General features: G+C 67.3%; 54 protein-coding genes. 22 read left to right on the top strand and 32 right to left on the bottom strand.

Annotated elements, in window-relative coordinates:
• Positions 1-538: 538 nt before the first annotated feature.
• Complete coding sequence (locus tag ACFFIC_RS18740) at positions 539-1,306, bottom strand: aminotransferase class V-fold PLP-dependent enzyme (protein ID WP_377053140.1); 768 nt, start codon at positions 1,304-1,306, stop codon at positions 539-541.
• A 118-nt stretch (positions 1,307-1,424) separates the two neighbouring features.
• On the opposite strand from ACFFIC_RS18740, the gene ACFFIC_RS18735 reads away from it, so the two are divergent.
• Entirely contained in the window at positions 1,425-1,640 is a 216-nt protein-coding gene (locus ACFFIC_RS18735) for a hypothetical protein (protein ID WP_377053138.1), read from the top strand.
• A 97-nt stretch (positions 1,641-1,737) separates the two neighbouring features.
• On the opposite strand, the gene ACFFIC_RS18730 is transcribed toward ACFFIC_RS18735, so the two are convergent.
• Positions 1,738-2,583 (bottom strand): oxidoreductase, encoded by an 846-nt coding sequence (locus tag ACFFIC_RS18730; RefSeq protein WP_377053136.1) that lies wholly within the window; start codon positions 2,581-2,583, stop codon positions 1,738-1,740.
• A gap of 54 nt (positions 2,584-2,637) precedes the next feature.
• Between ACFFIC_RS18730 and ACFFIC_RS18725 the strand changes: the two genes are divergently transcribed.
• Complete coding sequence (locus tag ACFFIC_RS18725) at positions 2,638-3,273, top strand: TetR/AcrR family transcriptional regulator (protein ID WP_377053134.1); 636 nt, start codon at positions 2,638-2,640, stop codon at positions 3,271-3,273.
• Between the two features lie 98 nt (positions 3,274-3,371).
• Here ACFFIC_RS18725 and ACFFIC_RS18720 read toward each other — a convergent pair whose 3' ends face one another.
• Positions 3,372-4,073 carry an aspartate/glutamate racemase family protein gene (locus tag ACFFIC_RS18720; protein WP_377053132.1) on the bottom strand — a complete coding sequence of 234 codons (702 nt, stop codon included), beginning with the start codon at positions 4,071-4,073 and terminating at the stop codon, positions 3,372-3,374.
• A gap of 2 nt (positions 4,074-4,075) precedes the next feature.
• Positions 4,076-5,035 carry a LysR family transcriptional regulator gene (locus ACFFIC_RS18715; RefSeq protein WP_377053130.1) on the bottom strand — a complete coding sequence of 320 codons (960 nt, stop codon included), beginning with the start codon at positions 5,033-5,035 and terminating at the stop codon, positions 4,076-4,078.
• Between the two features lie 115 nt (positions 5,036-5,150).
• On the opposite strand from ACFFIC_RS18715, the gene ACFFIC_RS18710 reads away from it, so the two are divergent.
• From ACFFIC_RS18710 to ACFFIC_RS18700, 3 genes are read left to right on the top strand one after another with little or no spacing between them, the layout of a single operon-like run.
• Entirely contained in the window at positions 5,151-6,158 is a 1,008-nt protein-coding gene (locus tag ACFFIC_RS18710) for a Bug family tripartite tricarboxylate transporter substrate binding protein (RefSeq protein WP_377053128.1), read from the top strand.
• Complete coding sequence (locus ACFFIC_RS18705) at positions 6,155-7,384, top strand: CaiB/BaiF CoA transferase family protein (RefSeq protein ID WP_377053126.1); 1,230 nt, start codon at positions 6,155-6,157, stop codon at positions 7,382-7,384. Before ACFFIC_RS18710 ends, ACFFIC_RS18705 begins: the two co-directional genes overlap by 4 nt.
• Positions 7,381-8,172: an enoyl-CoA hydratase-related protein gene (locus ACFFIC_RS18700; RefSeq protein WP_377053124.1), complete on the top strand. Its 792-nt coding sequence runs from the start codon at positions 7,381-7,383 to the stop codon at positions 8,170-8,172. Before ACFFIC_RS18705 ends, ACFFIC_RS18700 begins: the two co-directional genes overlap by 4 nt.
• 156 nt (positions 8,173-8,328) lie before the next feature.
• Here ACFFIC_RS18700 and ACFFIC_RS18695 read toward each other — a convergent pair whose 3' ends face one another.
• The 3 genes from ACFFIC_RS18695 to ACFFIC_RS18685 all read right to left on the bottom strand — a co-directional run bounded on the left by ACFFIC_RS18695 (position 8,329) and on the right by ACFFIC_RS18685 (position 10,454).
• Positions 8,329-9,075, bottom strand: a complete 747-nt coding sequence (locus ACFFIC_RS18695) for a molybdopterin-dependent oxidoreductase (RefSeq protein ID WP_377053122.1) — start codon at positions 9,073-9,075, stop codon at positions 8,329-8,331.
• The gene (locus ACFFIC_RS18690) at positions 9,072-9,668 is read right to left on the bottom strand and encodes a cytochrome b/b6 domain-containing protein (RefSeq protein WP_377053120.1); all 597 of its coding nucleotides are present in this window, start codon (positions 9,666-9,668) and stop codon (positions 9,072-9,074) included. The genes ACFFIC_RS18695 and ACFFIC_RS18690 overlap by 4 nt, the downstream gene beginning before the upstream one ends.
• A gap of 150 nt (positions 9,669-9,818) precedes the next feature.
• The gene (locus ACFFIC_RS18685) at positions 9,819-10,454 is read right to left on the bottom strand and encodes a hypothetical protein (RefSeq protein WP_377053118.1); all 636 of its coding nucleotides are present in this window, start codon (positions 10,452-10,454) and stop codon (positions 9,819-9,821) included.
• Between the two features lie 116 nt (positions 10,455-10,570).
• Here ACFFIC_RS18685 and ACFFIC_RS18680 point away from each other — a divergent pair, with 116 nt between their 5' ends.
• From ACFFIC_RS18680 to ACFFIC_RS18650, 7 genes are all read left to right on the top strand, one after another.
• On the top strand, positions 10,571-11,104 hold the full coding sequence (locus tag ACFFIC_RS18680) for a sigma-70 family RNA polymerase sigma factor (protein ID WP_377053156.1): 534 nt from the start codon (positions 10,571-10,573) through the stop codon (positions 11,102-11,104).
• Between the two features lie 23 nt (positions 11,105-11,127).
• Positions 11,128-11,892, top strand: coding sequence for an anti-sigma factor family protein (locus tag ACFFIC_RS18675; protein WP_377053116.1), 765 nt, complete (start codon positions 11,128-11,130; stop codon positions 11,890-11,892).
• 323 nt (positions 11,893-12,215) lie between these two features.
• Complete coding sequence (locus tag ACFFIC_RS18670; protein WP_377053114.1) at positions 12,216-12,608, top strand: RidA family protein; 393 nt, start codon at positions 12,216-12,218, stop codon at positions 12,606-12,608.
• Between the two features lie 419 nt (positions 12,609-13,027).
• Positions 13,028-13,312, top strand: a complete 285-nt coding sequence (locus ACFFIC_RS18665; protein ID WP_377053112.1) for an EthD family reductase — start codon at positions 13,028-13,030, stop codon at positions 13,310-13,312.
• A gap of 63 nt (positions 13,313-13,375) precedes the next feature.
• On the top strand, positions 13,376-14,086 hold the full coding sequence (gene bdcA / locus ACFFIC_RS18660; protein ID WP_377053110.1) for an SDR family oxidoreductase: 711 nt from the start codon (positions 13,376-13,378) through the stop codon (positions 14,084-14,086).
• A gap of 167 nt (positions 14,087-14,253) precedes the next feature.
• Positions 14,254-14,559 carry an EthD family reductase gene (locus ACFFIC_RS18655; protein ID WP_377053108.1) on the top strand — a complete coding sequence of 102 codons (306 nt, stop codon included), beginning with the start codon at positions 14,254-14,256 and terminating at the stop codon, positions 14,557-14,559.
• 12 nt (positions 14,560-14,571) lie between these two features.
• Positions 14,572-15,606: an alpha/beta hydrolase gene (locus tag ACFFIC_RS18650; protein WP_377053106.1), complete on the top strand. Its 1,035-nt coding sequence runs from the start codon at positions 14,572-14,574 to the stop codon at positions 15,604-15,606.
• A gap of 206 nt (positions 15,607-15,812) precedes the next feature.
• Here ACFFIC_RS18650 and ACFFIC_RS18645 read toward each other — a convergent pair whose 3' ends face one another.
• Positions 15,813-16,679, bottom strand: a complete 867-nt coding sequence (locus tag ACFFIC_RS18645; protein WP_377053104.1) for a LysR family transcriptional regulator — start codon at positions 16,677-16,679, stop codon at positions 15,813-15,815.
• 288 nt (positions 16,680-16,967) lie between these two features.
• Between ACFFIC_RS18645 and ACFFIC_RS18640 the strand changes: the two genes are divergently transcribed.
• Together ACFFIC_RS18640 and ACFFIC_RS18635 are read left to right on the top strand one after the other, a co-directional pair.
• The gene (locus ACFFIC_RS18640) at positions 16,968-17,816 is read left to right on the top strand and encodes an alpha/beta fold hydrolase (RefSeq protein WP_377053102.1); all 849 of its coding nucleotides are present in this window, start codon (positions 16,968-16,970) and stop codon (positions 17,814-17,816) included.
• A gap of 66 nt (positions 17,817-17,882) precedes the next feature.
• The gene (locus tag ACFFIC_RS18635) at positions 17,883-18,413 is read left to right on the top strand and encodes a VOC family protein (protein WP_377053100.1); all 531 of its coding nucleotides are present in this window, start codon (positions 17,883-17,885) and stop codon (positions 18,411-18,413) included.
• Positions 18,414-18,805: 392 nt separating this feature from the next.
• On the opposite strand, the gene ACFFIC_RS18630 is transcribed toward ACFFIC_RS18635, so the two are convergent.
• The 4 genes from ACFFIC_RS18630 to ACFFIC_RS18615 all read right to left on the bottom strand — a co-directional run bounded on the left by ACFFIC_RS18630 (position 18,806) and on the right by ACFFIC_RS18615 (position 20,705).
• Positions 18,806-18,973, bottom strand: a complete 168-nt coding sequence (locus ACFFIC_RS18630) for a hypothetical protein (protein WP_377053098.1) — start codon at positions 18,971-18,973, stop codon at positions 18,806-18,808.
• Positions 18,970-19,269, bottom strand: a complete 300-nt coding sequence (locus ACFFIC_RS18625; protein ID WP_377053096.1) for an SDR family NAD(P)-dependent oxidoreductase — start codon at positions 19,267-19,269, stop codon at positions 18,970-18,972. The genes ACFFIC_RS18630 and ACFFIC_RS18625 overlap by 4 nt, the downstream gene beginning before the upstream one ends.
• Positions 19,270-19,461: 192 nt before the next feature.
• Complete coding sequence (locus ACFFIC_RS18620) at positions 19,462-20,121, bottom strand: NrsF family protein (protein ID WP_377053094.1); 660 nt, start codon at positions 20,119-20,121, stop codon at positions 19,462-19,464.
• The gene (locus ACFFIC_RS18615; RefSeq protein ID WP_377053092.1) at positions 20,118-20,705 is read right to left on the bottom strand and encodes a sigma-70 family RNA polymerase sigma factor; all 588 of its coding nucleotides are present in this window, start codon (positions 20,703-20,705) and stop codon (positions 20,118-20,120) included. Before ACFFIC_RS18615 ends, ACFFIC_RS18620 begins: the two co-directional genes overlap by 4 nt.
• A gap of 138 nt (positions 20,706-20,843) precedes the next feature.
• On the opposite strand from ACFFIC_RS18615, the gene ACFFIC_RS18610 reads away from it, so the two are divergent.
• The 4 genes from ACFFIC_RS18610 to ACFFIC_RS18595 all read left to right on the top strand — a co-directional run bounded on the left by ACFFIC_RS18610 (position 20,844) and on the right by ACFFIC_RS18595 (position 25,067).
• On the top strand, positions 20,844-21,623 hold the full coding sequence (locus ACFFIC_RS18610) for an alpha/beta fold hydrolase (protein WP_377053090.1): 780 nt from the start codon (positions 20,844-20,846) through the stop codon (positions 21,621-21,623).
• A 120-nt stretch (positions 21,624-21,743) separates the two neighbouring features.
• Entirely contained in the window at positions 21,744-22,334 is a 591-nt protein-coding gene (locus ACFFIC_RS18605; RefSeq protein ID WP_377053088.1) for a DUF308 domain-containing protein, read from the top strand.
• A gap of 265 nt (positions 22,335-22,599) precedes the next feature.
• The gene (locus ACFFIC_RS18600) at positions 22,600-23,985 is read left to right on the top strand and encodes an FAD-containing oxidoreductase (protein WP_377053086.1); all 1,386 of its coding nucleotides are present in this window, start codon (positions 22,600-22,602) and stop codon (positions 23,983-23,985) included.
• Between the two features lie 116 nt (positions 23,986-24,101).
• A complete protein-coding gene (locus ACFFIC_RS18595) occupies positions 24,102-25,067 on the top strand; it encodes an IS5 family transposase (protein ID WP_377053084.1) in 966 nt (321 codons plus the stop codon).
• A gap of 475 nt (positions 25,068-25,542) precedes the next feature.
• Here ACFFIC_RS18595 and ACFFIC_RS18590 read toward each other — a convergent pair whose 3' ends face one another.
• From ACFFIC_RS18590 to ACFFIC_RS18555, 8 genes are all read right to left on the bottom strand, one after another.
• Positions 25,543-26,529, bottom strand: coding sequence for a Bug family tripartite tricarboxylate transporter substrate binding protein (locus ACFFIC_RS18590; protein WP_377053082.1), 987 nt, complete (start codon positions 26,527-26,529; stop codon positions 25,543-25,545).
• A gap of 22 nt (positions 26,530-26,551) precedes the next feature.
• Positions 26,552-28,498, bottom strand: coding sequence for an aconitate hydratase (locus tag ACFFIC_RS18585; protein WP_377053080.1), 1,947 nt, complete (start codon positions 28,496-28,498; stop codon positions 26,552-26,554).
• Between the two features lie 197 nt (positions 28,499-28,695).
• On the bottom strand, positions 28,696-30,912 hold the full coding sequence (locus ACFFIC_RS18580; RefSeq protein WP_377053078.1) for a xanthine dehydrogenase family protein molybdopterin-binding subunit: 2,217 nt from the start codon (positions 30,910-30,912) through the stop codon (positions 28,696-28,698).
• 14 nt (positions 30,913-30,926) lie between these two features.
• Positions 30,927-31,397 carry a (2Fe-2S)-binding protein gene (locus tag ACFFIC_RS18575; RefSeq protein ID WP_377053076.1) on the bottom strand — a complete coding sequence of 157 codons (471 nt, stop codon included), beginning with the start codon at positions 31,395-31,397 and terminating at the stop codon, positions 30,927-30,929.
• Between the two features lie 76 nt (positions 31,398-31,473).
• The gene (locus ACFFIC_RS18570; protein ID WP_377053074.1) at positions 31,474-32,376 is read right to left on the bottom strand and encodes a hydroxymethylglutaryl-CoA lyase; all 903 of its coding nucleotides are present in this window, start codon (positions 32,374-32,376) and stop codon (positions 31,474-31,476) included.
• Complete coding sequence (locus ACFFIC_RS18565; RefSeq protein ID WP_377053072.1) at positions 32,373-33,620, bottom strand: CaiB/BaiF CoA transferase family protein; 1,248 nt, start codon at positions 33,618-33,620, stop codon at positions 32,373-32,375. The genes ACFFIC_RS18570 and ACFFIC_RS18565 overlap by 4 nt, the downstream gene beginning before the upstream one ends.
• A gap of 104 nt (positions 33,621-33,724) precedes the next feature.
• Positions 33,725-34,675 (bottom strand): LysR family transcriptional regulator, encoded by a 951-nt coding sequence (locus tag ACFFIC_RS18560; RefSeq protein ID WP_377053070.1) that lies wholly within the window; start codon positions 34,673-34,675, stop codon positions 33,725-33,727.
• Between the two features lie 625 nt (positions 34,676-35,300).
• Complete coding sequence (locus tag ACFFIC_RS18555) at positions 35,301-36,278, bottom strand: IS5 family transposase (protein WP_377053068.1); 978 nt, start codon at positions 36,276-36,278, stop codon at positions 35,301-35,303.
• A gap of 49 nt (positions 36,279-36,327) precedes the next feature.
• Between ACFFIC_RS18555 and ACFFIC_RS18550 the strand changes: the two genes are divergently transcribed.
• Positions 36,328-37,359 (top strand): IS110 family RNA-guided transposase, encoded by a 1,032-nt coding sequence (locus ACFFIC_RS18550; protein ID WP_377053066.1) that lies wholly within the window; start codon positions 36,328-36,330, stop codon positions 37,357-37,359.
• A 784-nt stretch (positions 37,360-38,143) separates the two neighbouring features.
• Here ACFFIC_RS18550 and ACFFIC_RS18545 read toward each other — a convergent pair.
• Positions 38,144-39,204 (bottom strand): IS630 family transposase gene (locus tag ACFFIC_RS18545; protein ID WP_377053064.1). Its coding sequence is split into 2 segments (ribosomal slippage): positions 38,144-38,718 and positions 38,718-39,204, totalling 1,062 coding nucleotides; the frame shifts between segments, so codons are not numbered across the junction.
• Here ACFFIC_RS18545 and ACFFIC_RS18540 point away from each other — a divergent pair.
• Entirely contained in the window at positions 39,188-39,964 is a 777-nt protein-coding gene (locus ACFFIC_RS18540) for an IS6 family transposase (protein ID WP_377053062.1), read from the top strand. The genes ACFFIC_RS18545 and ACFFIC_RS18540 overlap by 17 nt on opposite strands.
• 10 nt (positions 39,965-39,974) lie before the next feature.
• Here the strand turns inward: ACFFIC_RS18540 and ACFFIC_RS18535 are convergent, their stop codons facing one another.
• The 11 genes from ACFFIC_RS18535 to ACFFIC_RS18485 all read right to left on the bottom strand — a co-directional run bounded on the left by ACFFIC_RS18535 (position 39,975) and on the right by ACFFIC_RS18485 (position 53,074).
• Positions 39,975-40,562 (bottom strand): hypothetical protein, encoded by a 588-nt coding sequence (locus ACFFIC_RS18535; protein ID WP_377053060.1) that lies wholly within the window; start codon positions 40,560-40,562, stop codon positions 39,975-39,977.
• A gap of 83 nt (positions 40,563-40,645) precedes the next feature.
• Positions 40,646-41,932, bottom strand: coding sequence for a serine hydrolase domain-containing protein (locus ACFFIC_RS18530; RefSeq protein ID WP_377053058.1), 1,287 nt, complete (start codon positions 41,930-41,932; stop codon positions 40,646-40,648).
• 69 nt (positions 41,933-42,001) lie between these two features.
• The gene (locus ACFFIC_RS18525) at positions 42,002-43,264 is read right to left on the bottom strand and encodes a TRAP transporter large permease (protein ID WP_377053056.1); all 1,263 of its coding nucleotides are present in this window, start codon (positions 43,262-43,264) and stop codon (positions 42,002-42,004) included.
• A complete protein-coding gene (locus ACFFIC_RS18520; RefSeq protein ID WP_377053154.1) occupies positions 43,261-43,761 on the bottom strand; it encodes a TRAP transporter small permease in 501 nt (166 codons plus the stop codon). Before ACFFIC_RS18520 ends, ACFFIC_RS18525 begins: the two co-directional genes overlap by 4 nt.
• A 100-nt stretch (positions 43,762-43,861) precedes the next feature.
• On the bottom strand, positions 43,862-44,857 hold the full coding sequence (locus tag ACFFIC_RS18515) for a TRAP transporter substrate-binding protein (protein WP_377053054.1): 996 nt from the start codon (positions 44,855-44,857) through the stop codon (positions 43,862-43,864).
• Positions 44,858-44,897: 40 nt separating this feature from the next.
• The gene (locus tag ACFFIC_RS18510; RefSeq protein ID WP_377053052.1) at positions 44,898-45,953 is read right to left on the bottom strand and encodes a transketolase family protein; all 1,056 of its coding nucleotides are present in this window, start codon (positions 45,951-45,953) and stop codon (positions 44,898-44,900) included.
• Positions 45,950-46,786, bottom strand: a complete 837-nt coding sequence (locus ACFFIC_RS18505; RefSeq protein ID WP_377053050.1) for a transketolase — start codon at positions 46,784-46,786, stop codon at positions 45,950-45,952. The genes ACFFIC_RS18510 and ACFFIC_RS18505 overlap by 4 nt, the downstream gene beginning before the upstream one ends.
• A gap of 72 nt (positions 46,787-46,858) precedes the next feature.
• Positions 46,859-47,608: an SDR family NAD(P)-dependent oxidoreductase gene (locus ACFFIC_RS18500; protein WP_377053048.1), complete on the bottom strand. Its 750-nt coding sequence runs from the start codon at positions 47,606-47,608 to the stop codon at positions 46,859-46,861.
• Positions 47,609-47,750: 142 nt separating this feature from the next.
• Positions 47,751-48,674, bottom strand: coding sequence for a LysR family transcriptional regulator (locus ACFFIC_RS18495; protein ID WP_377053046.1), 924 nt, complete (start codon positions 48,672-48,674; stop codon positions 47,751-47,753).
• Positions 48,675-49,154: 480 nt separating this feature from the next.
• Positions 49,155-50,096, bottom strand: a complete 942-nt coding sequence (coaA, locus tag ACFFIC_RS18490) for a type I pantothenate kinase (RefSeq protein WP_377053044.1) — start codon at positions 50,094-50,096, stop codon at positions 49,155-49,157.
• 950 nt (positions 50,097-51,046) lie between these two features.
• Complete coding sequence (locus tag ACFFIC_RS18485; protein WP_377053042.1) at positions 51,047-53,074, bottom strand: hypothetical protein; 2,028 nt, start codon at positions 53,072-53,074, stop codon at positions 51,047-51,049.
• Between the two features lie 237 nt (positions 53,075-53,311).
• Here ACFFIC_RS18485 and ACFFIC_RS18480 point away from each other — a divergent pair, with 237 nt between their 5' ends.
• Complete coding sequence (locus ACFFIC_RS18480) at positions 53,312-54,148, top strand: class I SAM-dependent methyltransferase (RefSeq protein ID WP_377053040.1); 837 nt, start codon at positions 53,312-53,314, stop codon at positions 54,146-54,148.
• A gap of 31 nt (positions 54,149-54,179) precedes the next feature.
• A complete protein-coding gene (locus ACFFIC_RS18475; RefSeq protein WP_377053038.1) occupies positions 54,180-55,595 on the top strand; it encodes a phosphatase PAP2 family protein in 1,416 nt (471 codons plus the stop codon).
• Positions 55,596-55,680: the final 85 nt, after the last annotated feature.

Raw genomic sequence — 55,680 nt, 5'->3', positions numbered from 1 at the left:
GCCGCGAAGTTTGCAACACAACCCGTCGACATGTCCTGCAACGACATCCACAAGCGCCGGCGCCGTTCGCGGGCCGAGCGTGCCACGTACTGGGCTGCCACATTTCCACCGGCTCCCGCGCTGTTCTCAACGGCAATGTTGCGCCCGAGCTTCTCGCGCAGCACCTCCGAGATATCACCGGCGAGGGTATCCGTTGTGCCACCGGGGAAGGCGCCCACCACGAGCGAGATCGTGGCAGGAAGCGAGGTGTGCTGCGCTGACACACCACGGCAAAAGCCGGTCGCCTTAGTCTGTGACACGCACTAGTTCTGGCCAAGTACGCGGCCGAGCACATCGCGGAAGCGGTCCGCGTCGTCCTCACGGCACCAAACGTGCGGGCTGACGCGCAGCACGCCTAGGCGATCGCTGCAGTAGACGCCCTCAGTGGCCATCGTGGCGACAAGGCCGGGCGGCATCCCGCCGGGGATGCGAACTCCCAAGATATGCGGCGCCCGTCGGTCAGGCCGATGGGCAGCAAGATGGGGTCATTGCGTTCACCCTAGTCGTAGCGGCGGGCTCCAGGGGCAGGGATGCCGCTAGAACGGTTGCCATTGTTTTCGTCAAGCGGCAGCCCGCTCTGCCTATGCGGGGCGGCATACAGGAAGCCAAGGCTGTAGGGGCCAAGCAGCCACTTGTAGGTGGGAAAGGCAAGGAAGTCCGGTTGCAGCAACGCGACGTCGATCGGCATGACACCTAAGGCCTGAGTGGCATCCACCACGATTGTCGCGCCGGCCTCCCTTAGCACCTGCATGAGCCGCTCAAGCGACACCAGTGCAGCGTCGCTCCAGTGCAACGGGGTCAGCGCTGCTACCGCAATTGGCGGCGCCCCGGGGCGGCTGATCGCCGTCAGCGGCGCCGCGGTCCAGTCGCCGTCTGGCGGGCGGGGCACGATCTCCAGTGCCAAGCCGCGTTCAGATGCCAGACGGTCCCAAACTAGCGCCTGCGACGGAAATTCGTGTTGCATTCGTAATATCCGCTGTCCGAACGGCAGCGGGAGGTTGCGGGCGGCGGTGGCAATGCCTTGGCTGACAGAGCCCAGTATGGCGATGTCGTCGGGCGTGGCGCCAATTAGCCGGGCGGTAGCGGCGCGGGCGCTCTCAGCCAAAGCGTCGGCGCGGGCGTCGGGGTATTTCCAGGGCTGGCTCTTGGTAAGGACGCCGCGCTCACCGGCTGCGCGCACGGAAAGTGGCAAGGCCGAGTAAGCAGTGCCATCAAGGTAACAGACGCCAGGTGGGATCTCGAACAGCGCGTGCTGGCTGGGAAGCATGAGGCGAGGGTCTCCGTCGCGTCGGAACGCAGTGTCGCGCCCCGTCCTCTCTCTGGCCAGGGTAGCGCAGTGAGAGTTTTGCAATTCGGCATTAAGCTAAGAAATCCGGGGCAGCGCGATGCTGATCTACGAGAGCGCGGACGGCGATCGGCTGACCCTCTATGTCAGCCCGATGGGGATCGGGCGGGAGGCGGAGATGCAGATGCTCGACGTGAAGACACTGGAGGGCTCCGGCTGGATCAACGGGCAGATCGGGTGCAGCGCGATGTCCGACGGCGATCGCGCGCTGCTGCGGCCCGTGGCTCACCTCATCCGGGATGAGCTCCGGCTGTGAGCCGCCGCGCGCGAAGACCGGGATCGGCTGCCTTCGCGGCGGGCGCGCTTCTGCGGCCACTTCGGCGGCGGCCGCGGAAGCGCACTGTCGTGGCCGACTACGCGGCGTAGCTCGTCGAGCGGGAGACCTCCTCCCACGCCGCCATCTCCGCGCGCATCGCGTCCAGCTTGCCCTCCACGAGCCCAAGGGCGTCCCCGCCGAGGAAGAGCCGTGTCGGCGGGTTCTCCGCCTCCACCAGTCGCAGCAAGGCCTGGGCGGCGCGGTCGGGGTCGCCCGGCTGGCGGCCGCTCTTTGATTGGCGCGCTTCGCGGATCGGGTTCATTACAGAGTCGTAGTCCGCGATGCTGCGGGGGGTGCGGTCCATCGAGCGCCCCGCCCAGTCCGTGCGGAACTGGCCGGGCGCCAGCGCCGTGACACGGATCCCGAAGCCCGCGACCTCCTTGCCGAGCGCCTCCGAGATGCCCTCCAGCGCGAACTTGCTGCCGCAGTAGAAGGTGATCCCGGGCATGGTGATGAAGCCGCCCATGGAGGTCACGTTGACGATATGCCCGCGCCGGCGCGCCCGCATGCCGGGCAGCACCGCCTGAATCATCGCCACCGGGCCGAAGACGTTGGCCGCGAACTGCCGCTGCAGGTCCTCCATGGAGGATTCCTCTAGCGCCCCCTCGTGGCCGTATCCGGCATTGTTGACCAGGACATCCACCGGCCCGGCCTCGCTCTCCGCCGCGGCTAGGGCGGCGGGGATCGCGGCGTAGTCGGTGACGTCGAGCACGAGCGGGTGGGCGCGGCCGGGCGCCGCGGCAGCGAAGGCCTCGGCGTCCGCCGAGCGGCGCACGGTGCCGATCACGTGGTGCCTTGCCGCCAGCGCGCCGGACGCGAAGGCCCGGCCGAGGCCGGAGCTAACCCCGGTGATGAGGAAGGTTCTTGCGTCTGGTAAGGTCATCCCGTTTCTCCGACTTCCATATCGCTGAAATTATATCATGATATATTTTGGACCATGCCCGCGAACAAGTCCCCCCCTTCGATCAGCCCGCGCGGCGACGCGACGCGGCAGCGCGTGCTGGAGGCGGCCGAACGCCTGCTGCGGGAGGGAAGCGCCGAGTTCTCCATGCGGGATCTGGCGGCCGCGGCCGGTGTCAGCTTCGCGACGCCCTTCAACCAATTTGGCAGCAAGGCCGCGATCATGCGGGCCCTTTCGGCTCAGCGGATCGAGGCCATGGCGGCGCGCTTCTCGGCCACCGCGCCGCCCGGCGATGCCGCCGCCCGGGTCCTGGCGGCCGTGAGCGTCGCCGCCGCGGTGATGCTGGAGGAGCCGGTGGTGAGCCGCGCGGTCATGGGCTCGCTCGGCGCGCCAGGGCCGGAGCCAGGGCAGGTCTCCGGGCAGTCGCGGGCTCTCTGGGCACTGGCCCTGGGTGCCGGTGACGGGCTGACGCCGAACCTGGCCGACCTTGCCCTTCGGACCTTGCCCGACGGGCTCGCCTTCGCCTTCCGCGGCGTGCTGTCCTTCTGGACGGCCGGCGAGATCGGCGACGCGGCCCTGGCCCCGCGCGCCCGCGCCACCGCCGCGACCGTGCTGCTCGGCTTCGTCGAAGAGGCCAGGCGCGACGGATTGATCCGCCTGTTGCCCGCATGAGGGTTGAGGAGACGGGGGGAGGAGGACCCGGCAAGGACCGGTAGCCCTTCGTTTCATCGTGTCCGGAACCTGGGCCATCGGGCCTCAGGATCAGAACATCATGCGGACAAGGCCAGCTCGACAGCGGCTTCGGCATGGATCGTCGTGGTGTCGTAGAGGGGAACGGTGCTGTCGTCCGGCCTGACAAGGAGCATGATCTCCGTGCAGCCGAGGATGACCGCCTCGGCGCCGCGCTCCACCAAGCGCGCAATCACCTCGCGATAGGCTTGGCGCGCGGCGGGCTCGACGCGGCCCTGGACCAGTTCGTCGTAGATCACTCGGTGCACGACGGCGCGGTCCTCCTCGCCGGGCACCAGCACCTCGAGCCCATGCCGCTCGACGAGCCGGCCCTTGTAGAAGTCCTGCTCCATGGTGAAGGCCGTGCCGAGCAGCCCAACCCTGCGGTGCCCGGCCGAGCGGATGCGCTCCGCCGTCGGGTCGGCGATGTGCAGTAGCGGCAGGCCGATGGCGGCTTCGACCTGGTCGGCCATGCGGTGCATGGTGTTGGTGCAGATCACCACGAAGTCCGCGCCGCCTCGCTCGAGCCGCGACGCGGCGGCGACCATCTCGGCCGTCGCGTCGTCCCACCGGCCGGCGTGCTGCAGGGCCTCGATCTCGCCGAAGTCGAACGACCACATCAGGCACCGGGCGGAGCGGAGGCCACCCAGTCGGGCCCGTACCGACTCGTTGATGATCCGGTAGTACTCCGCTGAGCTTTCCCAACTCATCCCGCCGATTAGGCCGATTACCTTCTGCGACACGTTCAGCTCTCCTCTCGGCAGGCCCTTGGAGCGCGGCGGAAGGGCGTTCCGGCAGGTTCCGGTGCCGGTCCCGCTGCGCCGCGGGGCACGCTCCTCCGCAGGGCGGCCACCAGGGCCTCCGCAGCGGGAGAGTAGGAGCGCCCCGCTCGGCGGATGACAACCACCTCGCGGACGATATCCGGCGATAGGGCGCGCGCGACCAACTCCGGCGCGATTTGCAACTCGGCGACCGTCGAGGGCAGCAGCGCGACGCCCAGCCCGGCGCGCGCCATGTTGATGAGCGTCGCCGCGTGCACCGCCCGCTGCCGGGCGACCAGCGGCAACCGCCTCGCGGCGAAGGCGTCGGAGAGCAGGCGATCCACCGATGTGTCCGTCTCCATCAGCAGGAGGGGCTCCGCCGCGACCCTCTCCAGCGCTAACCGGCCGGAAGCGAGGCGATGACCCTGCGGCATGACGGCCAGCATGCGGTCCCGGAACAGCGGCTCCGCCTCTAGATCCGCGCCGTCCCTGGGCTGGCTGGCGATGCCGATCTCCACGATATCCGCGCGGACCATCGCCTGCACCCGCCCGGTGACCGCCTCCTGCAGCCGCACCTGCAGGGTGGGGTAGCGCTCCTGCAGCAGCGCCATGGCAGCGGGCAGGAGCCCAGAGGCGACCGAGGGCACCGCGGCCAGCCTGACCGTCCCCGCGCGCCGCGAGGCCGTGCCGCGCGCCACGTCCAGCGCGTGCTCCATGTCCCGCAGCAGCGGCTCCAGCGCCCGCGCCAGCTCCGCCCCCGCGGCCGTCGGCTCGGCCCCGCGCGGCAGCCGGTCCAGCAGGCGCAGGCCGAGGGCCTCCTCCAGCCGGCGGACCTGCACGGTGAGCCCGGGCTGCGTCCGGTGCAGCAGGCCCGCCGCCCGGCTGAAGGACCTGTGTCGCGCGACAGCGACGAAGGCCTGCAGGCTTCTCAGGCTGATATCCATATCAGAGCATTATAGGTCGGCGACAGTTTTTCAATTGTCCGATCCCGGGCCCAGGGGCATCGCTGCCGGACAGGACGGCAGGGCCGGAACGGCCCGCCCGGGAGGAGGAAGTCCGATGAGAACCGCGCAGCACCCCCGAGCCATCCGGCGCCGGGCCTGCATAGCCAGCATGCTCGGCCTTCTCGGCGCGACGGCACGGATGCGGGCTGCGGGTGCCGAGGGTTGGAGGCCAACGCGGCCCCTGACCCTTGTTGTTCCCTTCGCCGGCGGCTCCGCCACAGATGCCGTCGCGCGCATCCTCGCCCAGCTGATGAGCGAAACGTTCAGCGGCGTGCCGGTGGTAGTGGACAACCGGGCCGGGGCGAACGGCATCATCGGCGCGCAGCTGGTGGCCAGGGCCGAGCCGGACGGGCACACGCTGCTGGTGACCACCAATACCACCCATTCTGCGAACCCGGCGCTGCTGCGGCGGCTGGACTACGACCCCGTGGCCGACTTCGCGCCGGTGGCCCGTGTCGGCGACGTGCCGTTCATGCTCACCGTCGGCAGGAACTCGCCCTACCACACCGCGCGGGAACTACTGGACGCGGCCCGCCGGCGCCGCGGGCAGATGTCCTACGCGAGCGGGAACAGCACCGGCATCGTCGCGGGCGCCACCATGGCGCGACGGGCCGGGACGGAGATGCTGCACGTCCCCTACCGCTCCACCCCGCCCGCCATGACGGACGTGATCGCCGGGCGCGTGGACTGCATGTTCGTCGACATCGCGGCGGGGCTCGGCAATTTCCGGGGCGGCCAGCTACGCGTCCTGGCCCTCAGCACGGAGGCGCCGTCCCCGCTCCTCCCCGGCGTGCCGCCGCTCGCAGAGGCCGGTGACCTTCCGGGCTTCGACCTGATCTCTTGGAGTGGCGTCTTCGCTCCTGCTCGGACGTCCGCGCCCGTCATTGCCGCCCTCAACGGCGCGATCCGCGGCGGCATCGAGAGGCCCGAGGCGCGGGCCCGCTTCGCTGAGATCGGCTACAGCGTCTTCTCCGGCACGCCCGACGACCTGGGCCGCTTCGTGCGGCGGCAGCTGGATGTCTGGCGCGAGCTGGTCGACGCCGCGGGGATCGAGAAAGAATGATCCCTGCCGGCAGCCCCCTGGGGGCGATCGACGCGGTCCTAGACGGCCTCGTGGTGCTGGACTTCGGCCAGCTCGTCGCGGGCCCGGTCTGCGGCATGTGGCTGGCCGACATGGGCGCGACCGTGATCAAGGTGGAACCACCGGAGGGCGAGCTGGGCCGACAGCTCGGCCCGCCCTGGCAAAACGGGGAAAGCATCGCGGCCCTCTCGGCGAACCGGAACAAGCTGGGCCTCTCAATCGACCTGAAGCGGCCCGGCGCGCCCGCGGTGGTGGAGCGGCTGGTGCAGCGGACGGACATCGTGCTGGAGAACTTCCGCCCGGGGATCGCGAGGAAGCTCGGCATCGACGACGCGGCGCTGCGGGGCTGGAAGCCCGACCTGATCCATTGCTCCATCTCCGCCTTTGGCCAGGACGGGCCCTGGCGGGACCGCCCGGGCGTGGACGGCATCATGCAGGCCGCGACCGGGCTGATGAGCGGGATCGGGATGCCCGGTGCCGAGCCGGGCAAGGCGCCCCTGCCGCTCGCGGACATGACCGGCGCGCTCTTCGCCACGATCGCCATCCTCGCCGCGCTCCGGCGGCGTGACCGGGAGGGCGTGGGGTCCAGGCTGGATGTCAGCCTTTACAACGCCATGCTGATGATCCAGCAGATGGGTCTCGCGGGCTTCCTGAGTTCCGGCGAGGTGCCGGTGCCGGCGGGGAGCTCGGCCCCCTACGCCGCCCCGAACGAGGCGCTGCCCACAGCCGACGGCTGGATCATGGTGGCGGCCTACCAGCCGAAGCGCTGGGCCGGGCTTTGCCGGGCCATGGAACGCCCGGACCTTCTGGAGGATCCCCGCTTCCTGACGAATGCGGACCGCGTCGCCAACCGGGCGGCGCTGCGGGAGGTGCTGTTTCCCGTCTTCCGCGTCCATCCCACGGCGCAGTGGCAGGCGCTTCTCTCCCGCGAGGACATCATGGCGGCGCCAGTCGCGGACTACGAGGATGTGACGCGCTCCGAGCAGTACGCCGCCAGCGGCATCGAGGTCGCCTTCGAGCACTTCACCGCCGGCAGGGTCCGGATGCCGGGCTTCGCGGCCGGATCGCCCCGTCCTGCCGCCCCGAGGCGCGCGCCCCCACGGCTTGGGGAGCACTCGCGCGTCGTGCTCAGGGAGTTCGGCTTCACCCCCGCGGAAATCGACGCGCTGATCCGGGAACGGATCGTCCTGGAGGCTGCACCGGCATGACGGAACCTTTCCTTCGCGAGGAGCGGCGGGGCGCCGTGCTCATGCTGACGATGAACGGCCCGGAGGACCGCAACGCGCTCTCCTCCGCCCGGCAATGTGAGGAGTTCGTCGAGGCCTGCCGCCGGATCAACGCGGACCAAGGCATCAGGGCCGTCATCCTGACTGGGCGGGATCCGGCCTTCTGCTCGGGCGGCAACGTCAAGCACATGCGCTCGCTCGAGGGCTTCATGGCCGGGCGGGTTGAGGAGGTGGCGGAGGGCTACCGGGCCTCCCTCCAGCAGCTCGCGCTCTCCCTGTACGAAGTGCAGGTGCCCGTCATCGCCGCCGTAAACGGCCCGACCTTTGGCGCGGGGCTCGACATCGCCTGCATGTGCGACATCCGGCTCGCCTCGGACCGGGCGCGCTTCTCAGAGACTTTTGTCCGGCTGGGCCTGATCTCCGGCATCGGCGGCGCCTGGTTCCTCCCCCGGGTAGTCGGAGCGTCCCGTGCCGCGGAGCTCAGCTTCACGGCGAGGGTGTTCAACGCGGCGCAGGCCTTGGAATACGGCTTGGTGTCGGAGATTCTGGCGGCTGACCGGCTGATGTCCCGCGCCTTGGAACTGGCCGAGGAGATCGCCGGGCACTCCGGCTCTGCTCTCCGGTTCTGCAAGCGCCTGCTGCGCAGGAGCGACGGATCGGACCTGAGGACCAGCCTGGATCTGACCGCAGCGCTCCAGGCCATCGCGCACCAGACCCCAGAACACCATGCTGCTGTCGAGAGCTTCCTCGCTGAGCGGGAGAGGAGATGAGGGATCGGGACTGAGCCGGACCTGCCGCCCCCTGCCCAGTCGAGGTCAGGCTGGGATGTCCAAATTGGGAGGCGTTGTGTTCCGCTTCCCCGGGCCCGGCTCCGCTCCGATCGGGAGCGGAGCCCGCAAGCCACCGCGCCTGCCCGTCCCCTCTGCTCAGGACCCGCTGAACCAGTTGTAGCCCTGGTCCTCCCAGTAGCCGCCGGGGTTGTCGTTGGTGACCATGATGGACGTGATGTGCTTCGGGTTCTTGAAGCCGAGCTTTGTCGGGACGCGAAGCTTCAGCGGAAAGCCGTAGACTGAGGGCAGGGCGGAGCCCCTGAAATCCAAAGCCAGGACTGTCTGCGGGTGCAGCGCCGTCGCCATGTCCAGGCTGCTGGAGTAGCGGTCGGCACATTTAAAACCGACGTATCGCGCCCGCGTGTCCGCGCCGACTCGCCGCAGGAACTCCCGGAACGGCACGCCACCCCACTGGCCGATGGCGCTCCACCCCTCGATGCAGATATGGCGTGTGATCTGGCTGACCTGCGGCAGCGCGCGCAGCCGTGCCAGCGGCCAGGGAGAGCGGTCCTGCACCAGACCCGAGACATCCAGCGCGTAGTCGTCGGCATCGACCTCCGGCGCGTCGTCCGACGGGTAGAAGGCGTTAAAGGGGAACGGGGTGGTGATGTCGGCCTCGGTGTATTCCGGCGCCAGCCGGTGCGGGTTGAACAGCGCGGCCTGCACCCTGTCGTTCCAGCGGGACATGGCCCAGAGCACCCTGTCCACGGTGTCGCCGTCCTGCAGGTTGCAGCCGGTCAGCAGGGTGAGCGATCCTAGGGACAGGCCGCCGCGCAGCAGCATCCGGCGGTCCAGCTTGCGCAGGGCGCGTCCGTGGTCGCGCAGGTCGGGACGGTTCTTCATGAGGCCTTCTCCGGCAGGGGGCGGCCGATGATCATCCCCGGCAGGGTGCGCGGCACGAGCACGACCATGACGAGGTGCAGAAGGGTGAAGCCGGCAATCCCCGCCATGGCCAGGAAGTGGACCCGCCTCGCGGCCTCGTAGCCGCCCAGGAGCCCGGCCAGCTCGTCCAACTGCACCGGCTTCCACAGCGCCAAGCCAGAGGCGAGGACCAGAACGCCGAGGAGCAGCACGCCGAGGTAGGTCGCGCGCTGCACGGCGTTGTAGACCCCTGAGCTGTGCGCCAAGCGCAGCCGCAGGGCGGCGCCGATATCGGCCAGCACCTCGCCAGGCCGCAAGGGCAGCAGCCGCCGGCGGAAGTGTCCGGCCAGGAGGCCGTAGAGCCCGTAGAGCAGGCCGTTGCCGACCAGCAGCCACATGACGGCCAAGTGCCAGGCAATGCTGGCGCCCAGCCAGCCGCCCAGCGTCGCCCAGGCCGGGAAGCGGAAGCCGAAGAGGGGCGAGGCGTTGTAGATGCCCCAGCCGCTCATCACCATGCAGACCATGCAGGCGGCGTTGATCCAGTGCGTGATCCGCACCAGGAGCGGATGCGTCATACAGCAATCTCCTTCGGCCCAGCCACGGCGGACCGGCGTCGGATGGCGGACTCGTTCTTCGTTGGAGGCTCCCGGCCGAAGCCGGATCGCCTAATGCATCGGCGCGGACCGGGCGGGCGGCATTCCCCCGCCCGCCCCGCCGGGGAACTCTCACATCGGCGGCGTCAGTCCGTCCTTGCCGACCAGGATAAAGGCGGCGGTCACCCCTCCCCCGGCATCGCGCTGGCCGTTCGCCACGATCTTCGCGCCCGGCCTCAGCGCGGCGCGATCGGCGAACTCGACAGCGACGATGGGCACATCATCCGGGATCACGATGCGCTTCTCGCCGCTCCCATAGTTCACCACCATGGTCCGGCCGTTGGTGCCGACGAGGCTGCCGACGGTGCCGTTGGTCATGCTGCTGCCCTCGCCGAGATCCCAGCCGAAGTGTCCCTGGCCGGTGCCGCGCGCCTCCGGTGGGAAGACGGTGACCTCGAGCGCCCGGAGGGAGCCGTCCGGCTGCGGCGCGGTTGCCGCGGTGCCGATGTAGCTGTCGGGCCGGATGTCCTCGATCCGGGCGGCGACCACGAGCGCCACGCGGAGCTGGGGAGACAGGGCAACCGTCATCCTGGCGCCGGCACGGGTGGTGAGGGTGAGGCTCGTCTCCGTCACGCCCTCAAGCGTGCCGCGCAGCCGGGCGGGGCCGGGCGGCGAATGAGGAGGATTCTGTGCGCTGGCGGTGCCGCTGGCCAGCAGACCGCCGGCCAGCGATGTGGCGGCCAGCGCCATCAGCATACGTCGTTGCACGGGTGGTTCCTTTCCGTCGGTGGGTCGTCGGGCCCATGGACGCTGCGGCGCCCGGTTTATTCCGCACAAAATTTCCGACCCGCTCCGGGAATAAAGCGGCGGGAGGGGCGTTGATCGTGGTGATGAAGGGGTTGCCACACCGAATGTCGCTGCTGGCGGAGATCGAGGGCCATGTGCCGGCGCTGCGGCGCTACGCCTGGAGTCTGGTGCGCCACGACCAGGACGCCGACGATCTGGTGCAGGACTGCCTCGTTCGTGCCCTCGCGCGCCTCCCCGAGCTCGAGGGCGGCGTCCTCGCGCAGCTCCGCCCCTGGCTGTTCACCATCCTGCACAACTTGGCGGTGAGCCGCTGGCGGGGCTTGCGCCGGCGCGGGCAGCCTGTGGACATCGCCAGCGCCGACCTCTCGATGGCCGCGAGCCAGGAGTGGACGAGCACGGCGCGCGAGATGCTCGAGGCGCTCGCGCGGCTGCCTGCCGAGCAGAGCCAGGTGCTGTTGCTGGTGGCCGTGGAAGGATTCGACTACCGCGAGGCCGCTGGTATTTTGGGCATCCCCATGGGCACCGTGATGTCGCGGCTGAGCCGCGCGCGGGACGCACTACGCGCACAAATGGAAGGACGCGGGCGCTTGGCGCTGCGGCTGGTGAGATGACCCAACCTCCTCTGCCCGAAGAGTTGCTGCACGCCTATGTCGACGACCGCCTCGACGCCGAGCAGCGCGCTGAGGTCAATCGGAGACTGGCGGCCGACCCCGGGCTGCGACAGCGCGTGGAAGCCTGGCGGGCACAAAACGCCACGCTGCGTGACGCCCTCTCTTTCAAGCTGCGGCAACCAGTGCCGCCATCCCTGAGCCTAGCTGCCCTGACTGAGGCGCGGCTGCGCAGGACTGCGCGCCCCGCGACCCATTGGAGGATCGCCGCTGGCCTCGTGCTGGCGTTGGGGCTGGGCGGCGCCGGCGGCTGGTTCGGCCACGAGATGATGCCGTTCAACCGGATGATGCCCCCTAACGAGATCGCGCTGCTGGGCCTGGAATCTGCCTCGGCTTATCGTGTCTTCGCCAACGACCCGGCGCGGGCGATCGAGGTCGGCTCCACCGACCGGGCGGAGATGACGACCTGGATGGGACAGAAGCTGGGCCGGCGCGTGGTCCTTCCCGACCTCGCGCCCGTGGGCTACCGCCTCCTCGGGGGGCGGGTCCTGTCCACCGTCTCCGGCGCAGCGGCGATGCTGATCTACGAGAATGCGGCGAGGGACCGGATGACGCTCTATGTCCGCCCGATGCGGCTCGGGCGGGAGGCGGAGATGCAGCCCATCGATCTGCAGGCGCTTGAAGGTTATGCCTGGATCAACCGGCAGATCGGCTACAGCGTGATCTCCGACGGCGACCGGGACCTGCTGCGGCCCGTGGCGCACCTGATCCGGGATGAGATGAAGTTGTGAGTGGCGGTCGATAAGCTCTGAGACTTCGGTCGCACGGGCGGCTAGCGAGTACATTTCAATCTTCCACACGCACCCCCGAGGACAGTCCTCGTCCATAATGTCCAGCTCACATTCGAAGTCAGCGCTCGCCCGGCGCGTCTAGCATTCGCCGTTCATGAGCTGGCGGCGCAATGGATTGCTCTTATGGCAGACCCCGGATGGGCTGGCGGGCAGCCCCCCGGGAAGCCGAGGGCTAGGCAGGATGGACAGCGTTCCCCGGTGGAGTGGCATGACTTTTGATGGAAAGCTCAACGATTGAAGAAGGTGGGAAGAAGGTAGCCCGTATGACCGACCGCACCCTTATCGTTCCCCGACAGATGGAACGCGTGGTCGAGAGCTCGGGCTACGTGCCTGCCGTGCAGGTCGGAGCTTTCATCTTCTGCGCCGGGCAGGTCGGCAGGGACGAGCATCTCAACGTTATCGAAAGCCCCGAGGCACAGTTCGCCGCTTGCTGGGAGAACCTTAGGCTGGTGTTAGAGAAAGCTGGCTGCAGCTTTGAGGACATCGTGGACATGACGACGTATCACGTCAGCCTCAGCCAACACTTCGATGTTTTCCGCGCCGTGAAGGATCGCGTTTTTCCGCGCAGTATATGCGCCTGGACGGTGATCGGCGTATCCGAGCTGGCACGGCCGGGCCTGCTGGCCGAAGTCAAGTGCGTCGCCATCAAGCGGTAAGCTGAGGGTGGCCAAGCCGTGGCCACTCTGACCTTCGGCATCGGCCTGCTGATTGCGACGTCCGGTATGGGTCGAGGGCAACGGTAGCATTCCTGGCAGATAAGGACGCCCCTATCTGACTCCTTGCGTCTTTCAAACCCCGTTCAGCACAGCGTCGTGTGACCTTCCCCCGTAGAAGCGGTCCGCCGAGTAGGGTGAGCCCGGCGGAACCGTGGAGGGTGTTGAGATGGCAAGGAAGCACCACAAGCCGGAGGAGATCGTTGCCAAGCCGCTCCGTCAGCCAGGCTCCTTTCGGGAAAGATCCGGATGTCACTCCGTTCCGTCACCGCCGCCCACGTTATTGAACGGCGGATGTACATTTTTGCGAATTTACGATCGAGCTTCATCGGGCCACATGCTCGCTGATGGCAAACGCAACAATGATCGTGACCTGCAGCGGCGGCACATACTTTGATCGCGACTACTATGTCGACGTTCACCTGCCCCTGGCGCTCGCCTGTTGGCAGCGGCATGGACTGGAGAGTGCCGCAGCCTTCTTCCCCCGAGACGCCGGTGCAGTGGATGTCTCTGTGGGGATCTACCGGTTTCGCGATGCGGCCTCGCTGCATGCGGCGCTCGCATCCGCCGGAACGGAAGCCGTGATGGCGGACGTTCCTCGCTTCACCGACGCCACCGTGTCCCGCAGCATCGGCGCCCCGCTCTGACGCTCAGCCGCCGCTCACGGCAGGGAGCGGGGATCTCGCTTCAACATTGAAAGAACAGGTACGATGGAACTCTCGGATCACACGGTATTTGTTGTCGGCGGCAGCCGCGGCATCGGCGCCGCGATCGTGCGGCGCTTTTCCGCAGCCGGCGCAACAGTGGTGTTCACCTATGCCGCGTCCACCGAAACGGCCGCCGCGCTCGCCACCGAGACCGGCGCGCAGGCGCTCCGGGCGGATGCCGGGGAACGCGATGGGCTCATCTCGGCGATCCGCGACGCCGGCCCGATTGACGTTTGCGTCTACAATGCTGGTCTGCTGGTGTTCGGCGATCCGCTGACGCTTGCCGCCGATGATGTCGACCAGATGATCGACGTGAACGTTCGTGGTGCCTACTTCGGCAGTGTCGAAGCGTCGCGGCTGATGCCCGACGGAGGTCGGATCCTCGTCATCGGGTCCGACACCGCCGACAACATGCCGTTTCCCGGGCTCGCGGCCTACGTGATGACCAAAGCGGCGATGCAGGGCATGGCGCGCGGCTTGGCGCGCGACATGGGCCCGCGCGGCATCACGGTCAACGTGATCCAGCCCGGCCCGACCGACACCGACATGAACCCGGCCAAAGGTCCACGGGCGGCCGGTATGCTCGCGGAAATGGCCATCAAGCGCTACGGCACGGCCGACGAGGTTGCGAGCCTGGCACTCTATCTCGCCGGCGCGCAGGCGCGTGGCATCACGGGCGCCATGCACACGATCGACGGCGGCTTCGCCGCCTGAGCCGCCGAGCACGGGACACGAAAGTGGCTTGTGCTTCGTCCATGCCGGGCACTGGCGGCTGTTCGGCATGGCAACCGATCATGATCAGGATGTCGCAGGGTCCGTCCCACGCCCCCGACCGAGGTTCAAGCAGCAGGGATGACGGAAAGACGCACATGAAACAGTGCATGAACCAGGTCATCGTCTACGTCACGTACCAGGGCGAGCCCGCGACGCGGTTCGACCGACGCTACTATGTCGATCACCACCTCCCGCTCGTGCTGCGAAGCTGGGCGCCCTATGGCCTCGAAGGCCTCGCCGCCTTCTTCCCTGCCGTCGACCAGGTCGGAGTTATCGCCCTCTGCGAGTGCCGCTTCCGCGACGAAGCCGCGGTCGATGCAGCATTCCGCTCGCCCGAAGCGCCCGCGGTGATGGCCGATCTGCCCCGCTTCACCGATGTCGTGCCGATGCGCGCGCGGGCCGTTGCCCTTTGAGGGAGTATCAGCATGAGCACGCCCTACGCACCCTGGACGTCGTCGCCGGCCCGCACCGTTCGACGCGGCCATTTCTGGGTTCCGGGTGAGCGCGTCTCAATCAGCGGCAGGACCTATCAGCGCGGGCCGATGTTCGTGGAGTGGGAAGCGCCCGAGCAGGTGACCCGCCGCTGGCCGGTCGTCCTGATGCACGGCGGCGGCTTCCAGGGCACCGAGTGGCTGGACACGCCCGATGGGCGTCCGGGCTGGGCCCAGCGGCTGGTCGAGGCCGGCTACGCGGTGCTGATCATCGACCGGCCTGGTCACGGCCGATCGCCCCTGCACGTCGTGACGACCGGGCCGATGGGGCCGCCCTTCTCCTACGAGGGTGGCCGGCAGATCTATTTCCCGGGCAACGATCTACGCCACACCCAGTGGCCGTTCGCCCACGACGACGAGGCGGCCATGGACGAGTTCATCGCCGGCTATGGCCCGCTGCCGGACGATCTCGAAGCCTCAGAAACAATGGACGCCGACCGCACCGCGGCGCTGCTGGACCGTATCGGGCCTGCCATCCTGATCACCCACTCCGCCTCGGGGCCGGATGGCTGGCTGGTGGCGGATCGCCGACCGCAGCTGGTGAAGGCCATCGCGGCGATCGAGCCGATGGGACCGCCCTTTGCCGTGATTCCGAACATCGGGCCGATGCGCTGGGGTGCCACGGCGGCGGCGATGCGCTTCGATCCGCCCGTAACCGACCCGCAGGTGGTGCGCGACGCAGTGCCCGGGACGCTGCGGCTTCCCGCCCTGGCCGAGCTGCCGATCCTCATCGTTACCGCGGAAGCCTCCGCCTTCGCAGCGGCGAGCCCGCCCACGGCGGATTTCCTCAACGCCGCGGGCGCCTCGGCGGAGCTGCTGCACCTGCCCGATCACGGCGTGTACGGCAACGGCCACGGCCTGATCTACGAGAAGAATTCGGACGAAGCTCTCGCCCCGGTGCTGTGGTGGCTGCAGCGGAAGATCGAAGGCGAGCTGGCTCAACCGACGCCGCTGCCGCCAGTACCGTAGACGAACGCCGGTACTCGATCGTTCCATGTCTGACAGTGCTACCCCGTGTGCCGTAGGATGGAGCGGCTGGCCTTGTGAATTCGACCTAGCCGGCCTTTCCTCCTGCGGCGGCGCGCTGGGGTGGGAGGCGTTGATGCCGCCAATGACCAAGTACCGGCTCACCGACCTCGTCGTGCGGGCAGAGTTCGGCCTATCCGGGCCGCACATCATGCGGTCGCGTTTGCGAGGTGGTCCGATACGGTCGTGATAAATGCACGAAGACGCTGAAGGCGCCGGAGATCCCGGTGGTATCCCATCCAGATGTCTCGTGCTGGTGGCAGCGTCGGCAGTTCCAGTCTGCGGATACCCGGGATCTGATTGCCGACCACGCGGGGCAGGACAGCGATGCCGACGCCTTGCCTGCACATACGCCCCTGGACGTTGCGGTTGTTCGACCGCAGGACCGGTCTTGCGTTGGGGAAACTCTCGATGAGCCACGCGATGTCAGGGAAGTGGCCCGACGATGGGGTGATCAGCCGGGAACCAGTCCCATCGCCATATTTAGGATCAGGCGCCTCCTCGGCGATGTAGGCGCCGTATTCGAGCCTGACGAGCCGCCGCTGAACGATATCCGCAGTGTCGAACGGCACGCTACGAAAAGCGACGTCGGCCTCCCGCTGAGCGAGGCTGAACCGGCGCGTGCCCGTTAGAATTTCGATGTCGACATTGGGGTAGGCGTTCGCGAAATCCGCTAGGATGGGAGACAGGACATACGCCCCAAACCAGTCCGTTGATGAAATGCGTAGATTGCCGTTGAGGTTCTGCTCCTGCCCCGCAAGCCGCCGCTCCATGGCCAGCGCGCCTGCTTCCATCTGCTCCGCCAGCGCGATGATCCCGTGGCCCTCTTCGGTTAGCACAAGGCCGTCCGCAGTCCGCTGGAAAAGCGTGTGACCGATCGCCTGCTCAAGTGCGCGCAGACGCCTGCCGACGGTCGGATGGCTTGTCTGAAGAGAACGCGCGGCGCCGCCGAGTGTGCCGGATCGTGCAATAGCAAGAAAGATTTTGACGTCACTCCATTCCATCGCGACACCCACCCAGAACTGAACGCCGAGAGTACAGTCTTGTCATTTGAAGAACAAATCTAAGCATCCAGATTTCCGCTATCGTCTGGAAGCAAGTCCTTCTGCGGATTTGCGGAACCCACAAGGGCGGTGGCTTAGGTGGAGGAAACGTGAGCTTAGCCGTGGAGTCCAAGGAAGCTCGTCCGGACAGAACAGCGAGACTTTGTTGAGCGGTCGCAGAACGCGGCGGTTCGCTCCGGTGCTCGCAACGAAGACTTCGATAGCTCGGTTTGAACGTCAACATCTGACTGGAACACGATTATGTTCGCAACTTTGAAGGGGTTTACCCAGCAGCTGGTGCCGGTAAACGGCATCAAGATCAACGCTGTCACGGGAGGCTCAGGGCCGCCGATCCTTCTGCTTCACGGCTGGCCGGAAACATGGTGGGAATGGCACAATGTAATGCCGCTGCTGGCCGAGCATTTCAGCGTGGTGGCCATGGATCTGCGCGGCGCGGGCTTTTCCGACTGCCCGCCCAACGGCTATGACAAGGCGACAATGGCGCGCGACGCGCACGATGTCATGGTTGCCCTTGGGCATGAACGCTACGCCGTGTGCGGCCATGACATCGGCGGAATGGTCGCCTTGCCGCAGGCCGCCATTTATCGCGAGGCTATTACCCACCTAGTCGTCCTCGACGTTCCGCTTCCCGGCTGGACCGAATGGGAGGCGACGACCGCCAGGCTCTGGCACTTCAGCTTCCACAAGAACCGGGATCTGCCCGAGCGCCTGATCCATGGCCGTGAATACGACTATGTTTCGGCCTTCATGGCCGAGCGGTTCTACGATCACAGCACCTTCAATCTAGCGAACATCGAGATCTACGCGAGAGCGATGGCGCTTCCTGGCCGCACGCGCGGCGGCCTGGAATGGTATCGTACCCTCGCCGCCGATCATGCGGCCGCGCTCGAATACAAGAAGCAGCCGCTTGACATACCGGTGCTTGGCCTGGGTGGGGACCAGCGCTTCGGCGCGCAGATGGTGCCGATGCTCAAGGAGTTCGCCACCAATGTGACGGGCGGCTCGATCGCGCGGTGCAGTCACTATGTTGTGGACGAGCGGCCGGATGATGTCGCGGCCGCTCTGATCGAATTCCTCAACGTCAGTTAACGCTCCGCGCCCGCGCCCGCGTTGTCGTTGGCTGGGCGGATCAACTAAACAAGGATGGAGACTGTCATGACCGCACCCATCATCCGCGGCGTCAATCATATCGGCATCACGGTGCCTGACATCGAAGCAGCGAAATTGTTTCTGGTGGAAGCTTTCGGCGGCCAGGTGATCTATCAGTCCTTCGGACCGCCGGATCCTGCGCGGCAGGGACCCGAATTCGAGCGGGCCGTCGGCGCTTTCCCCGGAACGGTCGTGCGTGCGCAGGCGATGGTGAAAATCGGCACCGGACCTGACATCGAACTCTTCGAAATGCACGGCCCCGAGCAAGCCCAGCCGGTCCGGGCGAGCGACTTCGGCATCACGCACTTCGGTCTCTACACTGACGACATCGAGGCATCGGTCGAGCGCTTCGAGAGGGCCGGAGGCACTCCTCTCACCGCACCACGCTCTATTCCTTATGCAACCGAGAAGGGACCTGGGAACAAGGTCTGCTATTGCCGCATGCCGTGGGGCACGACGATGGAGTTCATCACCACGCCGGACCGCATGGCCTACCATGACCAGACGGATCTCCGCAGGTGGCAGGACGAGGACTGAGCAGGGCGCGAAAAGGGATCCGCATCGGTTAAGTCGTAGCGAAGCCGACGCTGGAGTGGTCCTTACCCCACAAGCCGGGCTCAACCTTCAGCGACACCCTCGCCGCCGTGCGGAGCCAGACCGAATGGGGGCAGCGCTTGCTCACTTCACGGCACATCACCCAGATCCCGGAACCTGTCCAGTCCTCCGACGCGCTCCGGTCTAGGCCACCGATCACGCCTTCTGATGACCAAGGTCGAGCGTTGGATCTGGATGCTGAAGGAGGATGAGAGCTTGTTGCCGCTTCGCATCTCCGAAAGCGACATTGGGCGGCGAAATGTTGGGGGAGAGCGCGAGAAGCCGGACGTAGCCCTTGCTGCCCTGGCCGGCGCTGCCCGGGGGATCCTGGCGGCTCAGGCCGCGACGCCGCCGTCGATGGTGTGCATGGCGCCGGTCACGAAGCCCGCTTCTAGCCTCGCCACCCAGGCTAACGGCGCCGCGATCTCCCACAGGCGCTCGTGCCGCTTGATGGACATTAGGCCGCGAAGCATATCCCTCAGCGGCCGGCCTGCCGGGTTCATGTCCGTATCCACGAACCCGGCTGCACCGCGTTCACCGTAATCCCGCGCTGCCCGAAGTCCCGCGTCAGCCCGCGCACTTTGCCTCGCACCGCCGACTTCGTCGTCGAGTAGGCCGCACTGCCGGGGAACCCGAGATTGGCCCCGACATTGGAGCGAACCATCCGGTCCACCTCATCCGCGTCCCGCTCTAGCGGATCGCCTAAGATGGGTATGCGCGCGTTCACCACCAGCAGGTCCAGCGCCCTACCCTCCCGCCCCCGCGCGATCACCGCGTTCGGGTTCGCGCTGTCCGTCATCTCCACCCTCGCGGCCGTCTCCCCCGCCAGCCGCTCTGCTGCCTCCCGCTATCCGGCATGGGCGAAGGTCACCCTCGCCCCGCCCTCGGGGAGCTGCCGCACGATCGCCGCCCCGACGCCACGGATGCCACTGAGCACGAGAGCGGCCTTCTCCTGCAATCCGGCCATCGATCCCGTTGCCGGCTTCTTGCCTTACCAGGTGAGCGCGCGTTTGCCGGTAATGGCACCCACGGCAGCCGTAAGCATAACGGCAAGCGGGTACCAAATGGCAACGAACAATCCCGCGTCGTTCTTGCAGGCTAGCGCATAGGCGATGGCACCCAGTGACCCGGACAGAGCGCCGACAATGGCCCCTGCCGCCACTGGACGGGTAACCGCGCCCATCCGCATCACACCAAACAGGATGATCAGCGGCGGCAGGGACGCGCCTAGAATCGTCAGCACGCATCCACCTGCTGAGATGTCCGAGCTCCCCAGGGCGGAGAGGCCCGAACGGTCGGTGGCAGCGCGAAAGGCAAGGATGAGCACGGCGGGCAGGAACGGGGTGGCTGTCAGCTTGCCGCGGCCCGGCAAAGCGGCGCGGCAGGCCAGAGCTAGACCAGCCAGACCCAAGGCTAGCATGCTTGCGATCTTGTAGGCGAAGGGCACGCCTCGCATCGCAAGGTCGGGCCGAGCGCCGATCCACGCCAACACGAGTGCGACGGAGAGGCCAAGCGACGCCAAAGCCGCAGCCACAAGGGCCACCTTGAAGGTGAGTGGACCGCCCAATCGACTGCGACCAGCCTGGGCCGCAAGGCGGTCAATCAGACCATCGGTCCGCGCCGCAATTGCCACTTCCTCCTCTCTTTTCATCGGATGTCGTCCTGACGGGCCTTCGCCATCAGGCGTTTGAGGGCGCGATGGTAAAGCACATGCACTGAGCCCTCACTCGTGTGAAGCCGTTCGGCGGTGGCGCGAACGGTGGCACCGTCGACGCCAAGCGCCTGCACCACCTGCCGTTGACTCGATGGCAGATCAGTCAGGTGGCGATCGATGTCGCTCATGGTGCGGTCGGCCTCCTCACTCGGCGCCGCGAAGATCTCCGCCATCTCCTCAATCGTAATATCCACGTGCCGCGCGGCCTCACGGCGCAGGCGGCGGGCCGTGTCGATAAACTTGTAGCGGGTGATGGTGTAGAGCCACGGCATGATCGGCCGTGTGTCGTCCCAGGTATGGCGCTTGCCATGCAAGCCGATCAGAATTTCTTGCACCACATCCTCCGTCTCATCCACGCGCAGGCCAAATCTTCCCAGACGTGAGTGGATCAGCCGGCGCAATATGACAGCGACCTCCTTGAGCAGGCGCTCATAAGCCAGAGCATCGCCTCGGCGCTCCGCACGCATCGCCTCCGCCCACCGCCCTTCGCGCGTACCTGCGTCAATGTGTTCGGTGGGCATGCCAGGATCCTTAACGGCGCCGCGAGAATGATAGCCATGCAGGGCTCGCATGGGTCATGTGTTGCGTTCTCCCCGCCTGCCTCGAAAGCCTCATTGAAGCATGCTGCTTCGAAACGTCATCTTGACCGAGGACCCGAAATGACGATGCAGAAAACACTCGCCGCAGCGGCTTTTAGCCTCATCGCGGGCGCCGTCACCAGCTTTTCGGCGCATGCCCAGTCGAGCAATCCCCCTGTGCCGGCCCACAATGTCGTGCTCGTGCACGGCGCGTGGGCCGACGGATCAAGTTGGGAGAAGGTCATCCCCATCCTTCAGGCTGCCGGCCTCCATGTGACGGCAGTACAGAACCCGTTGACTTCGCTCGCTGCGGCCGATGCCGAAACACGCCGCGTACTGGCATTGCAGGACGGTCCCACGGTGCTGGTCGGCCATTCGTACGGAGGAACGATCATCAGCGATACCGGCACCGCCGCCAATGTGTCGGCCCTCGTCTACGTCGCCGCGCGCGCGCCCGATGCCGACGAGGATGTCGCCGCCGTCAATGCCAGGTTCCCTGCGGCGCCGGCGCGCTCGGGCCTGGTCACTCATGACGGCCTGACTACGCTGAGCGAAGAGGCCTTCACCCAATACTTTGCGAGCGATCTCCCGACGGCACAGGCAAAAATCCTGTTCGCGGTGCAGCAGCCGACCGCGACCTCAACGTTCACGACTCGCACGACGGCCGCAGCCTGGCATGGCAAGCCGACTTTCTATGCCGTTGCAAAGCAGGACCTGACGATATCGCCCGATCTCGAACGCTTCTTCGCCCAGCGGATGAACGCCACCACTATCGAGGTGGACTCTGGCCATCTGCCCATGATCTCGCAGCCGGAGGCCATTGCTAACCTGATCCTCCAGGCGGCCGGTCGGACGAGGTAGGACCTACTGTAGCGGGGTCGAGATGGGAGGAGGTCATCCTGTCACGTCGATCCCATCAGTCACGATGGCTCACATAGGCCCACCTTATAGAAGGTGGCCGAACTCAGGTCGAGGCTCCACATGTCAGCAGCAATGCTTAACGGGTACTCAGGTCAGCCTATCTCGGGGTGGCTGAAGCGCTATTACTTCATTCGTTTTGCCTTTTCGGCGGCGTGGGTGGCAGTGGCTTTTGGCGCTGCCAAAACGGCTCCGATGTTGGCCGCCATCATGCTGGTCGGTTATCCGGGCTGGGACGCGATCGCCAATTTCGTCGATGCTCAACGCAGTGGAGGCCTCGGTCGCAACAAGACGCAGCTGCTGAACGTCGTCGTCAGCACCATCACGGCAATCGCTGTCGCCGTCGCACTCGGCTACGGCATGAACAGCGTCCTCGTGGTCTTCGGCATCTGGGCCGGGTTTGCCGGTCTCTTCCAGCTTGCGACCGCAATCCACCGCTGGACATCTACTGGCGCTCAATGGGCAATGATCCTCAGCGGTGCGCAGTCCGCCTTGGCCGGCTTCCTGTTTGTCAGAATGGCCAATGGGCCCGAGCCGGTCGGCATCACCACAGTTGCCCCCTACGCTGCCTTCGGCGCGTTTTACTTCCTAGTTGCAGCGATCTGGCTGACGGTCAGCGATGCCCGCAAGGGCACGCTGCACCCGGCGGGCTGAGCGGCATCCAGGATGCTCAGGGAGGGCGTGTCTGGCCTCCCTTGCATAGCTCATGGCGTTGCCGAGTACGCTGCCGCCAACGCCTTGGCGGCAGCGTCCACTTCTTCCAACAGTGAACGGTCGGCTCGTGTGCTTGATGAAGGGTCGAGCTCTTTCCTACCCTGATGCAGGAGAATACCGAGATGAAGCTCACCATCGACGCCCCCTCAACCATCGCAGGGGGATCTACTTGCACCCGTAATCCGGCCGCATCGGCTGATCTCCGATGAGCGCGCGCGCCTTCGACGCGATCATCATCGGCGCAGGCCAAGCAGGCCCGTCGCTAGCCGGCCGGCTCAACGATGCCGGCATGAAGGTGGCGATCATTGAGCGACACTTGGTCGGTGGCACCTGCGTCAACACCGGATGCAAACCGACCAAGACACTGGTAGCAAGCGCGTATGCCGCGCATACGGCGCGGCGGGGTGCCGAGTATGGGTTCTCGGTCGCCGGGCCGGTGCAGGTCGATATGCGGGCCGTGGCAGCAAGAGCCCGACAGGTGATACTGGACTCGCGGGCCGGCAACGAGACTTGGCTCGCCAGCATGCCCAACGTCGAGCTGCTCCGTGGTCATGGACGATTTGTCGGACCTAACATTGTCGAGGTTGACAGCGAACATCTGACCGCGCCCCGCATCTTCATCAACGTGGGTGGCCGCCCTCTCGTTCCCGATATGCCCGGCATCAAGGACATTACCGTCCTCACCAACACGGATATGGTGGCGCTCGACGTGCTGCCGCGACACCTCGTCGTCGTTGGCGGGAGCTACATCGGTCTGGAATTCGCGCAGATCTTCCGGCGCTTTGGGGCTGAGGTCACGATCGTCGAACGTTCGGACCGGTTGATCGCGCGAGAAGATCCGGACATCTCGCATGAGGTGCGCACAATCCTTGAACTTGAAGGTATCACGGTGCGCACGGGTGCGAACTGCATCGGCTTCGCCTCGGCAGGTGCCGACATAGCGGTGTCGGTCGATTGCGAGGAGACCAGCGCGCCGGTGATCGGTAGCCATGTGCTACTGGCGGTCGGGCGGCGGCCTAATACGGACGACCTGGGGCTCCAAGCGGCTGGCATTACGACGGATGGTCGCGGCTATGTTGTGGTCGACGATCAACTACAGACGAATGTGCCCGGCGTTTACGCCCTTGGCGACTGCAACGGGCAAGGGGCGTTCACCCACACGGCCTACAACGATTATGAGATCGTCGCTGCCAACCTGCTCGACGGAGAGGATCGCCGCGTCAGCCAGCGGCTAACCGGCTATGCTCTTTATATCGATCCACCGCTCGGTCGGATCGGAATGACCGAAGCCGAGGCAGTGAAGAGTGGACGCCGGCTGCTTAGCTCGAGACGAGCCATGACCCGCGTCGGACGTGCTGTCGAGAAGGGCGAAACACTCGGCTTCATGAAGATCACGGCTGATGCCGACACGCAGCGTATCTTGGGTGCAGCGATCCTCGGGACCGGTGGCGACGAAGCAATCCACGGCATCCTTGACATGATGAACGCGGATCAGCCCCTTGGCACGCTGCGGTGGGCGGTCCCCATCCATCCTACGGTGTCGGAGTTGATCCCTACTGTCCTCCTCGACCTGAAGCCGACGGACGGCTGAACCTATGTTCGCGTGAGTTACCACGTGAGTGCATCTTGTTGCACGGGTCGCCCGATCGGGCGCCTTGGAGTAGGCTGGCACAGGGACGATCTCTCGGACCATGAGGGACGCCCACGATGCCTTTCAAGGCCAACGCTGACCGCCGGCACCGCATCCCCAAACAGCGCCAGAGGGTAACCAACTGGGCTGAGTACGACGCCGGCCTGCGCGCCCGCGGCAGTCTCACCGTGTGGTTCACGGCAGAGGCGATCGAGGGGTGGCAAGCTGAGGCGCGCAGCGGCCGGGGCGACCAGGCGAAGTACTCGGATCTGGCGATCGCAACCGCCCTGACGTTGCGTGCTGTGTTCCGCCTGGCGCTGCGTCAGACCGAGGGTTTGATCGGCTCCATCTTGCAGCTGCTCGGTCTTGATCTGGCGGTGCCAGACCACTCCACCCTCAGCCGTCGGGCGGAGACGCTGGAGGTGCTGCGGCCGAAGACGGGCAGCGAGCCAGTGCACCTTCTGGTGGACAGCACAGGATTGCGGCTGTGCGGTCCCGGCGGATGGCTGGAAGAGAAGCATGGCAGCAAGCGCCGCCGGGCCTGGAAGATGCTCCACCTCGCCACGGACGCCGACACGGGCGAGATCGCCGCCTCGGTGCTGGCCGGCAGGGATGCTGATGACGGATCGCAGGTCGGCCCCTTGCTCGAGCGGGCCGGTGGTTCCGTGGCCTCCTTCACCGGCGACGGCGCCTACGACCGGGAGGACGTCTATGCCGCGGTCGCGGCGCACCACCCCGGTGCGGCTGTGGTTGTACCACCCCGCGCGAGTGCTGTGCCAAGCGGAGCCGCGCAGTCCGCGCCGACGCAGCGGGACGCGCATCTCCGATGCATCGCCGAGCGCGGCCGCATGGGTTGGCAGAGCACCTCGGGGTACAACTGGCGTGCTCTGGTGGAGGCCGACGTCTCGAGATGGAAGCGCGTCATCGGTGACGGGCTACGATCGCAAACAGACGGGCGACAAGCGACCGAGGTGGCCATCGCCGCCAGGGTGCTGAACCACATGCTTGAGCTCGGACGGCCGGAGTATGTCCGCACCGCGTGACCCCAGACGCGGGTAGGGGCCAGCACGCCTATGCCGCCGACCCATGCAACACGGCGGCATAGAGCTCCTCATCAAGAGGATTGAAATTCTGCCGACTCTAGGCCTTCCGCTTCGATCTCTCAGGAGAGGCCAACGGCAAGCGCATGCGTCATGACGGTCAGCGAATGGCGGCTCACCTGCTGCGGACGAACTTCCAAGTTCGTCCGCATAATTGAGGATGCGGCAGGATCATGATGCCGTTTGAAAACAGATTTCCTGCCGCCAGGTTCGGAAAGCCTTGGTCCGACCGTGCCGGTACCGGATCTGCCGTCATCCCAGCAGACTGCCCCGGCCCGTTCATTCCGACCAACGCCCCTCAACTTGCCGATGCCAATGGCAGTCCAGGCCGGGGTTTGGCTACCCGACGTGACCGATGCAGCCGACGATGGTCGTCGCTCGCTGTGAACAGGACGACAGCTGTGCCAGCCTCTCACGGCTATTCGGCCCGGATGTTCGCGGCCCGGATGATCGGCACCCAGCGCTCCGCCTCGCGCCGCACGAAGGCCGCGAAGGCTTCCGTAGTGCCGCCCACGAACTCGGCGCCCTGTGTGCGCACAAGCGTCTCGCGCACGTCCGGACGCTCCAGAATGGCGTTGAAGACCTCGTTGATCCGCATCGCCAGTTCGGGCGCTATGCCCGCGGGACCGGCGATGCCGTGCCAGGTGGTTGCCTCGAAGCCCGGCAGGGTCGCGGCGATGGGCGGCACGCCCGGCAACGCGGCGATTGGCGCCGGGTTCGCGACGCCGAGCGCCTTCACTTTGCCTTCCTTGATGAAAGGAAGCGCGGAGGAAAGCGAGATGATCGCCCAGTCCGTCTCCTTGGCAACAAGCGCGCGAAGCACCTCCGCGCCGCTTCGGTACTGCACCGGCTCCGACCGCGCGCCGGCCTGGGAGAGAAACAGCTCGTCCGCAAGGTGCGTGGGATGGCCGACCGAAGGCGCCGCGTAGGTCAGCGGCTGGCGCCGCGACTTCGCGAGGGCGATCAGCGCGGGCACGTCGGACACGCCGAGGTCCGCCCGGGTGATGAGCACGAGCGGCAGGTTCACGAGGTGGATAATAGGCGTGAAGGCCCGCAGCGGCTCGTAGGAGAGCGCGGGAATGAGCTCCTTGCCCACCGCGTTCGGCCCCATATCTGCGAGCATGAGGTTGTAGCCGTCGGGCCGCGCCGTCGCGACCGCGCTGCCCCCGATGGTGCCGCCCCCGCCCGAGCGGTTCTCGACCACGAGCGACCCGCTGCTGGCGACCTGGGCGAAAGGTTGGGCGATGACGCGGGCGAGCGTGTCCGCCGCGCCACCTGGGCCGAAGGGCACGATCAGCCGCACCGGGCGATTCGGCCAAGCACCCTGCGCGCGGGCAGGCGCCGCAATGCCAGCTGCGCCGAGGCCGAGCATGCGGCCAAGGCAGCGGCGGGTAAGAGTTGTCACGTTCGTCTTTTCCCTGGAACCGTCAGGCCGCGAGCCGGTCGCGCAGCCAGTTGATGACGCCGCCCGCGAGCAGCAGCTCCACCTGCCGCGGCGAGAGGGTGTGGCGCAGACGAAGCGGGCTGCCGTCCGCACGTTGCGCGGTCACCTCTGGCCCGGCGCGCAGGGCAGCGTGCAGCCCTTCGAAGCGGAGTACCTCGCCCTGCCCCAGCCGGTCGTAGTCCGAGGGATCGGCGAAGGTCAGCGGGACGACGCCGAAGTTGATCAGGTTCTGCCAGTGGATGCGCGCAAAGGAGCGGGCGAGAACCACGCGCAGCCCGAGGTGGCGCGGGGCGAGTGCGGCGTTCTCCCGGCTTGATCCCTGGCCGTAGTTGCTGCCGGCGATGATGGCATGGCCGCCAGCGGCGAGGGAGGCCCGGGCGCGGTCCGGGTAGCCGGCGTCCACCCCCTCGTACACGAAGCCGCCAAGGCGGGGGATGTTGCTCCAGTAGGGCATAGCGCGGTTGCCGGCGGGCACGACGTCGTCGGTCGAGATATCGTCGCCGACCTTGAGGCCGACCGGAACGACGAGCGCGTCGGGCACGGGGTCGAGGTCGGGGATGGAGGCAATGTTTTCCGTTTTCTCGAGCGGCACGACTTTGGATTCTGCCGCCGGCATTGGGGGGAGGAGCATGGCCACGGCCTCCGTAGGCTGTGCCGGCTGGACGACTCGCGGGCAGGACATGCCGAGCGTCCGCGGGTCGGTGATGACGCCCGTGAGGGCCGAGGCGGCCGCGGTCTCGGGCGAGCAGAGGTAGACGCTGTCCTCCCGCGTGCCGGAGCGGCCGGGGAAGTTGCGCGGCACGGTGCGGAGCGAAATGCGCCCCGTTGCCGGCGCTTGGCCCATGCCGATGCAGCCGTTGCAGCCGGCCTGGTGCAGCCGCGCCCCCGCCGCGGCGAGGCTCGCGACATGCCCCTCCGCCGCGAGGTTCGCCAGCACTTGGCGGGAAGAGGGGTTGATGTCGAGCGAGACGCGGTCGTGCGCCGTGCGCCCGCGGACGATCTCCGCCACGACCGCGAAGTCGCGGTAGCCCGGGTTGGCGGAGGAGCCGACATAGGCCTGATAGATCTCGCGCCCCGCCACCTCGCGCACCGGGACGACGTTGCCGGGGGAGGACGGGAGGGCGATGAGCGGCTCGAGCGAGGAGAGGTCGAGTTCCTCGTCCGCGTCGTATCCCCCACCGGGATCGGCGGCGAGCGTGACGAAATCGGCCTCGCGCCCCTCGGCGCCTAGATAGGCACGCACCGCCTCGTCGGCGGGGAAAACCGTCGTCGTGCAGCCCATCTCCGCGCCCATGTTCGCGATGACGTGCCGGTCCATCGCAGAGAGGCCCTCAAGGCCAGGGCCGTAATACTCGAAGATCCAGCCCGTGCCGCCCTCAGTGCCGTGACGGCGGAGCATGGCGAGAACCACGTCCTTGGCGCTAACCCAATCCGGCAACGCGCCGGTAAGGCGGATGCCGCGAACCTGGGGCATGCGAAGCCGCAGCGGCTCCCCCGCCATGGCCAGCGCCACGTCCGCGCCGCCCGCGCCGAAGGCGAGCATGCCCATTGCCCCCGCTGCGGGCGTGTGGCTGTCCGATCCAACCAGCACGTCGCCGGGCTTGCCGAAGCGGGCGAAGTGCACGGGGTGGGAGATGCCATTACCGGGGCGGGAGTACCAGACCCCGAAGCGGCGGCAGGCCGAGCGGAGGAACAGATGCTCGTCCGCGTTCATGTGGTCGGTTTGAACGAGGTTGTGGTCGACATACTGCGCCGCCAAGCCGACGCGCACGCGGTCGAGCCCCATGGCCTCGAACTCGAGCATCGCGAGGACGCCGAGCACGTCCTGCAAGAGGACCTGGTCCACCCTCAGCGCGATCTCGGCGCCTGGGACTGGCTCGCCCTCGGCGAGGCGCGAGCAGATAAGCTTCTGAGTCAGATTCAGGGCCATGGTCGTCGCGCTCCTCCGGCTGGGACGGCACCTGCACTTGGGGCTCGGCCTCTCGTTGACGCCCTCTCACCACAGGGCAGCGCGGCGCGCCATGCGCGATGCGGCAAGGCAGGTTTCGCGCGCTGGCACGGCCACGCGCCGCGTCATGGGCCGGCGCGATCCGGACGCGGCGGAACCGCGCCCGGCCGAACCGCAGCCTACGGAAGTGGCATCCGCGCCGCCCCGCTCAGCGCCGCCTTCACCCGCTCCGGCGTGAAGGGCGCCCGCCGCAGCCGTGCCCCCGTCGCGTCGAAGATCGCGTTGCCGAAGGCGGGCGCGATGACCGCCGCCGCCGGCTCCCCCGCCCCCCACATCGGCTGGTCCGGCCGGTCGAGGATCTCTACCGTGATGCGCGGGACTTCGGGGAAGGTGATCAGCGGGTAGCTCTCCCAGTCGAGGGTGGTGATCCGGTTCCCCTCCCAGGCGATCTCCTCGCGGAGGCAGCGGGAGAGGGTCTGCACCACGCACCCCTCAGCCTGCTGCCGAACGCCGTCGGGGTTGATGACCTGCCCGCAATCCTGGGCGAGCCAAGCCTCGGTGGCGCGGACCGTCCCGTCGTCGACGTTCACCTCCGCCGCAATGACACAGGCGACGTAGGTGCGGGTGTTGTCGTAGCGGATATAGGCGATGCCACGCCCGCGCCGGATGGGGCCGGAGGCCTCTCCCTTCGGCGAGGGCCGCCCGTCCCAGCCCGAGACACGCGCCGCCGCCTCGATCACCGCGCGCCCGCGAGGATCGGAGAGGTGGTCGAGGCGGAAGCGCACCGGGTCCTTCCGCGCGGCGGCCGCCAGCTCGTCGGTGAAGCACTCCACCGCGAAGCAGTTCTGGACGCGACCCGGCGTGCGGATCCAGGAGGGGCGGAACGGCGTCTCCGCGATGCGGTGGACGACCGTCTTGGCAGCGGGGATGCCGTCATAGGGCGGGTTCGAGTTGGCGTGCCAGTTCCCCGCGCCCGGAGCGCCGCCGTCCTCCTTCTCGAGGAGCTCCGACGCCGTGGTGCGGAGAAGGGTGACGGTGGAGTGCGGCACCCAGGACTGGGAATCCCAGGCGGCCATGCGGCCTTCCGCAGTCAGCCCGCCCTTTAGGTCCATGACCGTTGGCGGGCCCTTGGGCTCCGAGCCGTGCTCGTCGTGGCGCATCCATTGCAGCCGCACCGGCCGCGGCGCCATCGCCGTCGCGATCACCGCGCATTCCGACGCCGCGTCCTCGAGCCCGTTCCGCCCAAAGCAGCCGGAGGAGTGGTGGTAGAGCACCCGCACCGCCTCGTTCGGCATCCCGAGCGCGCGCGCAATCTGCGCCCGCAGGTCGAAGGGCGCCTGCGTGCCGGAATGCACGGTCAGGCGGCCATCCGCGAGCTGCGCGACGGCGCAGGAGGGGCCGATGGTGCCGTGGGTCTGCACGGCAAAGGCGTAGCTCGCCTCCAGCGTCGTCGCGGCGCCGGCGAGCGCGGTCTCGGGGTTGCCCCGGTTGACCGTCACGTCCTGCCGCACGGCGGGCGTGCGCCGCGCGACGTCGTAGACCTCCTCCATCGAGGGGATTGCCTTGCCGGCGCTCCAAGTCACCTTCAGGTCGCGCGCGGCGCGCACCGCGTCCCACTCGCGCTCCGCCACCACCGCTAGCACGCCGCCCCGGCGCACGACCCGCGCGGGAATGCCGGCGAGCGAGCCCTCGTCCACCGTAACGGGCTCGGCGCCGAGGGTGGGCGCGTGGATCACCCGGGCGTGCAACATGCCCGGCAACCGGACATTGTGGATGAAGTCGCCGCCGGCCGTCAGTTTGTCCATCAGGTCCGGGCGCGGCAGCGACCGTCCCGCGACCTTCCAGGCGGCGCGGTCCTTTACCTTGGCGTTCGGGTCGATGGCGATGTCGAAGCGCCGCCCGCCGACGAGCTCCGCATAGCTCACCTGCCGCCCGGGCGCGGCCGTCACACGCACGGCGCCGTCCACCGTCTCGACGTCGCCGGACCCGACACCGAGGCGCTCGGCGCCCATCCGGGCAAGGGCCGCGCGCGCGGTCGCGGCGGCGCGGCGCAGCCGGGGCCCAACGACCTGCAGCGTCACGGAGCCGCCGGTCAGCCCGTGGTCGGCCGAGCGATCGGTGTCGGGGAAGGGCATGTCGACGGCCTCGAAGGGCAGGTCGAGTTCCTCCGCGGCGATCTGGGCAAGGGCGGTGCGGATGCCCTGACCGAACTCCGTCTTGCTCGTCAGCACGGCGCAGCGGCCGTCAGCGCCGATCGAGAGCACGCCGTCCACGTCGGTCGCGGGCGGGTCGGCAAGGTTCGTCTGCGCGCCCGCGGGCGCGCCGCGCAGGCCGAGCGCGACGAAGAGGCCGGCGCCGGCCGCGAGGAGGGAGCGGCGGGGAAGGATCGCGTTCATCGTCCCATTCCCCCTCAGCCGGCCATCGTCGCCGCGGCCCGCGCGACCGCCGCGACCATCCGGTTGTGCCCGCCGCAGCGGCAAAGGTTCCGCGCCAGCGCCTCCTTGATCTCGTCCTCGCTCGGCCGCTTGTTCTGCGACAGCAGGTCGGCCGACTGCATGATCATGCCGTTCGTGCAGTAGCCGCACTGCCCTGCCCCCTCCGCGTTGAAGGCCGCCTGGAGCGGGTGCGGGCTCTCCTTCGTGCCGAGGCCCTCCAGTGTCGTGACCGGCTGCCCCTCCACTGCCTCCGCGGGATAGGAGCAGGAGCGCACCGCGCGCCCGTCGACGAGGACGGTGCAGGCGCCGCATTGCGCCAGGCCGCAGCCAAAGCGCGGCCCGTTCAGCGCGAAGGGCTCCTCCCGCAGAAGGTAGAGGAGCGGCTGGTCAGGGGCGGCGAGCTCCGCCTCCACCGCCCGGCCGTTCAGCGTGAAGCGCAGGGTCATCGAACGTCTCCTTCTGCTCCTTTCCGGAGCTTCTCCCCTATTTATGCACTCTACCCGCCGCGCCGACAGGGCATTGTCACGTCGTCGCGCAGGCTCCCAACAGCGCTGCTCTCACCCGCCCGCCTGGAGCCGCGCCGGGAAGCGAAGCGGCCCGAGCGGCGAGGCGGACTAGCGCGTCGAGGTCCACACCCGTGTTGACGCCCATGCGGGCGAACATCCAGGCCACGTCCTCGGTCGCGACATTGCCTGTGGCGCCCGGCGCGAAGGGGCAGCCGCCGAGGCCGCCGAAGGCTGCGTCGAAGGCCGTGATCCCCGCCCGCCAAGCCGCCGCCACATTGGCGAGGCCGAGCCCATAGGTATCGTGCCCGTGAAAGACCCAGCGCGTCCACTCACCGAAGCGCGCGAGGCAGGCGGAGGCGAGGGAGAAAACGTGGTCAGGGTCTGCCCGCCCTGTCGTGTCGCAAAGCCCGACCTCCACGTCCTCGTGGTGCGCGAGGAGCGCCTCAAGCCGCGAGAGGACCAGCCCCTCTGCCATGCGGCCGTCAAACGGGCAATCGAAGGAGGTCGCAAGGTTCAGGCGGAGCCGCACCCCCGCCGGCAGGCCCGAGACGATCTCGCCGTACTCGGCGATGGAGGAGGCAACGTCACGGCGGACGTTGGACCGGTTATGCGCCTCCGAAGCCGACACGACATAGGCGATGTGCCGCGCCCCTGCCTCGAGCGCGAGCGCAACGCCGCGGGCGTTGGGGACGAGGACCTGCGCGTCCAGTCCCTCCAGCCCGGCGGTGCGGCGCAGCACCTCGGCGGTGTCCCGGAGTTGCGGCACTGCCTTGGGGTTGACGAAGGAGCCGATCTCGATCCGGCGCAGCCCCGCGGCATGGGCGGCCTCCACGAAGGCGACCTTCTCGTTGGTCGGGATGAAGGGGGCAATGGGCTGGAAGCCGTCGCGCGGCGCGACTTCGATCAGGGTGGCCCTCACAGCACGCCCTCCGCGCGCAGCGCCGCGATCCGCGCGGCGCCGTAGCCCAGCACCTCGCCCAGCACCGCCTCGTTGTGGGCGCCCACCGCCGGACCGGTCGAGCGCGGCGCGTTCGGCGTGCCGTCCACCCGGGGCACGACGCCGGGATGCAGGACGGGGCCAAGTACCGCGTCCTCCACCTCCTGTACCATGCCGCGGGCGCGCATCTGCGGGTCGGCAGCGATGTCGGCCACGGTGAAGACGCGGGTGTGCGGGATATTTCCCCCCTGCAGCGCGGTCTCGAGCGCCGCGGCGTCGAGCGTGGAGGTCCAGTCGTTGATCAGTCCGTCCAGCGTGCGGGCGTTGGCGACGCGGGCCTGATTGCCGGCGAAACGCGGGTCGTCGGCGAGCTCCGGCCGCCCCATGAGCCCAGCGAGCCCGCGCCAGAGCGGGTCCGAGTTCGCTGCGATCAGCACCCATATCCCGTCGCGGGAGCGATAGGCGTTGGAAGGCGCCGCCGTCGCGATGGCACCCCCAGTGGGCTGCCGTACGCTGCCGAGCGCGCCGTATTCTGGCAGGGCTCCTTCGAGGAGCGAGAAAACGGATTCGCTGAGCGCCACATCCACCTCGCCCCCCTGCTTCGTCCGCTCCCGCCGCAGCAGGGCCGCAACCACCCCGAGCGCGGCATAGATCCCCGCGACCGAATCCCCGATGCTGACGCCGACGCGCACTGGCGGCAGGTCCATGGTGCCGGGGGCGTGGTTCGTCAGGTGCCGCAGCCCCCCGATCGCCTCGCCGATGACGCCGAAGGCGGCCTTGTCGCGGTCCGGCCCATCCTGGCCGTAGCCGGAGATTCGCGCGATGATGAGGTCTGGCCGCGCCGCGCGCAGCGCATCCTCGGTGAGCCCCATCCGCGCGAGCTGCCCGGGGCGGTAGTTCTCCACCAGCGCGTCGCAGGAGCGGACAAGGTCGAGCACGACCTCGCGCGCGCCGGGCTTCTTCAGGTCCAACGTAACACAGCGCTTGTTGCGGGCGTGGACGCTCCACCAGGGCGCGGAGCCCTTGTGACGGGCGCCCCACTGCCGCACCGGGTCGCCTCCTGGCGGCTCCACCTTGATCACCTCCGCCCCGAGGTCGCCGAGAAGGCGGGCGGCGAAGGGGGCGGCGACGTAGTGGCCGAGCTCGAGCACCCGGAACCCCGCGAGAGGGGAGCCGACACCCGCCGCGCGGTCGGCGGCGGTGATGTGCGTGAGAGAGACGTCCATGGTGAGGCTTCCTCCGGCTTTCCTCTCCCCGATCCTTGCCCTACCCGCCGCCCAGAGCGCCATGCGCATTCGGACAAGGCAGGTTTCGCCCGCCGGGCTAGGTGTCAGCCCGCCGCGCGCGTCAGGTGCGCGATGAGGATCCGTGCCGCGGCCGAGAGCGTCGACGGCGCTCGGGTCACGATGACAAGGGGCCGGAGAGCCCAGGAGTCCGAGAGGGGGCGGAGCCCGATCCGCATCACCGCGGCGTAGGGCTGCGCCGCCGTGGTCGGAAGGATCGCGGCACCCAGCCCCGCCTCCACCATCCGCCGCACCCCGTCGAAGCCCGAGACGTTCACCCGCTCGTTCAGCGTCACCCCCTGCGCGGCGGCACGGGCGCGGAAGAGCTTCTGTAGCGCCGTCTCCTCGGACTGGCCGACGAAGGGCACGCCGTCGAGGTCGGCGAAGGCCACCACCACCCGGTCCAGCAGGGGGTGCCCCGCCGGCAGCACCACGGCAAGCCGGTCCTCTCGCCACGGCGTGACGTGCAGCCCGGGCGCGGGAAGCGTGCCGGAGACGAGCCCGAGATCCGCCGCCCCGGAGGCGACCGCGCGGAGGATGTCGGCGCTGTAGCGCTCCTCCAGGGTCAGCCGGATGCCGGAATGGCCGGGCAGGAAGCCCGCGAGCGCCTCCGGCAGGAAGCCCGAGACGGCCGACATGTTCGCGTGCAGCCGGACATGGCCCCGCTCCCCCGCCGCGAAGGCGTCCATGTCCGCCCCGATCCGGTCGAAAAGATCGAACAGACCGCCCAGGTGGGTCATCAGGGCCTCGCCCGCCGCCGTCGGGGTCACGCCGCGGTCATGGCGCCGGAGGAGGGCGCTACCAAGGCGGTCCTCCAGCTCCGCGATGCGCCGGCTCGCGGCCGAGAGGGCGATGGCCTCGCGCTCCGCCGCCGCGGCGAGGGAGCGCTCCTCCACCGCGGCCCGGAAGAGGCGGAGGCTCGTTGGGTCGAGACGCCGGGCTAGGGCGGCTCCGCGCAGCGTGCCAGGTCGGACAGGGCGGACGGGGGCTGGGGACATGAGCGCTCCGGGAATGGCGGGAGCATACGGCTGCCGTGCGGGGAGCCATACGCCCCGGCAACGCGGGCCGACGCGGCCTCAAGCTTTGCCAGTGTTCGCTCGAAGAGGTGCTCCGCCTTGGCCCAGTTCCGGGTGAAGAGCGATGTGGCGACGACCCCGGCCCGCGTCCGCTGCACCAAGGAAGTCGCCCCGAAGCGGACAGGCCGGATCCGGCCAGACAACGCCAGAATGGATGGAACCAGACATGCCGCGTCTGCGTCCGCTCACGAGGGTGGAGCAGACGCCTGGGTGTGAGCCTTCAAGAACGCTTCCCTCGATGTTCAGAACCCGGCGTCTTGTCCAAGATGCTACGCGGGTGAGCAACTGTGCTGCGGTCTTAACGTGGCAGGGAACTGACCCGCCCGATCCCACTGACATCCAGGATTCCTGTCGCTGCCCAGCTGTGATTCAACCCTGCCCTTAGCAGGGTGGTGGCAGGATGGATCAGGGGCGGTTTGGGGTGCGCGATATAGTCTGGGAGAAGATCGCGTCGCTGTTGCCGGGCAAGGCCTCGGACAGCGGCGTGACTGGACTGTGTTGCATGGACCAGCTTGAAGGCGGAGGAGCACCATCGGCCTGTCTGCGGTCACGTGAGCCGGACATACTCCGGCCGTCCCAGCTCGAGCATGCGGTTCAGCACACTGACAGCGACGGCCACCTCTGTTGCGCAGCGCCCGTCCGTGCGCGAGCGCAGCCCGCCGCCAATGACCCGCTTGAAGCGCGCAATACCCGCTTCGACCAGACCTCGCCAGTTGTAGCCTGAGGCTTTCTGCGAGCCCATGCGGCCACGTTGGGCGACGGCCTGCAGGTGTTGGTCTCGCTGGGTTGGTGCCGTTCCGGCCATCGCACTTGGCACGGCGCTAGACCGTGGTGGCACGATCACCGCAGCACCAGGGTGCCGTGCAGCGACCTCGTCGTAGACACCGTCCTGGTCGTAGGCACTGTCGGCTGTGACTGAGACGATTGGGCCCGCGACTTGATCGAGTAAGGGACCAACCTGCGAGGCGTCATCAACATCGGGCGCCGTCAACTTGGCCGCGACGATCCGTCCGGTATCAGCGTCCACACCGATGTGCAACTTGCGCCACGAGCGGCGTGGCCTGCTCCCATGCTTCTCGACCAGCCACTCACCCGCTCCGCACAGCTTCAACCCCGTGCTGTCCACCAGCAGGTGTATGGAGCCGGTTCCGGGCCGCGGCTGCAGCACTTCCAGCGTCTCGGCTCGTCGGCTGAGCGTGCTATGGTCCGGCACGGCCAGATCCAGCCCGAGTAGGGCCATGATGGAGCCAATCAGACCTTCGGTCTGGCGCAAGGCCAGCCGGAACACGGACCGAAGCGTCAGGGCCGTGCTGATCGCAAGCGCCGAATAGCGCGGCTGTCCGCCCCGCGTGGTCCGGGGCTCCGCCTCCCAGGCCGCGATCGCCGCCTCCGTGAACCAAACGGTCAGACTGCCACGCCCGCGCAGGGCGGCATCGTATTCACCCCAGTTCGTCGCCCGGAACCGCTGCTTCGGACTACGGTGACGACGGTCGGCATTCGCCTTATGGGATGGCCCGCCCCTCATTCCTGCTAGCGTAAGCTGGCGTGGCAACCAGGGGCAAGGGAGCTGACCCATGTTGGAGATCGCGGTTCTCGGGGTAGATCTGGGCAAGAACAGCTGCAGCGTGGTGGGGCTGGACCGGGCTGGGCGGGTGGTCTTGCGGCGGCGCCTGCACCGGGACGGCGTGGTCAAGCTGGCCGCGGGGTCGCCGGGCTGCGTGGTAGCGATGGAGGCCTGCTGCGGGGCGCACCATCTGGGCCGTAGGCTGCGCGAGGTGGGGCACGAGGTGCGGCTGATGTCGCCCGAGTATGTCCGACCCTATGTGAAGGCGCAGAAGAACGACGAGCGGGACGCGGAGGCGATCGCCGAGGCGGCAACCCGCCCGACCATGCGCTTTGTTGAGCTCAAGAGCGAGGCGCAACTCGACATGCAGAGCCTGCACCGCGCCCGTGATCGGCTGGTGAGCGAGCGGACGGCGCTGATCAACCAGCTGCGCGCCATTCTGCTCGAGCGCGGCATCACCGTGCCCCAGGGACGGCACAAGCTGGAGGTCTACCTCGAGACCCTGCTCGCCGAGGAGCGGGTTCCGCTCAGCCCGCGCACGCGGCTGCTGGTGGAGGACCAGCGGGCGGAATGGCGCGAGCTGGACCGGCGCATCGAAGCCTTCGACCAGGAGTTCGCGGCCCAAGCCCGGAGCGATGAGGCGGCCCGGCTACTGACCACGATTCCCGGTATTGGGCCGCTGAACGCGACAGCCCTGGTGGCGGCGGTTGGCAGGGCCGAGACCTTCAGGCGAGGAAGGGATCTGGCGGCCTGGCTGGGGCTGGTTCCGCGGCAGATGACCACGGGAGGCAAGCCAAAGCTGCTGGGGATCAGCAAGCGAGGGAATGTCTACCTGCGCAAGATGCTGATCCACGGCGCACGGGCGGCACTCAAGGTGTTGTCTAAGACGGACACAGCGCTGAGCCGATGGCTGCACGGCCTGCTGCAGCGGGCCCACAAGAACACCGTCGTCGTGGCGCTCGCGGCCAAGTTGGCGCGGGTGGCCTGCGCAGTTCTGCGCAGCGGACGCGGGTTCGAGGTTGGAGCTGCGGGAACCCCGTAGCTCGCGAGATCAGTCGCGGGCGCCATCTTGGCGTGAGCGACTGACGAGGTCTGCGGGTGGTGGAAGCGAGATGGCCTGACAGTCGACCGGTGTTCTGGAACCCTGTGCCGTTCAATGGCGCTCGACGCCGATGTGCCTTAAGAGGACCAGAATGCGCGGATCTCCATCTTGGCCGGGGCGTTGCTCCGAGACCGGATACGTTGACGTAGACTGATCAGACTGGCTCGTGAGAAATCCCTTGCGGACGGGGCGGGCCATACGTTGACGTAGACTGATCAGACTGGCTCGTGAGAAATCCCTTGCGGACGGGGCGGGCCATACGTTGAACGGCAAGCTGCGCTCTCCTGGAGGATGACGGATCGTCACCCCATCAGGATCCTAACTCACCCAGATCGCCAAGCGGACCCGTGCAATACACTCTCTGACCGGCACGGGCTAGCGCTTGCACGTTAACCAATACGGCTGCTGCTCTGCCTTGCTCCTAGCCTTCTTTCTCGATTCTCGCTGTCTCGATGGATCTGTCAGAGTTCGCGCCAGGGGGGGCCGGATTGGCGAGCGGGGGCAGGTATGGATAGGTTCCTGACGGGTTGGGAGGCGGCTGGGAGCCTGGAATGGAGTGCGTAGACTGCGGTTCGGCGGAGACGACCGAACGGCGGGACCGTACGGCCCAGGGTTACCGGCGCTTCCGGTGCCGCGCCTGCGGCCGAGGGTTCAACGAGCGCAGTTCGGGAGCGCTGAACCGGGCACAGTACCCGAGCGATGTGATCGCCTTATACCAACCGCCTCAGACTTTGACCCGTGCCCAGGAGCGGCGCGTGATGGAGGCGATCTGCTCTGGCGTGCTCATCAGGGCAGACCAAGCGTGGCAACAGGCGTCGACGATGGCGTCGTAGCTGTCCCATACGCGATGGCTGAGCAGGTTCTGGCGCAGGAACTCCCAGACGTTCTCCACCGGGTTCAACTCGGGCGCGTAGCGCGGCAGCGGCAGGAGGCTGATGTTCCCGGGCAGGCGCAGCCTGGGTGACGTGTGCCAGCCTGCGCCGTCGAGCACGAGAACAGCGTGCGCGCCGTGGGTCACGCAGCGGCTGATCTCGGCCAGATGGATGTTCATGGCTTCCACGTTGACCTCGGGCAGCACGACAGCGGCGCCGATCGCGCGCTCAGGGCAGACTGCACCGAAGAGCCAAGCCCAGGTATAGCGGTGATCGCGCACGGCACGCGGGCGCGTGCCCCGCTTGGCCCAGATCCGTGTCAGCGTGCCCTGCTGGCCGACACGAGCTTCGTCCATGAACCAGATCTCAAGGGGTGTGCCAGGCGCAACCGCGCCGACGGCTTCCTTCACCCGATCAGCAAAGCCCCCCTAAAGGCCGCCTGCGCGGCGGGGTCGCTCTGGGGGTGCTGTGGCCGCACGGAAAGACGACGGAAGCGCAGCTTGGCCAGCAGCTTGCCGACCGTGCGCTCGTGCAAACTCACCCGGAACTCGCCTCTGATCCGCTCCTGCAGGTCACGGCACCGCCAGCGCACAACGCCGTCTCGCTCCAGATCCGGTCCTTCCTCCACCCAGCGGGCCACCATCGCCTCCTGCTCGCTCGAGAGCCGTGGCGCCGGACCCGGAGCACGGCGGTTCACCAGCCCGGCAAGCCCTTCATCGTTGTAGCGGTGCACCCAATCGCGGAGCGTCTGACGGTCCATGCCGCAGCTCTCCGCCGCCTCCTCACGCGAAGATCCCTCCAGCACCAGCGCGATCGCCAGCATCCGGCGTGCCGCACTTGCATCACGGCTCCGCGCCGCTGACTTCCGGAGTTCCGCCGCCGAACGATCCTGCCGCGTGATCGCCAACGCCATCCCAACCTCCCAGACCAGCCGTCACGAGGAGCGAATCACAACCGCCGCACGGGCGGGATCACATCCGAGTCAGTGGCTAAGGCGGTTGGTATTAGTGGTGCTGTGGCGCCTGCGCTACCGCCTGACCTTGCGGGACTTGGCGGAGATGTTCCTCATCCGCGGTATGGTGTTTAGCCACGAGGCGGTGCGGAAGTGGGAGGCCAAGCTCGCGCCGGTTCTGGCAGGGGAACTGCGCCAGCGTCGGCGCAGGAAGGGCGGCCCCGGGCACCGCTCCTGGCACGTCGACGAAACATATTTGAAGGTCCGGGGACGCTGGTGCTACCTGTATCGCGCAATCGACCGGAACGGTGACCTCGTCGACACCATGCTCAGCGAGCACCGCGACATGGCGGCCGCGAAGGCATTCTTCCGCTCGGCCAGGTCCGCCACGGGCATCGTCCCTGACCAAGTCACCACGGACGGGCATGGCTCCTACCCGCGGGCGATCCGCTCGACGCTTGGTAAATGGGTTACTCACCGCACCAGTGCTTATAGGAACAACGGGCTCGAGCAGGACCACCGGGGCATAAAAGGCCGCATCCGATGTATGCGCGGGTTCAAGAGCTTCACCTCGGCCGAGCGCTTCTGCCGCAGCTACGATGAACTCCGCAACCACCTCCGCCCTCGCGTCCGTCACAACCAGCATGTTCCCGCCAACCGCCGTCGGGTGCTTCATCTCCGTCGCGCGGAAAGCGCCCTCGCCATTCTCTCGGCAGGGTAGGCAAACAGCCTCAGGCGGCACGCGACGGCATCGCTGGCGCGAGAGCTGACAGAACCGAAGCTGCCGGCTCGGCTGTCACCGGCACCGGCAGGCTCTCGGCGACCTTGAAGGTATGCCGGCGCAAGGTCTCGGGATCAGTGCCTGCGTCCACCGGAAACAACTGCGCCAACATCTCGGCGGCGGTCCGGTAGGTCATTAGGGCAGAAAACTGCGCCCGCAACCGGTCCAGCTCTGGGGTCAAGCGGACGTGCGGCGGCCATCCCACGCCTGCCTGGGTCGTGGCACACCGTGCACAGTGGAAGCGGGGCAGCCGGACGGCAATCTGGCCGAACAGCGTGGCCAGCGCGTGCTGGCGGTAGTCCTTGATCCGGTAGGACGCGGCACAACCGCGGCACGCCGGACGGTGCACGGCATGAACCCGGGCCTGCGCGGCGACGATCTCCCGCTGAACGCCAGCCAGCAGCCGTTTGCCCTCGGCCAAGGTTAGGCCCAAGCTGGCCAGATCAGTGAGGTTGCCAGGCTTGGCGATCCGCATGACCTCGGTGCTGTGTTCCTCGTCCTCGGCCCCGATGCTCACCAGCTTCACGATCCAGACCACGCTATCCTACCTCGACGGGAAAATAGGCCTGAAACTACCTTTCTCGGCCTCGCCCCCCAATCTCGCGGCAGCCCCTTCACCCGTCAGGTAAGTGCTTGATAGACGAGCTGGCGCATGGCGTACCGGTAGTGCATCCGGTTCGCCGGCCCTTGGATCATGAGTACCGCGTAGAGATCCTCCTTCGGATCGATCCAGAAGTACGGCCCGTAAGCGCCGGCCCAGGAATAGTCACCGGCACTGCCCGGCAGGGGTGTACGCCCCGCCGAGCTCCTAACCACAAAGCCAAGGCCGAAACCGTGCCCATTTTCAGGCACCGGGGCGAGGACCGCCTGGTTACGGAAGACCTCCGGCTCAGTGCCCGTGCCCGGCGGAAGGTGGTCAGCCGCCATAAGCGCCACAGTAGAGCGCGACACGACCCTCGTGTCTCCGAGGCTTCCATTGCCCAGGAACATCTGGCACAGCCGTGCATAGTCGATGGCATTCGACACCAGCCCCTGCCCGCCCCAGAACCAATTGGGCCTCTCAACCAAAGCCGGGATGTACTGGCGCGCGTTGGTGAGCGGATCGATCTGTGGTTGGGCGAGGCGCCCCGCCCGTTCCTGCCCTGCCCGGAAGGCGGTTTCCGTCATACCGAGTGGACCAAGGATGCGTTCGGCGAAGAAGCGGTCCAGCGGCTGGCCGGAAGCTACCTCGACGACGCGCCCGAGCACATCCGTGGAGTGGCTATAATCCCAGTAGCGGCCGGGCTGATGCGCCAGGGGTTGGCGGGCAATGTTGGCAGTGAACGCCTCCCCGGTCTGCGACTGGTCGCCCACCTTCGCGTCCGCGTAGGCGCGGGCTATGGATCCCGCAGGCGCAGTAGGTGAACCGTAGGTCAGGCCCGAAGTGTGCCGCAGCAAGTCCAGCACGGTCGGCTCCCGCTCCAGCGCTGCGCCCTCTGTTCCCACCTTCAGATCTTTGAACTCGGGCAGGAAACGGCTGACAGGGTGCCACAGCATCAGCCGGGCCTCCTCCACCAGGATCATGGCCGCCAGCGACGTGACTGGCTTCGTCATGGAGGCGATACGGAAGAGGGTATCTTTCTGCATCGGTGCGCGAGTATCGCGGTCGCGCATGCCGATTGCTTCGTGCCACGCCAACCTACCGGCTCGGCCGACCACCACCACGGCGCCGGGAATGCGGCCGGCATCCACCTCGGCCTGGTACCAAGCGGTCAGCCGGCCGAGACGCTCACGTGAGAAGCCGAGCTCCTCGGGTCGCTCGGCTCGCTCGAGCGGCGGAGCAGCGCCCTGTGCCGCACTGGGCGAGGTGTGGGTGGCCATCAGGGCCAACCCGGCGGGTAGGGTGAGCGCGGCGCGTCGTGCGATCATCGACAGTCTCCTTCCTTGTTTCATCAAGCGGTCTTTTTCGGCACCGCTGGTTACGCTCCGCTCCCTGGCTCAGAACCGGATGGTGAGCGCCGGCACGTAGCTCACAAGGGCGAGCAGTACGATCGCGACCCAGAAGAATGGCCAGAGCGCTTTCACCGTCTCACCCATCGAACTTCCCGCGATTGTGGAAGAGATGAACAGCGTGGTTCCTACGGGCGGTGTGTAGAGGCCGATGCCGAGGTTCATCACCATGATCAGGCCGAGCTGCAGGGGATCAAGTCCGATCTCCGCGGCCAGCGGGACGAAGATCGGCGCTAGCAGCAGGATGGCCGGGGCGAGGTCCAGTGGGCCACCGATGGCGAGCATAATGAGGTTCATCGCAAGGATGACAAGCCAGGGCGAGCGCAGGGTGGAGGAGACCCAATCGGCGAAGCGCTGCGGCACCTCATCATAGGTGAGGATCCAGCTCGCGACTGCGCTGCCCATGATCACCATCATGACGATACCAGTGGCGATGCCGGCATCAATCATCGCTTTACGAAAGCGCGCCCACGAAAGGTCGCGGTAGAGCACCAGGCTTGCCACCAGCGCGTAGATCACCGCCATGACGGCGATCTCGGTCGGCGTGGCGAAGCCGAAGCGAAGGGCGACGAGGATGAGCACAGGTAGAATGAGGGCGGGCAAAGCGAAGAACCCTAGCCGGATGAGCCGGCGCAGATCTAACGGACGAGCCTCCGCGCGGATGTCCAGGCCACGCGCCTTCCACCAGCAGACCCCTACGAAGCCGGCGGCCATCAGAATGCCTGGGAGCACGCCGGCCATGAAGAGGTCGCCGATGCTTACGCCGCTCACGACGGCGTAGAGGATCATCGGGATGGAGGGCGGGATCAGAATGTCGATGACCGCCGAAGTCGCGTTGTTAGCGGCGCAGAGCCCAGCCGGATAGCCCTGCCGCTTCTGCCACGGGATGAGCACCGACCCGAGCGCGCTGGCATTGGCCACCGCGCTGCCGGAGACGCCGCCAAAGACCACCGAGCCGACCACGGTGGTGGAAAGCGCCCCTCCCCGCACCCGCTGCATGATCTCGCCCGAGAACCGCAACAGCTCCTCTCCCAGCTTGCCCTCCATGATGAGGGTGCCGGCCAGGATAAAGAACGGAAGCGCCAACATCGGAAAGGACTGGGTCTGCTGAAACATCTGCTGCGCGATGAGCATCAGCGGCATGCCCCTATCCCAGAGCAAGGCGGCACCGGAGGCGATGACGAGAGCGTGTGCCACTGGGATCACCGCGATCATCAGTACCACAAAGGCGAAAATCAGGGTGAGGCTCATGTCGGGATCTCCTCCGGACTGGGCGTTGGCAGAGCTTCCGGCCCGATCAGGGCGATGCGGATGGCGATGGTGACGGTTCCGACCGCGATCAGGACGCAGCCGACGGCGATGGCCCAGTAGCCGTAGCTGCCCGGCAGACCGAGGGCGGGGCTGCGCTCAATGGCCACAATTTCCGCCACCTGCAGCGCCTGCCAGCAGAGGACGAGATAGGCCAGCGCCACCAACACATGGCCCGCGAGCAGGACCCGACGCCGTCCCCGCCGTCCGAAGAAGCCCATCAGCCACTCCACCGCAATGTGGCCGCCCCGCTGCACGGCGAGCGCGACGCCCGCCATGATGAACCAGGGGAAGAGCTGCTGTGGCACCTCTTCTGCCCAGTCAAAGCCGCCGGTCGCGAGGACGTAGCGGGCCAGAACGTTGGCGGTCATGACAACCATGAGCGCGGTGCCGGTGAGGAGCAGGACACCCTGGCAGAGGAGGGCGATCCCGCGGTCCACGGCCAAGGTGACCGTGATCAGCGCGCCTAGGGGCGTTCCCTGTTCATGACGGGGCGCCCCGTCGCCAGCCGGAGCTGGCGATACGGAGGAGCTGTCCATCTCACGCGGCCGCGGCCCGCAGCCGCTTGACGAAGTCGCCGAAGGGCCGCGCCTCCCAGCGCTCGGCCACCGCGGACGTGGCAGTGCGGAACGGCGCCTGCTCAACGGCGTTCACTGCGATCACGGGATTGGCCCGGAACTCGGCCAGAAGCTTTGCATCGATTTCCTGCGACAGCCTGCGCTGCTCCACCGCCGCTTCCTTCGCGGCGTCCTGGAGAAGGCTGCGGTCATCGGCCCGGAGCCGACCCCAGGCAATCCGGGAGACAAGGACCGGGTTGCACTCCCACTTGTGGCCAGTGAGGGAGATGAAGCGGTTCACCTCGTACAGCTTGGAGGACTGGATGTTGGCGAGCGGGTTCTCCTGGCCATCCACCACGCCCTGCTGCAGGGCAACGTAGAGCTCGTTAAAGTTGATCTGCTGCGTCGCGGCGCCGAGGGATTGGAAGATGTCGATCGTCATCGGGTCAGGCGGCGTGCGGACCTTCAGGCCCCGCAGGTCCTCTGGGCGGGTAATCGGGCGCTTGCTATTGCTCGTGTGCCGGATACCATTGTCCCAGAAGCCGAGAGAGACGAGGCCGACACCCTCGAAGCGCTTCGCCAACTCCTCGCCCACCGAGCCGTCCACCACGCGATAGGCGGCAGAAGGGTCCGCGAAGAGGAAGGGCAGGCCGAGCGCCGCCAATTCTGGCAGCACCGCCGATGAGGCGCCCTGGCTATTCACCGAAAGGTCGAGCGTACCGGTTCGAAGTGCCGTCAGCATCGCCGCGTCGTCACCGAGTTGGGCGGAGCCGGCGACGCGCATTTCAATCCGGCCATTGCTTCGTTCACGCAGCCGCAATGCCATGCGCTCGGCTGCCAGGCTACGCGGATTGCCCGGTGCGGCACCGTGGCCGAGCGTGAGCCGCACCTGGCCCTGGGCCCGCAGCGTGGCTGGGGCTGCAAGGATACCGGCAGCGCCGAGCAGCGCCGTGCGACGGGTGGTCTCGAACGTTATCATTGTTTCCTCCGTTTTGATCTTTTTGGGTGGAGACTAGGGGCTAAAGCCAGCTCTTGATGCTCCGCGCCATGGCCTCGGCTGAGATGCCGTAGCGGTCGTGCAGGGTCGGCAGGGCACCTGCGTCGAGGAAGGCGTCGGGCAGGGCGACCTGCCTGAAAAGGGGCGGCGCCACACCGTTCCGCAGGAGCGCACCCGCCACGGCCTCGCCCAGCCCGCCAATGACAGAGTGGTTCTCTGCAACCACCACTGCGCGGCCAGTACGAGCGGCCTCACGAACGATGGTCGTCTCATCCAGCGGCTTGATGGTCGGCGAGTGCAGGACGGCAACGCTTACGTTGTCTGCCCCGAGAAGCTTCGCAGCTTCCAAGGCACGCATTGTCATAAGGCCAGAGGAGATGACGAGCACGTCGGCACCGTCCTGTAGCAGCTTTGCCCGTCCCAACTCGAAGTGGTAATCGTACTCGTCCAGCACCAGCGGCACCTTGCCGCGTAGCAGGCGCATGTAGACCGGACCTTCATGGGCCGCGATGGCGTGCGTGGCCTGGCCGATGTCCAGTGCGTCGCAGGGATCGACGATGGTCAGGTCCGGCATGCCGCGAAAGATCGCGACATCCTCGGTGGCCTGGTGGCTCGGGCCGTAGCCGGTCGTCAGACCAGGAAGGGCACAGCAGATCTTGACGTTCAGCCCCTCTTCCACGATCCCCTGGCTAATGAAGTCGTAGGTTCGACGTGAGGCAAAGACAGCATAGGTCGTCACGAAGGGCACGAAGCCTTCATGCGCCATGCCGGCGGCGGCGAGCATCATGTTCTGCTCGGCCATGCCCATCTGGTAGTAGCGGTCCGGGTAAGCTGCACCGAACACGTGCAGGTCCGTGTATTTGCCTAGGTCGGCCGTCATACCAACGATCTCCGGCCGCTCCCGTGCCGCCTCGACCAGCGCATGTCCGAAGGGCGCTGCGCTGGTCTTCTGCCCTTCGGAAGCAATCGAGGCGATCATGGCCGATGTGGTCCGCCGCGGCTTGGAGGGATCAACCACCGCCGCCATGGGGCTGCCCACCAAACCGTCGCGCCAGGGACCCCGCTTGACCCGGTTCATGTCTGCCTCCCAGCGTCCAATGCCTCGAGGGCTAGGCTCCATTCTCCTTCGTCCACCCGGATGAAGTGCGACTTCTCCCGCGCTTCCAGAAATGGCACGCCCTTCGCCATCTTCGTGTCGCAGATGATGACGCGCGGCTTCTGTTCGGTTAGGCCGCGCGCGGTGTCGAAGGCGTGGACGAGGGCGCCGATGTTGTTGCCGTCCACCCGTTGGACATGCCAGCCGAAGGCCTCCCACTTGGCAGGCAGCGGTTCGAAGTTCAGCACACCGGTCGAGACGCCGTCCGCCTGCATACGGTTCACGTCCACGATGCAGATCAGGTTGTCCAAGCGCCAGTGTCCCGCGGACATGGCGGCCTCCCAGGTCGGGCCCTCGTCCAGCTCGCCGTCGGACATCAGGTTGTAGACGAAGCGATCGGAGCCCTTGCGCTTGAGGCCAAGCCCGATGCCGATGGCGATACCAAGGCCGATGCCAAGGGAGCCGCCGCTGATCTCCATCCCCGGCGTGTAGCTGGCCATGGCCGACATGGGCAGGCGGCTGTCGTCGGTGCCGTAGGTTTCGAGTTCGTCCTGCGGGATGATGTCCGCCTCGATCAACGCGGCGTAGAGCGCGATGGCGTAGTGTCCGATGGAAAGGAGGAAGCGGTCACGTCCCTCCCAATCCGGCTCCTCAGGGCGATAGCGCAGTGCGTGGAAGTAAGAGACTGCCAGCACATCTGCCACACCGAGTGCCTGAGCGATGTAGCCTTGGCCTTGCACCTCGCCCATGCGCAGCGCGTTGCGCCGGATGCGCCAGGCGCGCTCCTCTAGCGCCGGCGCGTTGGCGAGCGGCATTGTTCGCGTTTCCATTCCGCGTCTCCTCCCGTTTGCTTGTCGATATCGGTCCCGCCGATGCGGGTAACGTCCTTAGTGGATCAGCATGCCGCCGTTGACGTCGATCACCGCGCCTGTGACGTAGGAGGACAGGTCGGAGGCAAGGAAAAGGTAGATCCGTGCGACGTCGATTGCGTCACCTAACCGGTTCAGTGGGATGCCCTTGATGATGTCCGCCCGCATCTCGTTGGTCAGCTTGCCGCCGGTGATGTCGGTCTGGATCAGTCCGGGCGTGACGCTGTTCACCCGGATGCCGTCCGGTCCCAGCTCGCGCGCCATTGCCTTGGCCAAGCCGAGCACGCCGGCCTTGGCGGCCGAGTAGTGCGGGCCGCCGAAAATGCCACCGCCACGCTGAGCCGACACGGAGGACATGCAGGCGATTGAGCCCTGCTGACGCTCACGCATATGCGGAATGAAGGCTTGGCTCAGATAGAGGACACCCGCCATGTTGACGTCGACGATGCGCTTCCAGTCCTCCGGCCGGATCTCCATCGTCTTGACGGCCTGGGAGATGCCAGCGTTGTTGATGAGGACGTCGACCATCCCGAGTGCCGTGATCGCCTGCTCGGCGGCTTGCCGACAGCTGCCAGGGTCGGATACGTCGCAGCCAATGCCGACATGCCCGTGGCCGAGTTCCGCTGCGGCACCCGCGGCGCCTTGAGCATCGAGGTCGAGGATCGCGACCCGTGCGCCGTGCTCGGCGAAGAGCTTCGCCGTAGCCCGTCCAATTCCTCGGGCACTTGCCGCGCCCGAGATCACCGCGGTCTTGCCGGTGAGAAGCATTCGACGTCCTCCATTATTCGTTAATGGAGATGTGAGCTATCCATCCACTCACCAACAAGCGAGAAATTCGCGTGTTTTGGTGAGATTAATTCACCTGTAGTTTGGTGGGATCGTGTGCCTCCGGCTTGGAGCCGAGATCCGGCTACTCTGCCTGATCGAGCCCAACATCTAGTTCCAGTTCCCGCCCAAGCCAGCGGAGGAACAGGGTCATGGAACGCGCATAGCGCCGCTTGGCTGGGTAGACGAGCCAATGCCCGGTGTAGACCACGTCCTCGCAGATGCCCTTTAGCGGCCGCATGAGGCGGCCGGAGGCCAGTTCACGTTCCGCCAGCATGGTGGACTCTAGTGCCACGCCAAGACCATCAACCGCCGCACTGATCGAGATGAAGCTTCGGTCGAAGCGCGGGCCCTTTGGCAACGGCGCCGATAGGCCGTTGGCGGCGAACCAAGCGGGCCAGCGCACGCGCTTGTTGTCGCTCTCGATGAGTACCTGCCCAAAAAGATCCTGCGCGTTGCGGATCATCGGTGCGAGGGACGGTGCACAAAGCGGCGACACTACTTCTGTTCCAAGAGGCAGTACAATCATGCTTTGCAGGCCAGCGCTTCCCAGGAAGTCCGATGACGGTGTGCCGTAGACAACATCTGCGTCGAACTCGTCGGCGAGAAAGCGCGTGTAGTCTGTGCCGGCGGCGATCCGCAGATCCAGTCCTTCGCACTCTGTCATCAAGCGCCCGAGGCGTGGCACGAGCCATTGCGCCGCGAAGCTCGGGGCGCTGTGCAGCTTCAGGAGTTCTGGCCGCCGGGCCGCAACGCTGCTGATGCCAAGTTGTAGTTCGCCAAAGCCGCGTTCCACATGCCGCATCAGAGTGTCCCCCTCGGGGGTCAGCTTGACCGAACGTCCTTCGCGTTCGAAGAGCACTGTCCCAAGATCACGCTCCAGCGCCCGGATGGCGTGGCTCACCGCGCTTGGAGTCAGACCAAGGTCTTCCGCCGCCCGGCGGAAAGAACCAGTGCGCGCAGCAGCCTCGAAGGCGCGGAGTGCACTCAGGGGAAGGTGGTGAAACACGTTGGACCAAGAGCTGTGGTTCAGCCATTGATGCCTTGACAACAGTACCTGGCAAGGGTGCTTCTGAGCTAGATTAGGCTGTTTCTGAGCTCTAGGCGGCGGGGTTGGAGATGCGCTTGACCGTTGCCGTCATCGCGGAAGTCCTGTGGGCTGTGGTGCATGAGCAGGAAAGCGGTACGGGGTGGACGTCCCAAGGTCCGCTACCGGGTGCGGAAATGGCGTGAGTTCAGCTAGGGCCTGATCGGTTGCGGCGACTTGACCATTTGGCTGCCCCCGATCTGGTCCAACACTGGCCTGGACGTTACATTGGGTGTTTTCTAGACGCACGGGGTAGACGAGGCAGGAGTCGTCGTGTTCTGCGAGCAGCTACGCGGGGCGCAGGTGCTGGGTTTGTTTCGACCTAGTTGCCCCGCACGGCGGCGATGGAGGCCTACGGACAAGCTCACGGTTGGTTAGGAAGCAGGACATCCCTGCAACCGCTTATAGGCGACGCAACGCAATCTCCTCGACCTGATGGTTTTCTTCTTTTCGCAGGATCAGGTCCGCTCGCACCCGCGTGGGCAGAATGTTCTCCCGCAGATTGACAAGGTTGATCCCCTGCCAGAGCGCGTCTGCCGTCTCGATGGCCTCCGCGTCACTCAGCTTGGCGTAACGGTGAAAGTAGGATTGGGGATCGCGAAAGGCAGTGTCGCGCAGCGCCAGAAAGCGCTCGACGTACCAACCCGCGAGCGCCTCCTCCGCCGCGTCGATGTAGATTGTGAAATCAAGGAAGTCGGACACGAAGGGCACGTTCTGTCCGCCATGGGGCGGGGCACCTGCGTGCAGCACGTTGATGCCCTCCAGGATCAGGATGTCGGGCCTGTCCACTACCGCGGCCTCGCCCGGCAGCACGTCATAGGTCAGGTGCGAGTAGACAGGCGCACGTACGAGGTGCGCACCCGCCTTCACATCGGAGAGGAAGCGAAGGAGCGCTGGCAGGTCATAGCTTTCCGGAAAACCTTTCCGCCGCATTAGTGCGCGGCGCTCCAATTCAACATTCGGGCGCAAGAAGCCGTCAGTCGTAACGAGATTCACACGAGGCGTCCTCGGCCAGCGAGAGAGGAGGGCCTGCAGGACACGAGCCGTCGTAGATTTACCAACTGCGACCGACCCGCCGATGCCGATGATGAAGGGCACCTTCGTCCCTGTGTCGCCAAGAAAGCGCCGCCGCGCCTGGAACAGCGCCTGCGCCGCCTCGACATGCATCGCCAGGAGCCGCGAGAGCGGGGGGTACACCTCCTCTACCCCCGCAAGGTCGAGGCGGTCGCCCATGGTGCGAAGACGAGCAACTTCCTCAGCCGAGAGCGCCATAGGCGCCTCGTCGCGTAGGCGGGCCCACTCGGCGCGGGAGAAGGTCAGAAAGCGAGAGAAAAGTTCAGTCACGGCTTAGGAACAGGAATGGCAACTGCGGCGTACACGCACCGGCGTGGCCAGCCACGATACTGTCTAGGACGCGAAGGTCACGGGTGAGGTCGGCGGTGGTGCACGGAGCCGTGGCGTTCATGGGAGCTATCCTATGCACGTCGGGTTATCTCATCACGCCCCCATTCATGGCCACAGGGAACCTCCTGCATCAGTTGCAGGCTCATCTGGCCTGCCCACCGCCTCAAGAGATCAGAGACTACGCCGGCCCTCCCCTGGTTCAGCCGACGTGAGCGCCGCGGCTGGACGCACGGGCTTACCGTGGTTGGCGAGGATGCCGCGCGTGGAAGGTCTAATTGCCGGCTGGCAGGTCTCCCACAGGCGTCCGGACTGGCCATAGCGGTGGGCGATGGCAATCAGCCACCAGCTCAGCCCGCTACGACCAAGCGTTCTGGCTAGACCCGGCCGGCGATCACCACGGGAGCAAGCGGCAGGGCAGACACTCCATCCACCAGGGGCAGGAAAGTTCCGCCTTTGCTGGCGATCCAGCGCTGGTCCCCACACCCCTGCCCTTCTTTCCGGCGGGTACAGCGGGCGCCCTCACGTCCCTGTTGCTGCCCACACAACTGTGCAAGGAGCCACTTTCCTGTGGCAACCGCCCCGTCCCTGTCCCTTGGGCACGATAATAAAAGATTATCGTGCATAAGTGACGGCCAAACCGAAATAACATGCTGTTTTTGCATAAATCTGCTTCTAGCGTGGCGTGGTGGGGGACACCTGCACGTCCGGCAACGCTATTCCGTCCACTAATCCTATTTTTCGGACGGAACAGGCCGCGTCACATTCGCGCAGGCCCGACAACGCGTCCCCTCCCCTGCCCCGGCGGCCTGCTCCGGTGCCCACGCCCGCCGCGGCCGAGAGACCAGCCCCGTCGGATACGACGCGCGTCTCAGGACATGTCGGAGCCGGCGTTACTCCAAGCCGATGCGCCTTGCACCTTCCCGGAACAGGCTTTCCCCCTCCGGCACGGGCTGCATCGCGGCGATGAGGTCGTCCACGCGGTAGCTCGGCAGCGTCCTGCGGATCACGGCAACATGGGCGCGCGCCTCATCCAGGCGTTCGGCCAGGGCGAGGGACACGGCCGCGATCGCCAGTATATGGGCGTGAGCGTTCGGGCGTGCCGCGGCCTTCAAACTCGCATCGGCCGCCTCCCCGAACTGGCCGAGGCGCAGGAGCGCCATGGCGCGCGAGCCGAGTATGCCGAAGAGCATCGGGTCGAAGGGGCTGAGTCGTTGCGAGTGTTCAGCAGCCGTAACGGCTACCGCCGGGTCGCCAGTCAGCGAATGCACGAAGGCAAGCGTGTAGTGGCCGAGCGCGAAGTTCGGGCTCAGCTCCACGGCCTTGCCCAGCTCCTCCACCGATTGATCGTGGCGGCCGCGCAGCCAAAGGGCCCGGCCCATGGCCCAGTGCGCGGCGGGGTCGCGGTCGTCAGCCATCAGGCCCTGCCCCGCGGAGGCGTAGGCCCGCTCGATTTCTTCCTCGCGCGATGCCCAGCCCTGGAACGCGTTCTGCCAGTGGGTAAAGGAAAGGCCGGCATAGGCGCGTGAGAAGGTGGGATCGAGGCGTAAGGCAGTCTCAAAGAAATGCCGGGCCCGCTCATTGTCAGGCTTGTTGAAGCGATACATGTGCCAGAGGCCGCGGTGATGCGCCTCCCACGCGTCGAGTGAATCTGGCGGCTTCAGGACAGCGTGGTTGCGTTCGATCGCCTCGATCTCGCCGGCAATGGAAGCAACGATCCGATTACCGATCTCCTCAAGGGCGAGGAAAGTCTCGTCCGACGAGTGGTCGAAGACTTCGGCCCAGACGATGCGCGCGGTCCGTGCCTCCGTCAGTTCGATCGCCACGGCGAGGCGTTTGCCCCGGCGCTGCACCGATCCGCCCACAACATAGTCGACGCCGAGGGTCCGGCCTGCCTCTGCCGAGGCTATGCCGCGCTCCCGCAGTGCAAAGACAGTGCCCTGCGCGATCACGAACAGGCTGCGTAGCTTCGCCAGTCGCGTGATCACGTCGTAGGTGAGCGCGTCCCCGAGCCTTCCGCCGGGCGTTGACCCAGCGGTGAGGTCGGTGAACGGCATTACGGCGACCGACGCCCGGCGGGCCGTGACGGGCGTCACCTCCGCCGAGGTTGGAGGCGGTACGGGGGTCGCGGCGGTTCGGGGCGCTGACGGGTCATCCACCCCGGCGTGACCTCCACCGGAACGGGCCGACCGCCACAAGGCTCGGAGGGGCGCGGCGTCGAGGCCTTCGGCGGCGAATAGCCGAAGCGTTGCAGCGAGGTGTTCCTCTCCCTCCCGGATGCGGCCGCGGCGCGCGAGCGTGTTCAGGACGGCCTCGTGCGGTCGGAGGTCGAACGGGGCGAGCCGGAGCCAGCGCTCAAGGATTGCGGACGCGTCAGCGTCCGCGAGCTGTGCGGCGAGCTGTTCCAGCAGGGCGGCGTGAAGGTCGCGAAAGTGGCGGCGCCGGGCGATAAGCCAAGCATTGAAGATGGGCTGGCGCTCAATCTCGAGACCTTCGAGGAAGTCGCCGGCAACAAGATTGGCCAGCGCTCTCAGGCGCACGATCGAAAGCGTGGCGAAGTCTTCGCGCCCGGCACGGTCGAACTCGATCGCGTCCACGGCGCAGCCCGCCAAGTCCAGGGCGACCGCGTCCATCCGCGTTTCGACCCGGTGATGGCCGGGCTCGTCCAAGACGCTCCTTATACGGCTGAGGCACCATCGGAGTTCGCCGCGTGGGTCGTTGGGAACGTCCCATAGGAGTTCGCAGAGCTGGCCACGCTGGGCGGGCTGCGGGGTCAGCGCGAGGTAGGCAAGGAGCGCACGGACCTTGCGCGATGCCGGCAGCGTGAGCGGCACGCCCGCATGAAGGACGGTCAGCGGCCCGAGGAGGCGGATCTCCAGCGCTGGAGCGCTCTCTCCCCGACCTGGCGGGTCCGATTCCATGCGCATTCCCACGCCGCCTCCCACGGCCACCTCCACGCGCTGCCGCTACGAGAAGGGGGCGAGGAGGCGACGTGCTGGGCAACGGGCCCGCGGGTCCTCTCCGCGTGCGGGCGGTAAGCATAGCAGCGAACCGCAGGAAGGAAGAGCGATCGTGTTCGCCGCCCGTGTCCCGACCCCAAGCCGCCTCCGCTCCAGAGGCGGCGCATCGAAGCCCTGCTCGGCCCAAGGAGAATGATCATGTCCGCATCTGCCATCCTGCCCCAGTCAGCCGCCACGGCGCCCGATCTCGCGGCCGTGAAGACCCGTCAGCAGGCGACCTGGGCCGCGGGCGATTACGCCATCATCGGCACCACGCTGCAGATCATCGGCGAGCGGATCTGTGAGGCGGTGGACCTGCGCGCGGGCGAGCGCGTGCTCGATGTCGCGGCCGGAAACGGCAATGCCACGCTCGCGGCGGCTCGGCGCTTCGCGCAGGTGACCTCGACGGACTACGTCGGTGAGCTGCTGGAGCGGGGTCGGGAGCGGGCAGCCGCCGAGCGCCTGGTCGTCGCCTTCCAGTCCGCCGATGCCGAGGCGCTGCCGTTCGAGGATAGGAGCTTTGACGTCGCGCTCTCGACCCTCGGCGTCATGTTCACGCCAGACCAGGAGAAGGCTGCGGCGGAGCTGATCCGCGTCGTACGTCGCGGCGGTCGGATCGGCCTCGCCAACTGGACGCCAGAGGGCTTCATCGGCCAGGTCTTCAAGACGATCGGGAGGCACCTGCCGCCGCCAGCCGGCGTACGCTCGCCCGCGCTTTGGGGCACGGAGGTGCGGCTGGCCGATCTGTTCCCGGGCCAAGCGGTGTCGGCGACGAAGCAGGTCTTCAACTTCCGCTATCGCTCGGCCGCCCACATGCTCGAGATCTTCCGGACCTACTACGGCCCGATGAACCGCGCTTTCGCGGCACTCGACGGCGCGGGAGCCGAGGCGCTGGAGAACGACATGCTCGTGCTGATCGAGCGGGCTAACCGCGGCGGCGCGGACACGCTGATCGTGCCGAGCGAGTACCTCGAAGTCGTCGTGACGCGGCAGTGACAACCGTGGTGCGCGATCAAGGAGAAACGTCATGAACACGTTGAAACAGAGCCGCCGCGCATGGGGCGCGGCTGTGCTCCTCAGCGCCTCGGTTGTCCTGTGCGGGACCGGACGCGCGCAGCCCATCGGCGCGGCGGGTGCCGAGGTGCATCCCAAGACGTGGCAGACCTGGGTGCTGGCCTCGGCGGGGCAGTTCCGCCTGCCCCCGCCGCCCGATGCTGCGGCGACGCGCGCGGAGGCGGGACAGCTCCGTGCGATGCAGGCCTCGCGCGACGCGGAGACGCTTGGGCGCATCGCTTGGTGGAACGCCGCCGCGCCGTCCTACCGCTGGAACCAAATTGCGATGGAGGAGGCGCTACGGGCCGGCATACCAGTCAATCTCGCCTCGAGGCACCTGGCGGTACTGCACACCGCGCTGGCCGACGCGATGGCTGCCGCCTGGGATAGCAAGGCGGCTTACAACCGCCCATGGCCTGGTTCCGCCGACGAAGGGCTGCGACCCGCCGTCGCGCCTCCCGCACATCCCTCTTACCCAGATGAGCAGGCCGTCGCAGGTGCTGTCGGGGCCACCATCTTGTCCGAGATCTTTCCAGGTCGCGCGGCCGAGCTCGCGCGGCTGGCAGAAGAGGCGGGACGGCTGCGACTGGTGGCGGGCGTCTCGTATCCGAGCGACGTGACGGCCGGGGCCGCGCTCGGGCGGCAAGTCGCGGCTGCGGCATTGGACCGGGCGAGGCGCGACCGCACGGATCAGCCCTGGACAGGGTCGGTGCCAGCGGCCCCGGGCGGGTGGACGGGCTCCAACCCAGCTCTGGCACAGGCGCCGGGATGGGTACCATGGCTCATGTCTTCGGGCGGTGAGTTTCGGCCGCCTCCGCCGCCAGCAAGCGATTCGGTGGAGCGCGCGACGGAGATGGCAGCGCTTCGTGCCGTGGAGCGGACCCCGTCCACCAACGCCCGTGCCTTCTATTGGGAAGCGGCGGCCGGGGGCCTCCGCAGCCATGAGTACTGGAGCAACCATGCGGGGCGGCTGTTGATGGAGTACGGGCAAGCGTCGGACCCGGCCCGCGCGGCGCGCGCCTATGCGTTGCTGAACGTGGCGCTTTACGACAGCGGGATCGCATGCTGGGACGCGAAGTACGCGTACTGGACCATTCGTCCGATGCAGTTGGACCGCGAGTTCCGCCCGGTGATCGCCGTGCCCAATCACCCGAGCTACCCGTCGGCGCACACCTGCTTCTCGACGGCGGCCGCGGCAGTGCTGGCGCACCTGTTCCCGCGTGACGGCGAGGCCTTGGCGGCGCTGGCCCGCGAGGCCGGGGAGTCCAGGATCTGGGCGGGCATCCACTACCCCAGCGACGTGATTGCAGCGGATCTGCTCGGCCGCCGCGTGGCGGAGCGCGCAATCCAGCATGCGCGAGGCGACGGCGCGGGCACCATCCCTCCGTGAGGGCACTCAGCGCGATCGCCTTAGAGTCCGTCCGAGATCATGTAGTTTTCTGACAGAGCCTTCGGAGCATGCGTCGGACGGAGGC

The sequence above is a fragment of the Muricoccus vinaceus genome, from assembly GCF_042433125.1.
In the GTDB taxonomy this organism is placed as follows: Bacteria; Pseudomonadota; Alphaproteobacteria; order Acetobacterales; family Acetobacteraceae; genus Roseomonas; species Roseomonas vinacea.
The sequence above is the reverse complement of the archived record's forward strand: the minus strand, read 5'-3'. Positions and strand labels throughout refer to the sequence as shown.

Bases quoted from the DNA above. Each gene is read 5' to 3' on its own strand.
- ACFFIC_RS18530 (WP_377053058.1), bottom strand. From the start codon at position 41,932: ATGATCGCACGACGCGCCGCGCTCACCCTACCCGCCGGGTTGGCCCTG.
- ACFFIC_RS18550 (WP_377053066.1), top strand. From the start codon at position 36,328: ATGTTGGAGATCGCGGTTCTCGGGGTAGATCTGGGCAAGAACAGCTGC.
- ACFFIC_RS18640 (WP_377053102.1), top strand. From the start codon at position 16,968: ATGTTCGCAACTTTGAAGGGGTTTACCCAGCAGCTGGTGCCGGTAAAC.
- ACFFIC_RS18595 (WP_377053084.1), top strand. From the start codon at position 24,102: ATGCCTTTCAAGGCCAACGCTGACCGCCGGCACCGCATCCCCAAACAG.
- ACFFIC_RS18505 (WP_377053050.1), bottom strand. From the start codon at position 46,786: ATGCCGCTCGCCAACGCGCCGGCGCTAGAGGAGCGCGCCTGGCGCATC.
- ACFFIC_RS18700 (WP_377053124.1), top strand. From the start codon at position 7,381: ATGACGGAACCTTTCCTTCGCGAGGAGCGGCGGGGCGCCGTGCTCATG.
- ACFFIC_RS18710 (WP_377053128.1), top strand. From the start codon at position 5,151: ATGAGAACCGCGCAGCACCCCCGAGCCATCCGGCGCCGGGCCTGCATA.
- ACFFIC_RS18480 (WP_377053040.1), top strand. From the start codon at position 53,312: ATGTCCGCATCTGCCATCCTGCCCCAGTCAGCCGCCACGGCGCCCGAT.
- ACFFIC_RS18725 (WP_377053134.1), top strand. From the start codon at position 2,638: ATGCCCGCGAACAAGTCCCCCCCTTCGATCAGCCCGCGCGGCGACGCG.
- ACFFIC_RS18510 (WP_377053052.1), bottom strand. From the start codon at position 45,953: ATGAACCGGGTCAAGCGGGGTCCCTGGCGCGACGGTTTGGTGGGCAGC.
- ACFFIC_RS18695 (WP_377053122.1), bottom strand. From the start codon at position 9,075: ATGAAGAACCGTCCCGACCTGCGCGACCACGGACGCGCCCTGCGCAAG.
- ACFFIC_RS18735 (WP_377053138.1), top strand. From the start codon at position 1,425: ATGCTGATCTACGAGAGCGCGGACGGCGATCGGCTGACCCTCTATGTC.
- ACFFIC_RS18655 (WP_377053108.1), top strand. From the start codon at position 14,254: ATGAACCAGGTCATCGTCTACGTCACGTACCAGGGCGAGCCCGCGACG.
- ACFFIC_RS18555 (WP_377053068.1), bottom strand. From the start codon at position 36,278: ATGAGGGGCGGGCCATCCCATAAGGCGAATGCCGACCGTCGTCACCGT.
- ACFFIC_RS18730 (WP_377053136.1), bottom strand. From the start codon at position 2,583: ATGACCTTACCAGACGCAAGAACCTTCCTCATCACCGGGGTTAGCTCC.
- ACFFIC_RS18580 (WP_377053078.1), bottom strand. From the start codon at position 30,912: ATGAACGCGATCCTTCCCCGCCGCTCCCTCCTCGCGGCCGGCGCCGGC.
- ACFFIC_RS18690 (WP_377053120.1), bottom strand. From the start codon at position 9,668: ATGACGCATCCGCTCCTGGTGCGGATCACGCACTGGATCAACGCCGCC.
- ACFFIC_RS18635 (WP_377053100.1), top strand. From the start codon at position 17,883: ATGACCGCACCCATCATCCGCGGCGTCAATCATATCGGCATCACGGTG.
- ACFFIC_RS18715 (WP_377053130.1), bottom strand. From the start codon at position 5,035: ATGGATATCAGCCTGAGAAGCCTGCAGGCCTTCGTCGCTGTCGCGCGA.
- ACFFIC_RS18500 (WP_377053048.1), bottom strand. From the start codon at position 47,608: ATGCTTCTCACCGGCAAGACCGCGGTGATCTCGGGCGCGGCAAGTGCC.
- ACFFIC_RS18630 (WP_377053098.1), bottom strand. From the start codon at position 18,973: ATGAACCCGGCAGGCCGGCCGCTGAGGGATATGCTTCGCGGCCTAATG.
- ACFFIC_RS18565 (WP_377053072.1), bottom strand. From the start codon at position 33,620: ATGGACGTCTCTCTCACGCACATCACCGCCGCCGACCGCGCGGCGGGT.
- ACFFIC_RS18620 (WP_377053094.1), bottom strand. From the start codon at position 20,121: ATGAAAAGAGAGGAGGAAGTGGCAATTGCGGCGCGGACCGATGGTCTG.
- ACFFIC_RS18665 (WP_377053112.1), top strand. From the start codon at position 13,028: ATGATCGTGACCTGCAGCGGCGGCACATACTTTGATCGCGACTACTAT.
- ACFFIC_RS18610 (WP_377053090.1), top strand. From the start codon at position 20,844: ATGACGATGCAGAAAACACTCGCCGCAGCGGCTTTTAGCCTCATCGCG.
- ACFFIC_RS18525 (WP_377053056.1), bottom strand. From the start codon at position 43,264: ATGAGCCTCACCCTGATTTTCGCCTTTGTGGTACTGATGATCGCGGTG.
- ACFFIC_RS18740 (WP_377053140.1), bottom strand. From the start codon at position 1,306: ATGCTTCCCAGCCAGCACGCGCTGTTCGAGATCCCACCTGGCGTCTGT.
- ACFFIC_RS18600 (WP_377053086.1), top strand. From the start codon at position 22,600: ATGAGCGCGCGCGCCTTCGACGCGATCATCATCGGCGCAGGCCAAGCA.
- ACFFIC_RS18705 (WP_377053126.1), top strand. From the start codon at position 6,155: ATGATCCCTGCCGGCAGCCCCCTGGGGGCGATCGACGCGGTCCTAGAC.
- ACFFIC_RS18605 (WP_377053088.1), top strand. From the start codon at position 21,744: ATGTCAGCAGCAATGCTTAACGGGTACTCAGGTCAGCCTATCTCGGGG.
- ACFFIC_RS18625 (WP_377053096.1), bottom strand. From the start codon at position 19,269: ATGACGGACAGCGCGAACCCGAACGCGGTGATCGCGCGGGGGCGGGAG.
- bdcA (WP_377053110.1), top strand. From the start codon at position 13,376: ATGGAACTCTCGGATCACACGGTATTTGTTGTCGGCGGCAGCCGCGGC.
- ACFFIC_RS18585 (WP_377053080.1), bottom strand. From the start codon at position 28,498: ATGGCCCTGAATCTGACTCAGAAGCTTATCTGCTCGCGCCTCGCCGAG.
- ACFFIC_RS18475 (WP_377053038.1), top strand. From the start codon at position 54,180: ATGAACACGTTGAAACAGAGCCGCCGCGCATGGGGCGCGGCTGTGCTC.
- ACFFIC_RS18515 (WP_377053054.1), bottom strand. From the start codon at position 44,857: ATGATAACGTTCGAGACCACCCGTCGCACGGCGCTGCTCGGCGCTGCC.
- ACFFIC_RS18575 (WP_377053076.1), bottom strand. From the start codon at position 31,397: ATGACCCTGCGCTTCACGCTGAACGGCCGGGCGGTGGAGGCGGAGCTC.
- ACFFIC_RS18615 (WP_377053092.1), bottom strand. From the start codon at position 20,705: ATGCCCACCGAACACATTGACGCAGGTACGCGCGAAGGGCGGTGGGCG.
- ACFFIC_RS18670 (WP_377053114.1), top strand. From the start codon at position 12,216: ATGACCGACCGCACCCTTATCGTTCCCCGACAGATGGAACGCGTGGTC.
- ACFFIC_RS18650 (WP_377053106.1), top strand. From the start codon at position 14,572: ATGAGCACGCCCTACGCACCCTGGACGTCGTCGCCGGCCCGCACCGTT.
- ACFFIC_RS18560 (WP_377053070.1), bottom strand. From the start codon at position 34,675: ATGTCCCCAGCCCCCGTCCGCCCTGTCCGACCTGGCACGCTGCGCGGA.
- ACFFIC_RS18485 (WP_377053042.1), bottom strand. From the start codon at position 53,074: ATGGAATCGGACCCGCCAGGTCGGGGAGAGAGCGCTCCAGCGCTGGAG.